Consider the following 57671-nt stretch of genomic DNA (forward strand, 5'->3'; position numbering starts at 1 on the left):
GGAGGTTCATCAGGCGCGGAACTCATCAAGGCGCGGGAATAAAATCCCATTCAGACGCCGGATAGATTCAAGCAAGCCAACTTGTCGTCAAAATCGGTGTTGCAAAAACGGGAGTGACCATAGATTCGTTTTCCAAGCGAACCCCTTGTTAACGGGCTGGGTGACGCGCCAGGGGACTTTCTTGGCCGCGTCTTTATGCAGCTGGAGCTGGGTGACAAATACCGGGGGCAGTTTTTCACCCCTTATGGACCCATGTTAACTGTTATGTCTTATTAAGTTTAGTGATATCAATTGGTTATGTTTTTTTCAATTAGTTATTTTTGCTTGCTAAACATGCACACCACTTTATATGAAAAAGATCTTTACTCATCTTCCCCATGAAAAGGAGGCCATACAGTTGTTTTTCGGGAAAGGATTAGAAGGGTGATGACATATTCATACTGTTCTGAATGTATTTTCATTTCACGCACTGAAGCGTCTTTATCTGCATGAGGGAACCAAATTGATGCAGGGATCTTCATTCCTGCTCTTTCCATTGAAATGTTCTGGTTTGCAGCAATCGATCCTTCTGGAATACTTACCACATTGCGTTGTGTGCGAAAGAAGGCTCCGTTATGGCGAGCTGCGGGACTGGAAAAGGCCCATTTCATGTACCCGTCACGAGATAAAATGAATACGGCATTTTCTTCAGTGCATTCAAGCCATTTTAATGCAGCTGCTGTCAGCGATACTCCATAACGAATCGCATACTGACTTAATACGTCAATATCAACGTCTGGCGTCAACTGTTTTCGGAAGTCATTGAATGGCATCAGTAAATAAGAAGCAAATAAATCTGCTTCTGATTCAATATTTTTATCTTCCCAGGATAACATATCATCACTGCTACATCTGAACTCATCACGAATTAGACGATGAAGTATGTAATGTCCCAGTTCATGTGCCTGAGTGAATCGAATTCTACCAGGGGATGTTAAACCGTTATTGTAAAGTAGCATCCAACGGCTGCGAGATTCATTGGCCATTAATGCACCATCAAATCCTTTGATGTCAACGGGTTCTATTTTTACTATAGGGTCAGCCCATTTGAACAACTCTGCCGCCTCCAGAGACAATTCCTCAACATTAACAGGAAATCGTTCTGTGCCGTGAATCTCACTGAAAGTATCGCAAATTTTTGTTAGCCGAATAGCTGCTTTTTGAGGCGTCCATATCTCTTGTTCTTGCATAACTAGAAGTCCTTTTTAAAGGTGTCCAATATTTTTCTTAACTGTGCTTTCGCTTCAGGTTCAAGATTTTTATAGCCACGAAAGAAAGCATCATCAAGATGTCTTTCTTCTGGTTCTCGAAGATCATCTTCTAAAAAGAAACTAGTCCCAACTCCCAGTGCATCTGCCAGGGCAGTTAGCTTTTCTGCCGAAGGACGTTGAGACTCGCGATTTTCCAGTTCCCATAGATAGCTTTTACTGAGTCCAGCCATGTCAGCGAGTTTTTCCAGTGTTAATCCACGCTGTTTACGCAAATCGCGCAGTTTTTCGCCAAGACGGGTTGCCATTGTTATATCTCCTCTTTCATCTCTTTCATCATTGTACCACTATTCCGAACAAAAAGTTTGACAAGTATGAAAAATGCACTCATTCTTATAAAAAGTTCGCTATACCGAACTTTGTGGCCGACGAAAATGAACATGACATGTCGTCCGGCTTGGATAGAGTGAAGACTTCTAGTGAGGATGAGATGTCAACAGAACATGTCGACCATAAAACTATAGCGCGATTTGCCGAAGATAAGGTAAATCTTCCAAAAGTAAAGGCTGATGAATTCAGGGAACAGGCCAAGCGATTACAGAACAAACTGGAAGGGTATCTTTCTGATCATCCAGACTTTTCATTAAAGCGAATGATTCCATCAGGTAGTCTGGCTAAAGGAACTGCTCTTCGTTCGTTAAACGATATCGATGTGGCTGTGTATATCAGTGGATCTGATGCACCACAGGATTTACGTGAGTTACTTGACTATCTTGCTGATAGATTGCGTAAAGCATTTCCCAACTTTAGTCCTGATCAGGTTAAGCCCCAGACATACTCAGTAACGGTTTCCTTCCGGGGCTCTGGCTTAGATGTCGATATTGTCCCTGTATTGTATTCGGGGTTACCTGACTGGCGAGGTCATTTGATAAGCCAGGAAGATGGCTCACTCCTTGAAACCAGCATTCCTCTGCACCTTGATTTCATCAAGGCCCGTAAGCGTGCTGCCCCGAAGCATTTTGCTCAGGTTGTTCGTTTAGCTAAATATTGGGCTCGTTTGATGAAGCAAGAGCGACCGAATTTTCGCTTTAAATCTTTCATGATTGAATTGATTCTTGCAAAATTACTTGATAATGGCGTGGATTTTTCGAATTATCCGGAAGCTTTACAGACATTTTTTACCTATCTGGTGAGCACTGAATTACGTGAACGTATTGTCTTCGAGGATAATTATCCTGCGTCAAAAATAGGCAAGTTGTCAGACTTAGTGCAAATTATCGATCCCGTTAATCCTGTTAATAATGTTGCTCGTTTATATACGCAGTCTAATGTGGACGCCATTATTGACGCTGCAATGGATGCCGGTGACGCTATCGATGCTGCATTCTATGCACCAACCAAGCAATTAACCATAACCTATTGGCAGAAAGTTTTCGGTTCTTCATTCCAGGGGTGAAATCATTATGTCTTCTTATAGTTATACGGTAGCAGAGACACAAACTTTCAGCGTAACCCACGCTCGTCACATGGCCGCTAAAGTTGCAACTGACTTGCGGCGGATGCAGCGTTTTTATGGTTACCCCAGTGATGCCGACATTGAAGCATACGAAGAAGAATTGGTTGTGATTCTTAAGGCTGGATATTTGGGTGAGGTCTCTTATGGTTTTCAGAAAAATAATAACTGGATCGAGCCGACCCTTCGATATACCGCAGGCGACTTGCTTGGTTCAGGAACAGATGACGATCCCGGAAAAATCCGCCAAGGAAAAGATGTATCGGGTGCATCCTTCTACAGTTTTATGACTTATAGCTCGAAATATCTGAATGCTACTCAATCGGAAAAAGATACTGCTTTGAAAGATCTACCATTCAAACGGGTAGGTGCCCAGTCTCCAGGGATTAATGGCTACCTCGAAAATGATAAGACTTACTCGGCCGGTGGTCGCTCCCTCACTCGCACTAGCGTAAGGAATTTTGTATGAACGTAAAACCATCACTTGATGAATTGTTTGAGCGGCGTATTAACTTCCCTGATTTTGAGCCTCAGGAGCGTCTGGCTCGTTTAGTTGGTCTTGATGAACACAAAGATCGATTATCAAAAATATTAGGCTTGCTTGTAAATCCTTATGGGATTCAGGAATGGGCCAAAAAATATCATCCAGATGCTCGTGCGGCTGTTGATACAGTACTCAGACGGCCACCTTTAGTTGTATTGGCTGGGGACGTGGGCTCAGGTAAAACAGAACTGGCGGAAACCATTGGTGATGCTGTTGCCCGGCAGGAAGATATTGATATTACGTTGTATCCTTTGAGCCTTGCTACTCGAGGGCAGGGTAGAGTTGGCGAAATGACTCAGCTGGTTTCAGCTGCATTTGATTACACCATTGAGGCCGCAGATAAATTAAAAAACACGAATGGAAAAGCTCGTGGTGCGGTTTTGCTGTTGATTGATGAAGCTGATGCATTGGCTCAATCCCGGGAAAATGCTCAGATGCACCATGAGGATCGTGCTGGTGTAAACGCTTTTATTCGCGGAATAGACCGGATCGCCAATCAGAAACTACCAGCGGCAGTTCTTATGTGTACTAACCGGCTGAAAGCTCTCGATCCGGCCGTCCAGCGTCGTGCTGCTGAAGTTTTAACTTTTTCCAGGCCAAATGATGAACAACGACACTATTTATTGCATTCAAAACTTACGGGGTTGGGATTAAATTCTACGGCGATAGAAGAATTAGTCAGGTTAACCGGTCCAAGGGACACGAATTCGCCGGGATTTACTTTCTCAGATATTACCCAGCGGCTAATACCATCAATAATTCTTACGGCCTACCCATATAGCGCAGTGTCAGTCCATTCAGCACTGCAGGTAGTCAATAAAATGACACCAACACCTGCATTTATTGACCGCTAATAATATAGTAAAGATAAATGCCCAAAAATAGTATTATGGGCCATACATACTTATGCAACGTATGAGTATTACTGAATAAAGGAATCTATTATGTCAGATTGGTCACTTTCTCAACTATTTGCTTCGTTACATGAAGATATTCAACTTCGACTGGGAACTGCACGTAAAGCTTTCCATCATCCAGGGGCTAAAGGGGATGCCAGTGAAGGAGTATGGATTGAAATGCTCGATACATATCTTCCCAAACGCTACCAGGCAGCTAATGCTTTTGTAGTTGATAGTTTGGGTAATTTTAGTGATCAGATTGATGTGGTCGTTTTTGACAGGCAGTACTCACCATTTATTTTTAAATTTAATGATCAAATAATTGTTCCAGCAGAAAGTGTCTATGCGGTTTTTGAAGCGAAGCAATCAGCGTCAGCAGAGCTTGTTGCTTATGCACAGCGAAAAGTTGCAAGTGTCCGCAGACTTCATCGTACCAGCCTTCCAATTCCACATGCTGGCGGGACATATCCAGCAAAACCACTCATTCCAATTTTGGGAGGGTTACTTACTTTTGAAAGTGACTGGAGTCCTGCATTGGGGGGGGCGTTCGACAAAGCTCTCAATGGGGATTTATCAGATGGACGACTTGATATGGGCTGTGTTGCATCACATGGGCATTTTTACTTCAATAACATTGATGGAAAATTCAATTTTGAACCAGGAAATAAGCCAGCTACTGCTTTTCTTTTCAGGCTTATTGCACAGCTTCAATTTAGTGGCACTGTGCCAATGATTGACATTGATGCCTATGGAAAATGGTTAGCTAACTGAGTACTGGTTTGTTTTTTTATTTATTTCGAGAAGGTTTATTTTTTAGATTGTAATTCAGCATTTCATTGATGGTTGCCTGTTTTGATATTCGAAGCTGAAGTTGTTGGATCTCATCCTGTAAAACTTTGTTTTTGGCATTTGCATCCTTTAACTTTTCACGTAATGCTGCCCGAGAACGCCGGGGAATATTATCTGCTATCCTCCTGATTTCATCTGCAATATCTGGATAGTAGTTCTGAATCAATGAAGTGCTCTCTTATTCCTCGCCAAGTGGTAGTTCTAACGGATATAGCAGCGGCGGTGGAGGCAGCTCCAGTAGCACCAGACCACGTTGGTCACGGGCGGGATCATCTGTGATTTATACCCCTGCGGAAGTGCGCACTCACACGCCAGCCCGTGAAAACGTTGAGAGGCGGGCCTCTGTCCCTGATTTACGAGATGTTTTTCTGTGCCATGCCTGGGACGATCGCAAGGACGCAGCCAAAGAGCTTCATGACCAGCTTGAGATGAACGGGGTCTCAGTCTGGTTTAGCGAAAAAGATGTTTTACTTGGTGCAACATTGCTGCGCGAAATCGATGAAGGATTGGCAAAATCACGCGTAGGGATTGTTCTGGTGACCCCTGCGCTACTAAAACGGCTCGCAGGAGAAGGGATTGCGGATAAAGAGCTATCGGCCCTTCTGGCACGAGACCTTCTTGTCCCTATCGTTCATAACACAACATATGAAGATCTTCGCGAAGTCAGTCCGTTACTTGGTTCGCGCAGCGGTTTGAGCACAGCTGAAGATTCAATGGCCAATATTGCCAGCAAACTAGCGGAGCTGGTAACAATCTAGCGTTGACATTAATCCCCGCAGGAACGCATGCTTTGATATCGATATGCTCGCATGGACAGATACTGCTCCGGCGAGCGTAGTTAAAATAGCAATCTATTGAACAACAGAACGATTTGTCCTCAGGTAAGGATGCATATGTCAGGTTTTCAGGAATGGTTACTGAGTAAGGCAACGGGCAATTATTTCCTGTACATCAAACGCTTGTCAGCAAATGATACTGGTGCAACAGGCGGTCATCAGGTCGGACTGTATATTCCTTCAGGTATTGTTGCAGAGCTGTTTCCCTCGATAGATAACACTAAGGAACAAAACCCCTCGGTTTTCCTCAATGCAACCTATTCCTCGCATGTTTGCAGTGATAGTGAAGCTCGCGCGATTTATTATAACGGCAGCTTTTTCGGTAAAACCCGAAATGAAAAGCGTATAACGCGCTGGGGGCCAGGGAGTCCGCTTCAGGATCCTGAAAACACAGGTGGATTGTCCATTCTGGCCTTTGAGCACGAGCCCGGAAGTGACAGTAAGAACGTTGATGTGTGGGTTTGCAAAAATCCTGACGAAGAGGACATTGTCGAATCCATTCTTGGCGAAATTATCCCTGGCGCGCTGAGGTTTGGTCCCGCAAAAGAAATTTTAGGGGGATTAGCTCTTCAGCCAAAAACAACCCGGAAGAAATACAAAATTCCAGAGCCCTGGGAGACCGCATTCCCATCTGGCTCCGAAATAATTAAATACGCTGCGGACTACTTTTCAAAGGGCTGTGCAGACCCAGACGAGCAACTCATCGATCGCAGGCGTGTAGAATATGATATTTTCCTCCTTGTAGAGGAAATGCATGTCCTTGATATCATTAAGAAGGGATTTAACTCGGTTGATGACTTTATCGCGCTGGCTAATTCAGTCAGTAACCGCAGAAAATCCCGGGCAGGGAAATCACTGGAGCTACATCTTGAACAACTTTTCCTTGAACATGGTCTTACTCAGTTCGCGACACAGTCCGTGACTGAAGGGAATAAAAAACCAGACTTCCTTTTTCCATCTTCTGATGCATACCATGACAAAGCATTTCCGGACGAAAAACTCCATATGCTTGCGGTAAAAACGACATGCAAGGATCGGTGGAGACAAGTGTTGAATGAAGCAGACAGGATACAAAACATCCATCTCTTTACGCTTCAGGAAGGAGTGTCATTGGCGCAATTTAAAGAAATGCAGCAAGAACGGGTCACACTGGTTGTTCCCTCTTCCCTGCACAAAAAATACCCTGAAGCTGTTCGTCCAGAATTGATGACTCTGGGACATTTTATTGCCAGGCTGATCGGCATCTACGCTGCATAAAGACGAAAGAAGGCCTCAGGCACGGCACCTGAGGCCTTTCATTATTTGGTTTTTGCTTTGTTTGTACGCACAGCAACAGCTTTACCAATGTAAGGTTCAAGCAATCTGGCAACAGCTTCAAATACAGGAACAACGACAGAGTTCCCAAACTGACGATAAGACTGGGTATCAGAAACAGGGATCCTGAACGGTTTGCCACCGACTTTTTCAAACCCCATTAGGCGGGCACATTCATGAGGCGTCAACCTTCGTGGCCGCCGGCTTTGGTTTTCTTCGTCGCGGAAATCTAATTCCCCTTTCGCTTTATCCCAACCTCTGTCAATCAGTATTTCAGAGCCATCTTTGTGGTAGCGTGCAGAGAGAGTTCTGGCCACACTATTCACATTCGTAGGATCAACGAGTCCGAACCCAAAACCATTGCCTTTCGCGGCATGTTTCTTGGCATAGTTATACAGGTATTCCCAGAGTTTCGGAGTCAAAATATATTTACTGTCAACTGCAGGATCCAGTAACTCTCCAAATGTTGGACGATTTTGTGGGTAGAATTTATGAATGTTGCGAAGGGTAAATCCATCGTGAATTTTAAGATCTCGGCGGAAACCGACTAATACAATTCGCTCTCTGTGCTGAGGTAAGAAATTTTTCCCGTCAATAATTTTAGGATCATCAGAACCTGAGACACCGGCATCAGCAACTTCGTAACCGAGCTCATCCAGTGTTTCCATGATAACTTTAAAGGTTTTTCCTTTATCGTGACTTTTCAGGTTCTTAACGTTCTCAAGGACGAAAATCGCCGGTTTTTTGGCTTTAATAATACGCGCAACATCAAAGAAAAGCGTCCCCTGAGCTTCACATTCAAACCCATGAGCTCTTCCTAATGAATTTTTTTTGCTGACACCTGCGAGGCTAAAAGGCTGGCAGGGGAATCCTGCCAACAGCACATCATGATCAGGAATTTCTTTGTCAATATGCTTATAGGCAGCTGTTTCCGACAAGTCTTCTCTGTCACTCAGAGTGACTTCACGAATGTCGAGGTTAAATTTATGTTCCAGCTCATCGTTAAACCAGTTAGCCTTGTAAGTTCGTACAGCCTCTTTGTTCCATTCACTGGTGAAAACACAATGACCGCCAATTTCTTCGAACCCTTTGCGAATACCGCCGATGCCCGCGAATAAATCGATAAAACGAAATGCGTAGTCAGGGTGATGCTTCGGAGGTTCTGGCAGCATTTTCCTGAGTAGAATTTCCTCAGCAGAGGTCAATGATTTTGGCCCACACTTTCCGTTAATCCACCGGTTTATCGTTTCCCTGCTCCAGTCATTATTGCCTACTTTCCTGAGCAGTTCTGCCACGTATTTTTGATCATAAATTTCAAGAACTTTTGCAATCAGCTCTTTGTCTTTTTCTTGCTGCAGTTTTTCTTCTTCTTCGGATTTCTGCAGGAGATCCTGCGCAAGCAATTCAAATTCAGACATAGCACCTCCAGTGGGTCTCATTGGTGACACCATATCACTCATTTGACCCAGATAAAATAAATTTATCTGGATATTTAACCAGTGGTTGAGATTTGTTCGCTTTTTTGGCTCCCCATCGAACCATAAACAAACATCTGTTTTGCAACACCGGGGGTCTGCAGTTCAGCACTCCACATTTTCCAGTCACGCACCATCGCATTGAGAATTGTAATAAATTTTCGAATGCATGCTGTGAGTGCGACTTTTTTTACCTTGCCTCGTTCAAGTAGCCCCTGATAGTAATGCTTCATTTTAGGATTGAACCGTACAACAGAAAGCACAGCCATAAACAAAATGGATCGAAGGCCAGCTCTTCCCACCCCAGATAACCCGACGGCCTTTCATTCGACCACTGTCTCTGTCATAAGGGGCAACCTCAACCAGCGCAGCAATTTGCCTCCTGCTGAGCTGTCCAAGTTCTGGCAGTATCTCGGCGGCTGGCCTGTTCGTCTGAGTTCACGGCACTTCAGGCAGCATAATCACATCCACACGCTCCCGTCCGGGAGCGTTTTTTATTGCTAACTGAAAACCACGTCCTGTGGGCGTGGTCATCAACAAGCTTTGGCTCTGCCTTATTGTCTTTGGATTTAAAGCTAACAGAACTGGCAGAGACTTCTTTTTAGGGTTTTTAGTACACCCCTATGGGGTGCAATCAAAGCCACCTTCTATGAAGGTGGATTTTTACTTCGTGCGCCGGGCATGGCGCGTAGCGCCGTGACTGGCGCTGTCTCTTAGCCGTGGTGGCTAAGGAACGACTACGAGGTGAAAGTCCTCCACACACCCGGTGAGGGGAAGTGTTAGCTGAACGGCAAGGGTGTTCATCGTGAGGTGAAATCTGAAGGAAGCCGAAGGCAAAATGCTGGCCTGACGAACAGGAAGCGGTTAAGGCGGCGCAGCGGGGTAAGGTGGCGAATATCACCAAAGCCCGATACTCACACGGAACGCTGTGACGTAAAGCCGACAGGTATAAGCAGGAAAGTCGCGCGAATTACCCCGGGAGGTCTGCTGTCCTGCCTGAGTGCTACCGTCCCCGCGAGAGGGCGGGATGGGGCAGCAGAAGTCAGCCGATGCCGTAGTAGTGCTGTAAAACCGGCAGCATGAAGGGCTGAACATGATTAACCGTGATTAGGACATCTGAACCCGATGATGATTAATGAGGCACAAGCGCAGGCAACTGCGGCCAGCGGCAGCGGAGACGGACGGTATCCGTCGGGGCTGTGCGCGGGTGCTGAAATCATACCGGCGGCAGATGAGCAAACGAAAGCGGAGCCGCTGACGATGGAGGCGGTGATAACGAGGGAAAACCTGATGCTGGCGTACCAGCGCGTGGTGGAAAACAAAGGCGCGGCGGGGGTAGATAACCTGAGCGTGGCGGAGTTGAAGCCGTGGCTGAAGCGACACTGGCCGGGCATCAGGCAGGCATTGATCGACGGAAACTACCAGCCGCGGGCAATACGCAGAATGGACATCCCGAAGCCGGACGGTGGCGTGAGGACATTGGGCATCCCGACGGTGGTGGACCGGCTCATTCAGCAGGCGATAGCGCAGCGGTTAAGCGCCATCGTGGATAAAGACTTCTCAGACTCCAGCTACGGCTTCAGGCCGGGCCGCAGCGCGTGGCAGGCAGTGCAACAGGCACAGCGCTACGTTCGCAGCGGAAAGCGATGGGTGGTGGACATGGATCTGGAGAAGTTCTTTGACCGTGTGGATCACCGGCTGTTGCTGGCCCGCCTGGCCCGGAAGATACGGGACAGGCGGCTGCTGAGGCTGATCCGCCGTTACCTGAAGGCGGAAATGGTCAAAGGCGGTGAAAGAGAGAAGCGGCGCGAAGGAATGCCGCAGGGCGGCCCGCTCTCGCCGCTGCTGTCAAACATCCTGCTGGATGAACTGGATAAAGAGCTGGAGCGTCGTGGACACAGCTTCTGCCGCTACGCGGACGACTGCAATATCTATGTGAGCAGCCGGAAAGCGGGCGAACAGATACTGGAAGCGGTCAGGGAGTTCGTGGAGAGCAAACTGAAGCTGAAGGTCAATGAGCAGAAGAGCGCGGTAGCGCGTCCGTGGGAGCGAAAGTTCCTGGGATACAGCGTGACGTGGCACAAACAGACGAGGCTGAAAATAGCGGCGGCAAGCGTGGGGAGGCTGAAGGATAAAATCCGCAGCCTGACGACGGGTAACCGCAGCCGCTCAGTCAAAGCGACGATCGATGAACTGACGCCATTGCTGCGCGGGTGGATAAGCTACTTCAGACTGACGGAAGTCAGGGGAATACTGGAGGAGCTGGACGGCTGGATCAACCGGAAGCTGCGCTGCCAGATGTGGCGGCAGTGGAAGAGGCCGCGAAGCCGGGCCAGAATGCTGCAAAAGGCAGGACTGGGGAGGGACAGAGCGATGCTCTCAGCCTATAACGGTCACGGAGCGTGGTGGAACTCGGGAGCCAGTCATATGAATCAGGCGATAAAGAGGTCGTGGTTCAGAGGACTGGGCTTAATATCACTGCTGGAACATCACAGGCAGTTCCAGCGTTAACATGAACCGCCGTATGCGGAACCGCACGTACGGTGGTGTGAGAGGACGGCGGGAGCGATCCCGCCTCCTACTCGATTGAAGCAGGGTATCTGGTTTTTTATCGCAGTTAACGCCTCCCGCTGCCAGTCTGACTTCTTATACGCAGCTGCCGGAGAGCCCCATGACCTGGAAAAACACAGCCGAGCAAAACGCCATCATTGAGTGGAAGGGCACTCATCTTGTGGTAAACGCTTTTGCCGGCACAGGAAAAACCACCACGTTAGTTAGCTACGCTGAAGCCAATCCGGAAAGCAGGATGCTTTACCTTGCCTACAACCGCGCTGTGCGGGATGAAGCTGAACGCAGGTTCCCCTATAACGTAGAGTGTAAAACGTCACATCAGCTGGCATGGGCACGGTTCGGCAAGCATTTCCGTGACCGGCTGACAGCCAGTCTGCGCATTACGGATGTGGCCAGAAAGCTCAACACCCGCCACTGGCCGCTGGCCAGACTGGCACTCAGCGGGCTGAACATGTTCCTCTGCAGTGCAGACCCCGAGCCAGGGCTGATACACCTGCCGTCTGAGGATGATCGCCACGGTCTTGATGCAGGTAAAATTCTGGGGGCAATCCAGATCCTCTGGTATGAAATGAGTCGTACTGATTCAGTCTTTCCCGTTACACACGATACCTACCTCAAAATGTTCCAGCTTTCTCAGCCTGACCTGTCAAAACGCTGGGACACCATCCTCTTCGATGAGGCGCAGGACGCCAATCCGGTGACCAGTGCGTTTGTACTGAATCAGCCCTGCCGGGTTATCCTGGTCGGCGACCGTTACCAGCAGATTTACCGGTTTCGCGGGGCGGATAACGCGCTCAATGCCCGGCAACTGGCGCAGGCAGATCGGTTGTGGCTGACAGCGAGTTTTCGGTTTGGCCCTGAGGTGGCGCGTGTGGCCAACATCCTGCTTGAACGTGCCGGAGAGGAAAAGCGCGTGGCAGGTAACGGGGGGCAGGATGCTGTCGTCAGCGACCTTCCTGCAGGGGCTGAGCACATTACTGTACTGAGCCGGACGGTGTCCGGCGTGATCGGCAGTGCCCTGACGGCGAGCCTTATGGAGAAAAAGGTCTTCTGGGTCGGGGGGATTGAAGGCTACAAAACGGAGGAGCTGGAAGACCTGTACTGGTTTTCCGCCGATATGCCTGAAAAGATGCAGTCCCCGCGCCTCAGCCGGGACTACCGGGATTTTGATGAGTACTGCTCAATAGCCAAAGCCACCCAGGACGTGGAGATGAACCAGGCCATTCGTCTGCTGGATGACTTTTTCCCCCTTCCGCAAAAGCTGGCCATTATGCGTCGTCAGGTCGTCAGTCATGAAAAAGAGGCTCAGGTCACGGTTTCAACCGCCCACCGTAGCAAGGGGCTCGAATGGTCGGTGGTAATGCTGAGTGAGGATTTCACCGACATTACCGATCCGCTTCTTTCGCAGGAAGAGCGGCAGGATGAGACTAACCTGTTGTACGTGGCTGTCACCCGGGCAAGAAAGACGCTCGTTCTGAACGAACTGATGCGCTGGCTCAGCGAAGCCGGCGAGGGCGATGATGAGAACGATGCCGTTATGCCCGACGACACGGGAGAAATTTCCGGGACTGAATAACTGGTTTTTTATGGTGTGGCGCAGGGAGGATCATAACACTGAGCAGCCCTGTACCAGGAGAACATCATGCTCAGCAGAATCCGGACCCTGAGGTCTCTGTTTTCAAAAGGCGAACCAGAAGCAGTACATCATATATCCACAGTCACGCCTGTCGGCTACCACGCCCCACGTGGTGCCGGTATGCTGTGCGCCAGCCCGCTACGAAAAACCTGCCTGCAGCAGATATGGGAGAACTGCTCTCTGCCCGCAGACATCTATCAGCGTCTCTATTTAGCGCCTCTTAATGGTTTATTAGCCAGGGTACAGAATGTGCCGGCCACGCAGAAGGGAAGGTGGTCACAGTCAGACGGCTTCGGCGATCTTACGCTGCAGTTCACGACCTGTGCGGTCAGGCTGGCAAAAGGGTATATGTTTCCACCCGGCGCGGCACCAGAAGAGCAGGCAGAACAGAATGTGATGTGGAATGCGGTGATTTTCTGGTCGGCGCTGTTCTGGCACCTGCCTCTTCTTGCGACTCTGGAGGGGGAGTTGCTTGACGGTAAAAGCTGGCTTCCGGGAATGACCATTCCGGACTCACCTTACCGTTTTCGGTTCCGGGAGGCTGAGAACGCATCAGCGTTTGCTGCCCTTGCCGCCGGGCAACTTATGCCGACAGAGGCGACGGGCTGGCTGGCAGAGAATCCCGAAGCACTGTGCAACCTTGCCGGCGCACTCTGGAATCAGCATCCGGGCATGCCATTGATACGCGGCCTGATGAAGCAAGCCGCTGAAAAAGTGGAATCGCCTTCGCTGGGGATATCAGGGGCAAATGAGAAAGTTGATACTCTCGCAGAGCCGGCCCTTTCAGTTTCGCGAACGTCGTCTGATCGAGAGACCGAATTACAACCCTCATCAGAAGCAAAACTTAAAACGGCATTGCCAGAAATTGCAGATTTGCAGGGAACTCTACTTGCATCTTCTATTGCACCGGTGCCGATGGCTGATGACGGCAATCTCGTCAGCAATGAAAAGGCAGGCGAGATTACGGAATGTGATCCAAATGAAACAGAAATGGCTGATACAGAGATGCTGCTAAGCCTTTTCAGTGCAATATCAGTGCCTGATATGACCGGGACTGAAGCATGTGATGAAGATTCTTCAGTCAATGCCAGAGCAGAAAATGAGCCAGAATTTTCCCCCCTTAATGAAATATCCCCTGAAGCTGATAAGCATGAGATAAATCAGACAGCAGCAGAAAACTCTTTCCCCGAACCTGATACTGAGGATAACATCCCATTACACTCTGTTAACATTGATATGCAAAAAACAGTGAAAAAAGAACAGGCTGGCACTGAATTTCTCAGGTGGCTTTCTGAGGGGATCAAGAGCAAGCGAATCGATATTAATCAGCCTGATTCGAGAGCGCATGCAGTTGCAGGGTTCATCTTTCTCCGGGTACCGGACATATTTTATCTTTACATCAGAGAAAGCGGATCAGAGCTGAGCAGGGATTCCCTACAGCAGGAATTTGAGAAGCTGCATATTCACAGGGTGCGCCGGGGAGAGCGTTTTATTAAAGCAAAACTGTACCATTCGCCCGGTAAAGAAGGCACGTTTAGACCTGTAAGTGGATATCTTGTCAAGACTACACACCTTTTCAGAGGGGCGTCTTCCCCTGAAGACAGCGGGCTTCTGTCTTTCCTTTGAAGGAGGGGCAGTCCATGGGGCCCTTAAGGGCAGCTTGATATAGAAAAAGGAAATGCTGTATGTCTGACAAAAACCATCATACGACATGGGAAGAATTGCTTGAGGAGTACTTCTTCGCCCGAAACCTGCGTGCTGCAACAGAATGGAGCTATACGAAGGTTGTAAAGGGGTTCCTGAAATTCATGGGTGCAGGCAAAACTCCATTAATGGTTACTCATCATGAAATACTGAGATGGCGGCGACATGTACTCAGAGAAAAGCAACAATCGGCGCAGACCTGGAACAATAAAATTGCACATCTCAGGGCCCTCTATAACTATGCGATGGAAAGTGGTTTATTGCCTGAGGGTAGAAATCCTTTCAACAATTGCACCGTACAGCGGGACAGAAAGAAAAAGCGCACGTTAACCCGCTCTCAGCTAACCCGCCTTTATCTGATAATGCAGCAGGCTGAAATTGAATCCAACAGGAGAATTTTCGGACGTGGCGGGCGGAGTGCGCTTTACCCGGTCTGGTTCTGGATAACCGTCCTGGATACGCTCAGATATACGGGAATGAGACAAAATCAACTGCTGCATGTTCAGCTCAGGGACGTCAATCTGACAGAGGGCTATATAGACCTGCGCCTGGAAGGAAGTAAAACGCACAGGGAATGGCGCGTTCCCGTTGTCAGGCAGCTGCGTTTGCGGTTGCAGCTTCTCCTGTCACGGGCAACAGAAGCTGGAGCCGGGCCAAAAGATAACCTTTTCGATGTCAGTTTTTACATTGCCGGAAGAAAGGCAAAGTTTGAAAGAAATGATGTGAGTGTGATGCATCAAAAGATCCGCTCTTTCTTTCGACGCCTGTCAAAGGAGTGCGGTTTTGCCGTTTCACCGCACCGTTTCAGACACACTCTTGCCACGGAACTGATGAAAGCGCCCGAAAGGAATCTTCAACTGGTTAAAGATTTACTGGGTCATCGTAGTGTCAGTACAACAATGGAATACGTGGAGCTCAGGATGGACATTGTGGGAAAAACACTGGAAGAAGAACTGTCTCTGCACACAGATCTCTGTGTAGAAAGGGAATTACAACTATTGACACAAAACTGATTGACTGGGATTATTGCCAGTGATCGAGAGAAGGGAGCCTGCTGGAACAGGCTCCCTCACTTGAGGGACTGATTCAGAAACGTTAACCAGTGCAGATACGCCTACACCGGAGGACATTCCGTAATGACCGGCCCCTGTATTAACCGCCCGTTAAGGTTCTCATCTCTTAACCAGCGTGCTTTGATGCAAAATTAGTGGTGCCCGGACTCGGAATCGAACCAAGGACACGGGGATTTTCAATCCCCTGCTCTACCGACTGAGCTATCCGGGCAACGGGGCGCATTAAACCCGATCTGCCCGGTGGCGTCAACGAAAAATGTTGTTTTCGTTACGGACTGCGCAATCTCTCACCATTTCGCCGCATCCTTAAGCGAAAAAGTGCGTCCAGAGCGCGGAGAGCGGCATGGCGAGCAGCAGCGCGGGCAGCATGTTCACCACGGCAAACATCTTAATCCCACAGATGCGCAGCCCGGTAGCAAGCAGCAGCAGGCCGCCGACGGCGGTAAAGTCTGCCATCATCGCCGGCGTAGTGAGCGGGAGAATTAACGTGGCGCAGGTAGCCAGTGCCAGCTGGATAAGCAGCATCGGCACGCAAATCGCCGCGACGGCAATGCCGAGCGTGGTAGCAAAAATGGTGGCGGTGAAGAAATCCAGAAACGCTTTTGCAATCAAAATGCTCGGGTCGCCCGTCATCCCTTCCTGCATCGAACCGAAAATCCCGGTGCCGCTGGCGCAAAACAGAATAATGATGGCGACGTAGTTCTGAATAAACGTCTCGTGCGTGCCGTGCTTCGCCTTGCCCGGTCGGGCTATCAGGTTTTTGGCTTTGCCTACCGCATTATTGATGCCTTTTTCCAGATAGCAAAACTCGCCAATCAGCGCGCCGAGCAGGGTGGCCAACACCATCACCGGCAGGTTGGCGCATTTGACCACTAACAGAATACCGATCCCTAACGAAGCCAGACCGAATATCGAGGGCATGGATGAGCGGATACGCTCCGGCAGCCGCTGGCTCAGCACTGCGCCGAGTACGCCGCCCAGCAATACGGCTCCTGCGTTGATAAATGGCCCGATAACCACGCTTAACTCCTGTTATTTAATCATTGATATTGCATTATTATGGCACGTCAGCGCTGCGCGGGCCTTAGCTTTGGGTGATATAAGTGCATACTGATTCCTTCTTGCACCTCAAAATAAAAGGTGACATTATTGCGCGAATTTTCTCCTTCCTGTCTCACCGTTCGGTGAGGGTAACTGCGCTTATGAAAACCATGAAAATCGCCGTCAGCCGCGAGCTGCTCTCAACGGTGTCTACGCATCGCGAAAAGGTGACGCTGGACAGCACGGATTTCACCGATGTGGCAGCCGTCGTCATGACGACGACAGAGAGTCGCAGCGGCATCCTTGCCTTGCTGAAACGCACGGGCTTTCATTTACCGGTGTTTATTTTCTCTCAGGAGCCGACGGAGGTGCCTGACGGCGCCACCGCGGTCATCTCGGGTAAAGCTCAGGAGTTTCTGGAACTGGAGACTGCTGCCAGCCGTTACGAAGAGAACCTGCTGCCGCCGTTTTTCGACACCCTGAGTCAGTATGTGGAGATGGGCAACAGCACTTTCGCCTGTCCGGGCCACCAGCACGGCGCGTTTTTCAAAAAGCATCCGGCAGGGCGGCAGTTCTATGATTTCTTCGGTGAGAACGTGTTCCGCGCCGACATGTGCAATGCCGACGTGAAGCTGGGCGATCTGCTGATCCACGAAGGGTCCGCCAAGCATGCGCAAAAGTTTGCGGCGAAAGTCTTCAACGCGGATAAAACCTACTTCGTGCTGAACGGCACGTCGGCGGCCAACAAGGTGGTGACCAACGCGCTGCTCACCCGTGGCGATCTGGTGCTGTTCGACCGCAACAACCATAAATCTAACCACCACGGGGCGCTGATCCAGGCGGGCGCCACGCCGGTTTACCTTGAGGCCGCACGTAACCCGTTTGGCTTTATTGGCGGGATTGACGACCACTGCTTTGACGACGCGTATCTGCGGGACCTGATCCGCGAGGCGGCGCCGGAGAAAGCCGACGAGCCGCGTCCCTTCCGCCTGGCGATCATTCAGCTTGGCACCTACGACGGGACGATCTACAACGCCCGTCAGGTGATCGACAAGATCGGCCATCTGTGCGACTACATTCTCTTTGACTCCGCCTGGGTGGGCTACGAGCAGTTTATTCCGATGATGGCGGAAACGTCCCCGCTGTTGCTGGAACTGAACGAGAACGATCCGGGCATTTTCGTGACCCAGTCGGTGCACAAACAGCAGGCCGGGTTCTCGCAAACCTCGCAGATCCATAAAAAGGATAACCATATCCGCGGCCAGGCGCGTTTCTGCCCGCACAAGCGTCTTAACAATGCGTTTATGCTGCATGCCTCCACCAGCCCGTTTTACCCGCTGTTCGCGGCGCTGGATGTCAATGCGAAAATCCACGAAGGGGAAAGCGGGCGCAGGCTGTGGGCCGAGTGTGTGGAGCTGGGCATTGAGGCGCGCAAGGCCATCATCGCCAACTGCCATATGATCAAGCCGTTTATCCCACCGGTGGTGGCGGGGCGGCCGTGGCAGGATCATCCGACGCACGCCATTGCCAGCGAGCTGCGCTTCTTCAGCTTCGAGCCGGGGGCCAAATGGCACGGGTTTGAGGGCTATGCGAGCGAGCAGTACTTTGTTGACCCGTGCAAGCTGCTGCTGACCACGCCGGGCATTGATGCCGAAACCGGGGAGTACACTGATTTCGGGATCCCGGCGACGATTCTGGCGCACTACCTGCGTGAAAACGGCATCGTGCCGGAAAAATGCGATCTTAACTCGATCCTGTTCCTGCTGACGCCTGCCGAAAGCAGCGACAAGCTGGCTCAACTGGTGGCAATGCTGGGACAGTTTGAACAACATATTGAAGACGACACCCCGCTGGCCGACGTGCTGCCGACGATCTTCCAGAAATACCCGGTGCGCTACCGGGATTATACCCTCCGCCAGCTGTGTCAGGAGATGCACGATCTCTACGTCAGCTTCGACGTGAAGGATTTGCAGAAGGCGATGTTCCGCAAGGAGAGCCTGCCTGAGGTGGTGATGAACCCGCAGGATGCCAATCAGGCGTATATTCGCGGGAACGTGGAGCTGGTTCGCATACGGGATGCCGAAGGGCGGATTGCTGCCGAAGGGGCGCTGCCCTATCCGCCGGGCGTGCTGTGCGTGGTGCCGGGTGAAGTCTGGGGCGGGGCGGTACAGCGTTACTTCCTGGCGCTGGAGGAGGGCATCAACCTGCTGCCGGGCTTCTCGCCGGAACTGCAGGGCGTGTACAGCGAGAAGGATGCTGACGGGATTAAGCGGCTGTATGGGTATGTGTTGAAGTAGACTCTCCCCCGAACGTAGGCCGGGTAAGCGTTAGCGCCGCCCGGCGATTTGCCCGGTGGCGCAAGCTTACCGGGCCTACAATATCGCTTCAGGCTTCTGCGCGCCGGTACATCCTCCTCGGATGCCCAATCTTGCCGTACAGCATCTCCACGCTGAGAAACCCCGTCTCCACGCAGTGCTCCAGATAGCGACGGGTGGTGGTTTTACTCAGTCCCGTCTCGCTCACCACCTCATCCACGGTAAAGCAGTGCGTTGCCTTGTCGTTAAACAGCGACTGCACCCGCGCCAGCGTATTTTCCTCAATGCCCTTGCTGCCGTTGTCCTGGCGGTAGTTTTTCGCCTGAAGCTGATACAGCGAATCGACGTTCTGCTGGTCGACAATCTTCCAGACGCGCTGCTGTTCGGCAAACTGCACAAACCGCTCCAGCGACTGGCTGAGCCGCTTCCAGGAGACGGGTTTGAGGATGTAGTCGAACGCGCCGTTGCGGATCGCCTGGCTGCAGGTGTCCATATCGCTGGCGGCAGTAATAAAAATGACCGAGCAGTTGGCGCGGGCCAGCATGGGGTTATTGATCAGCGAGATCCCTTTGCCGTCCGGCAGATAGTTATCCAGTAGCACCAACTGCGGCTGTTTGCTTGCAAGCTCTGCCTGGGCCGCAGCCAGCGACGAGGCAATGCCCACCAGCCTCAGACGCGGATGCTTGCTTATCAGCTCCGCGTGCAGTTGCGCCAGCTCGTTCTCGTCTTCAACAATCAGTACGTCGATAAGTTCATGTTGCATAGTCGGTGTCTTCCAGTTGCCGGGCGGTTCCCGTGGCCGGGATAAACAGGGAGAAAATGGCGCCGCGCGGGATATTATCGGCAACTTCTATCGCGCCGCCAGCCTGTGTGACGTAGCTTTCGATCAGATACAGACCAATCCCATGATCGCCGCGCGTTTTGGTGGTGATGCCGCGCTCAAAGATCCGCTCACGGATCTCCGGCTTGATGCCAACGCCCTGGTCGGCCACTTCAATAATCAGCTCCTGGTCGCTGAGCTTTATCAGCACCTCCACCGGCGCGTGGGGAAGCGGCGATCGCTGCGTCGCTTCGATAGCGTTATCCAGCAGGTTGCCAATAATCGAAATCAGCTCTTGCTCCCCCAGCGGCAGGAACGGCTTGTCCAGCCGACAGGCCGGGTCGAAACTCAGCTCGACCCCTTTCTCCCGCGCGCGGGCGGCTTTCCCCAGCAGCAGGCCGCACAGGGTCGGGGAGCTGAAGCGCGAAGAGATAAAGTCCAGCAGCTCCTGAGCGTGTTCAGACTGCGCCTGAATGTAGCCAATCGCCTCCTCATAGCGGCCCATATGCAGCAGGCCGGAGAGGGTGGTCATCCGGTTTAACTGCTCATGACGCATGATGCGCAGGTTATCGACGTAGCGTTTGACCTGGCTGAGCTGGGCGCTCAGCGAGTCGATCTCGTTGCGATCGCGGAAGGTGATCACCCAGCCCTGCAGCGATCCCTCAAGCATGATGTGGACCCGGCTGGCAATCACCGTGAGATCGTTAAAACGGCAAATCTCATCATGGGTATCTTTCGCCAGCATCGTCTGCGTGTCGAAGAACGGGACCGGATCGATCACCTGGCTTATCAGCTGCCCGCGAAGCTCACGGGCCGGCTGGCTCAGCCCCAGCAGCTTGCGCGCCGCCTGGTTGATGACTTCAATCCGCCTTTGATCGTCAATGGCAATTACGCCTTCATAAATAGACTCCATCAACGCCTTCTGCTGGCGTACCAGCAGGCCGATCTCGCGCGGCTCGAGGGAGAAGATCTGCTTCTTAATACTGCGGGTAAAGAACCAGGAGAAGATAAAGAGAGCAATCAGCAGCAGCACCGCGGCAATCAGGATATTGACCACTTTACTGACGGTAATGGTGTCCAGGTAGCTGGTGAGATAGCCGACCGAAACAATGCCGACCACCTGTCCGGCAGCGTTGAAGATGGGGGCCTTACTGCGCAGCGAAATACCCAACCCGCCTTTGCGGATGGTGGTGGTGCTTTTACCCTGCAATACGGCTTCGTTGTCACCGCCTACCAGCGTGGTGCCCACTCTGTCGGCGAAGACGGAGTGAAAAAGATGCTGGCCCTTATTATCACCAATCACAATAAAGCTGGCGTCACTGTGCGCAGAAATCTTCTGCATAAAATCATGGATGGCGGCGATATTCTTTTGTTCAACTTCATGTCGCAATGTTGGAATAAGCGCAATCTCTTCAGCCTGTATTTTGGCGCGCGTGCTCATTTCCTGATAAAGCTGTTTCCCGACATCGGCATAATAATATCCGCCCAGTAACGCAAAAAGCACTGAGAAAAAGGCAACCAGCGAAATAAACAGCTTTATCTGGAAAGAGACTTTCATAACTCTCACGCAAGGTAGCGACAAAGAACGCCAATATATCATCTTTTTTCGCGCGGACGTCCGCTTTGCCGAAAACTTGTGATCCCTTGCACAGCGGGCGTTGTAAAAGCGTTATCCCAAAGACGGGTGGCCTCTGGCTGCACGAATAAATGTTATTTGTTTGTTCAATTCAGAAAAGAAACCATAAAAACCACGGCCATAAATAAGGCGTAAATCACATTAAATAAAAGAAACCATTAAAACCATAGCTGCCATTAAAACTTCGCTTTTAATATGCCATTCCTCACATAAAGTAAGCCTTTGTGACTCTAAGCTGAACGCACAAAATAACCAAGGGGCTTATTATGAGCACAACTGACGATTCTTTCTCTGTTACCCACGACCCGATTGAAATTCAGCGGCCTTCGCTTAAAGAGCGCTGGTGGCATATTATGGATACCTGGAAAATCGGGATTATTCCTCTGCCGCTATTCGTTCTGGCGGGCGCGCTGATCGCCATTGATTGCCTGGGCGGAAAACTGCCGAGCGATATCGTGGTGATGGTGGCGACGCTGGCCTTCTTCGGCTTTGCCTGCGGTGAGTTTGGTAAACGCCTGCCGATTGTCGGCAAGCTCGGCGCGGCGGCGATTTGCGCCACCTTTATCCCTTCCGCGCTGGTCTATTATGGCCTGCTGCCGGACGTGGTGGTCGAGTCCACCACCAAGTTCTACAAATCCACCAACATTCTCTACCTCTATATCTGCTGCATTATTGTCGGCAGCATCATGAGCATGAACCGCACGGTGCTGATTCAGGGCTTCCTGCGCATCTTCTTCCCGATGCTGTGCGGCGAAATCGTCGGCATGCTGGTGGGGATGGGCGTCGGCCTGGCGCTGGGTCTTGAGCCATTCCAGATCTTCTTCTTTATCATTCTGCCGATCATGGCGGGCGGCGTGGGCGAAGGGGCAATCCCGCTTTCCATCGGCTATGCCACCCTGCTGCACATGGATCAGGGCGTGGCGCTCGGTCGCGTGCTGCCGATGGTCATGCTCGGCGGTCTGACCGCCATCATCATCTCCGGCTGCCTGAACCAGCTGGGTAAACGCTACCCGCACCTGACCGGTGAAGGCCAGCTGATGCCGAACCGCGCCAATGCCGATGCCACCGTTTCTCAACCGGCGTTCTCTGGCAAAGCGGACGTGACCACCATCGCCTCCGGCGCGCTGCTGGCGGTGCTGCTCTACATGCTGGGCATGCTCGGCCACAAGCTGATTGGCCTGCCTGCGCCGGTCGGCATGCTGTTTATGGCGGTGCTGGTGAAGCTCTGCAACGGTGCCTCTCCGCGCCTGCTGGAAGGCTCGCAGGTGGTGTACAAGTTCTTCCAGACCTCCGTGACCTACCCGATTCTCTTTGCCGTTGGCGTGGCCATCACCCCATGGCATGAACTGGTGGCCGCCTTCACGCTGACCAACCTGCTGGTGATTATCAGCACCGTCTCCGCGCTGGTGGCGACCGGGTTCTTCGTCGGCAAAAAGATTGGCATGCACCCGATTGATGTCGCCATCGTCTCCTGCTGCCAGAGCGGCCAGGGCGGTACCGGCGACGTGGCGATCCTGACCGCAGGCAACCGCATGAGCCTGATGCCGTTCGCCCAGATTGCTACCCGTATCGGCGGGGCGATTAACGTCTCCATCTCTCTGCTGATTCTGGGCAACTTCCTCGTTTAAGTTTTCAGGAAAGAACAATGAAACTCGCAAGCTTTTTATACCAGGGAAAACGCAGCTACGGCATTGTCCAGGCCGACGGCGTGATTGATTTAGGCCGCCGCCTCGGCGACCGCTACAGCGACCTTAAGGCGCTGCTGCAGGGCAACGGGCTGGCGCAGGCCACCCGCTACCTGCACGATGCCGTGGACGTGCCGATGAGCGCCATCACCTTCTTACCGGTGATTGAGCAGCCGGAAAAAATCCTCTGCGTGGGCATGAACTACGCCGACAAGCGCAAGGAGTTTGACCAGCACAACCCGGCCCCGACGCTGTTTGTCCGCTTCCCGGACTCACAGACCGGCCACAACGAGCCGGTGCTGAAGCCGCGCCACTCCAGCGAATTCGACTACGAAGGCGAGCTGGCGGTGATCATCGGTAAAGGCGGGGAGAACATCAGCCGCGACGACGCCCTTCGCCACGTGGCGGGCTACAGCTGCTACATGGACGGCTCCGCCCGCGACTGGCAGCACACCTGGTTTACCGCCGGTAAAAACTGGCGCAAAACCGGCGCGTTTGGCCCGTGGATGGCGACGGCGGACGAGATCCCCGATCCGCACCAACTGGCAATCCGCACCTGGCTGAACGGCCGCATGGTGCAGGAAGACAACACCAGCAGCATGATCCACAAGGTGGCGGAGCTGATCGAGTACATCAGCACCTTCACCCGCTTAAGTCCTGGCGATGTGATCATCACCGGATCCCCGGGCGGGGTGGGTAAAAAGCGTAACCCGCCGCTGTTTATGAAAGAGGGGGATCGCATTGAGGTGGAGATCGAGCATATCGGTCATCTCAGCAACGTGATCGTGGAAGCGCCAGCCGTCGGGCTTGCGGCAGCACATTAAGTAAGGCGGCAGCATGCATTCGCAACCCATCGATTTTCGCCACACGCTGGTGGCGAAACATCCGGAACGCTTAAGTCAGATCCGTTACCTGCTGGCAGACAGCGGCCTTGGCCTGGACAACGACATCACGCTGTTCGTCGAAGCCTGGTCCGGCCCGCAGCTGGTGGGTTGCGCAGGGCTTGCCGCCAACGTCATCAAGTGCGTGGCGGTCAACGAGCAGCTTCGCGGCGAGAACCTCAGCGCGCGGCTGCTGGCGGAGGTGCAAAATGCGGCGCTGGAGCGCGGCCATTTTCACCTCTTCCTCTGCACCCGGCCGTGCAACCGGGAGCGCTTTGCCCGCAGCGGCTTCTGGCCGATTGCCCAGAGCGGGAACAACGCCGTGCTGATGGAAAACACGCCGCAGGGGCTCGCGCGCTACTGCCGTTCTCTGCGCGCGAGCCGCAAGTGCGGGGAGAAGATTGGCGCCATCGTGATGAACGCCAATCCGTTCACCCTCGGCCACCGCCATCTGGTGGAGCAGGCGGCGCAGCGGTGCGATGCCCTGCATCTGTTCGTGGTGCGTGAAGACGCATCGTTCTTCCCGTTCAGCGCGCGGCTCGAGATGGTGCGCGCGGGCGTGGCGCATCTGCCGAACGTGGTGGTGCATGAAGGCTCGCAGTACATCATCTCTCGCGCCACGTTTCCGGCCTACTTCCTGAAGGAGACCGGCAAAGTGCAGCAGGCGTGGAGCGAGATTGACGTGCTGATCTTCCGGGACTTTATCGCCCCGGCGCTCGGCATTACGCACCGCTTCATCGGCTCGGAGCCGTTCTGCGATATCACCCGCCAGTACAACCAGACGCTGCACGACCTGCTGGCCTCGCATATCGAGGTGGTAGAAATGCCGCGCATCAAGGCCACCGGCAACGCCATATCGGCGTCCGAAGTGCGCCGCTTACTGAAGACACAGCAGTTTTCCCGGATCCGGGAGATTGTCCCGGACTCCACCTTCGCGCATCTCGAAACGCATTACCGTGCGAGTGCGGAAGTCGCTTAACTACCAGGAATTTATCATGAAAATTGTAAGGGAGGCGCTGGCCGGAACGCAGGAGTCCAGCGACCTGATGGTGAAAATTGCTCCCGCTCACGGCGAGCTGGAGATCGTCATCCACAGCGAAGTGATTAAGCAGTTTGGCGAGCAGATTCGCCAGGTGGTCAACGACACATTGCGCGCCATGAACGTGCACCAGGGATTAATCATTATTGAAGACAAAGGGGCGCTGGACTGTGTGATCCGCGCCCGCCTGCAAAGCGCGCTGCTGCGTGCCGCCGATGAACAGGCCATCAACTGGGGGGCGCTGAAATGAGCAAACTCCGCCGCAGTATGCTGTTCCTGCCGGGCGCTAACGCCGCCATGCTCTCCACCGCCTTTATCTACCGTCCCGACGCCATCATGTTTGACCTTGAGGACGCCGTTGCCCTGCGCGAGAAGGATACGGCGCGCATGCTGGTGTTCCACGCGCTGCAGCACCCGATGTATCAGGATATCGAAACCGTGGTGCGCATTAACCCGCTGAGCACGCCGTTTGGTCTGCTGGATCTGGAAGCCGCCGTGCGGGCCGGCGTGGACGTGATCCGTCTGCCGAAAACCGATACCCCGGACGACATTTACGAGCTGGAGGGCCACCTCGAGCGCATCGAGCAGGCGTGCGGCCGCGAGGTCGGCTCCACCCGCGTGATGGCGGCGATTGAATCGGCCATTGGCGTCATCAACGCCGTGGCGATTGCCCGCAGCTCTCCGCGCCTCATCGGCATTGCGCTGGCCGCCTTTGACTACGTGATGGATATGCAGACCGAGCGCGGCGACGGCACCGAGCTGTTCTACGCCCGCTGCGCCGTGCTGCACGCCGCCCGCGCGGCGGGTATCGACGCCTTCGACGTGGTGTGGTCAGACGTTAACGACGAGGCCGGGTTCCTGCGCGAGGTCGATCTGATCCGCAAGATGGGCTTCAACGGCAAATCGCTGATTAACCCGCGCCAGATTGACCTGCTGCACAACGCCTATGCCCCGACTCAGGAAGAGGTGGATCACGCCAAAAGGGTGATTGAAGCGGCAGAAGAGGGCGAGCGTAACGGCCTGGGCGTGGTGTCGCTCAACGGCAAAATGGTGGATGCACCGATTATTAACCACGCGCAGGTGGTGCTGGAGCGCGCGGCGGCCTCCGGCGTGCGTCGGTAAGGATGAGATGATGAATCAGACAGAACTTCTTCACGTGAATTTTCCCCATCTGCGGGACTTAAAATCCTTTGATACCGCCCACAGCGCCACGCCGTGGCTGGCGGACAGCGACGCGAAGCACAGCCGCAAGCTCTGCGCCTCTGTTGAAGAGGCGGTGATGCGAAGCGGCCTGCAGGACGGGATGACCATCTCCTTCCACCATGCGTTTCGCGAAGGCGACCGGGTGATCAACACCGTCGTGGCGCTGCTGGCGCGGATGGGCTTCAAAAACCTGACGCTGGCCTCCAGCTCGCTGATGACCTGCAACGACGCGCTGATCGAGCATATTGAAAGCGGCGTCATCACCCGGATTTACACCTCGGGCATGCGCGGCAGGCTGGCAGACGCCATCTCCCACGGGCTGATGGACGAGCCGGTGCAAATTCACTCCCACGGCGGGCGCGTGAAGCTGCTCCAGGACGGCGAGCTGAATATCGACGTGGCGTTTCTCGGCGTGCCGTGCAGCGATGAGTTTGGCAACGCCAACGGGACGCACGGCAAATCGTGCTGCGGCTCGCTGGGTTACGCCATGGTGGACGCCCACTTTGCCCGCAAGGTGGTGCTGCTGACCGAAGAACTGGTACCGTTTCCTAATATGCCTGCCAGCCTGGTGCAGGACCAGGTGGACTACATCGTTCAGGTCGAGAGCGTGGGCGACCCGGCGAAAATCAGCGTCGGCGCGGCGCGCGTCACCAGCAACCCGCGCGAGCTGATGATCGCCCGCTATGCGGCGGACGTGATTGAACACTCCGGCTACTTCAAACCGGGCTTCTCGATGCAGACCGGCTCCGGCGCGGCGGCCACCGCCTGCACCCGCTTTATGGAAGAGAAGATGGAGCGCAGCGGCGTGAAGGCGCGCTTTGCGCTCGGCGGCATCACCGGCAGCCTGGTGGATCTGCACGAGAAGGGGCTCATCGAAAAGCTGCTCGATACCCAGTGCTTTGACGGTCAGGCGGCGGCCTCGCTGGCGCGTAACCCGAACCACGTGGAGATCTCCACCAACGTCTACGCCAACCCCGGCAGCAAGGCGGCAAGCTGCGACCAGCTCGACGTGGTGATCCTCAGCGCCCTGGAGATCGACGTCGAGTTCAACGTCAACGTCATCACCGGATCCGACGGCGTGATGCGCGGCGCGTCCGGCGGGCACTGCGACGTGGCCGCCGCGGCGAACCTGACCATTGTGGTCGCGCCGCTGCTGCGCAGCCGCATTCCGACGGTGGTGAAGCGCGTTACCACGCGCCTTACGCCGGGGGAGAGCATCGATGTCCTGGTTACCGATCACGGCATCGCGGTCAACCCGGCGCGCCCGGAAATCCGCGAGCGGCTGCTGGAGGCCGGGCTGAAGGTTGTGGATATCAACGCGCTGTACGAGCGGGCGATCTCCCTGACCGGCGTCCCGAAACCGATTGAGTTCACCGACAAAATCGTCGGGGTGATCCGCTACCGCGACGGCAGCGTGATCGACACCGTGCGACAGGTGAAGGAGGAAGTATGACTTTAGCGACACCCGTTCGGGCGGGTGTCAGCCTTGACGAACTGCTGGCGTCGAAAGAGCGCCGCGCAGCGCGCCAGGCTGACATGCTTGAGCACTATCAACAACCGGTGATCTCCCTCACGCTGGTCACGCCTGGGGAAATCAAGGACAGCCTGCGCTACCGCAATACCATGGGCGTGGCGCTGCAGATGTGCGACCAGCTGCTGTGGGAAAACCGCTGGCAGGTGCTGGACCGCCAGGTGCTGTGGCTCCCGACCGGGCCCGAAGCCCTGTGGTGCGTGGCCCATCCGGCGGTGGAAATCAAAGCGCACTGTGCGGATCTGGAGCAGACGCACCCGCTAGGCAGGCTGTGGGATCTGGACGTGATTTGCCCTCAGCACGGCCACGTCGGGCGTCAGTCGCTGGGGGGGAATCTCAGGCGCTGCCTGATCTGCGACGCGCCCGCGCACGCCTGTTCCCGTTCGCGCAATCACCCCATTGAGCAGGTGGTTTCCCGCGTGGAGAAGACGATCGATGACTGGTTTGCTCGCGACTAAACCGCGCCCGGCTGACGTGCCCGCGCTTGCCGAAGCGGCGCTGTGGCAGGAGCTCGAGCTCACGCCCAAGCCGGGGCTGGTGGACAGGCTCAACAACGGTTCCCATCGCGATATGGACCACGTGCTGTTTGTCCGCAGCATTGCGGCGATTACGCCGTGGTTTTCGCGCTTTGCCGAGCTGGGCAGCGCGCATGCGGATAAACCGGCTGGCGAACAGTTACGGCTTCTCCGCCCGATGGGGCTGGCCTGCGAGCAGGCGATGTATGCTGCGACGAACGGAGTAAACACCCACAAGGGCGGCATTTTTGCCCTGGGGTTACTGTGCTTCGCCGCCGGGCGTGTGAAAAATGTCTCCGCAGAGAGCCTCTGCTGTGAGGTGAGTAACATCTGCCGCGGGCTGGTGTCGCGGGAGCTGGCCGCACGCAGCGGACAGGCGACGGCAGGCGAGCGGCAGTTTAAGCAGTACGGCTTAACCGGCGCGCGCGGTGAGGCGGAGAGCGGCTTTGCGACGGTGCGTCAGGCGCTGGCGCAGTGGAATGGACATTCACTTCACGGCCTGCTGTTGCGTCTGATGGCGGTCAATCAGGACAGTAATCTCGTGTCGCGCGGCGGCATGGAAGGGCTGCGCTATGTTCAGGGCTACGCGCGGGAACTGCTGGATAACAGCTGGGACCGCGAGGCGTTGATCAGAATGGATAACGCACTGATTGAACGAAATCTGAGCCCGGGCGGCAGCGCGGATTTATTGTCGGTGGGGTGGGTGCTTTCTGCAATAAAATAGCCGGGTGGCGGCTTCGCCTTACCCGGCCTACGGTCTGGTTTTGTAGGCCCGGTAAGCGCAGCGCCACCGGGCACAACAATCAATGCGCGATCGGCTGCGCACCGTGCGGTTCACGCACGTGCTTGTACTTGAACAGCGCGATGAACGCGAAGAACAGCACCAGCGAGTACGCCGCGAAGATCAGCCACACCGGCTGCCAGTTGGTGATGCCGTTGGTGGTGTACATCTCAACGACTTTACCGCTCACCACGCCGCCCAGAATACAGCCGAAGCCGTTGGTCATCATCAGGAACATACCCTGCGCGCTGGCGCGGATTTCAGGTTTAACCTCTTTTTCCACAAACACCGAGCCGGAGATGTTGAAGAAGTCGAAGGCGCAGCCGTAAACAATCATCGACAGCACCAGCAGCACGGTGCCGAACGGGCTTGGGTCGCCGTAGGCGAACAGACCGAAGCGCAGCATCCACGCCGCGATACTGATCAGCATGACGTTCTTGATGCCGTAGCGGCTCAGGAAGAACGGGATGGTCAGGATGAACAGCGTCTCAGAGATCTGAGAGATGGACATCATCACCGACGCATGCTCAACGATAAAGCTGCCGGAGAACAGCGGGTTGTTATCGAAGCTGTGCAGGAAGGTGTTGCCGAACATGTTGGTGATCTGCAGCTCCGCGCCCAGCAGCATGGAGAAGATGAAGAAGATCGCCATGCGTTTGTTTTTGAACAGCGCGAAGGCATCCAGGCCGAGCATGGTGCTCCAGCTCTGGTTTTTCTGCTGGTTAGACACCGGAATGGTTGGCAGCGTCAGGGTGAAGATCGCCAGCAATACGGAGAGCGCCGCACCGATATAGAGCTGCATATGGCTCAGTTCGAAGCCCGCGAAGCTTACGCCCCACATCGCCATGATAAAGCCGATGGTGCCCCAGATACGGATTGGCGGGAAATCGGTCACGATATCCATATCCGCGGACTTCAGGCGGTAGTAGGAGATGGTGTTGATCAGCCCAAGCGTTGGCATATAGGCCAGCGAGTTGAGCAGAATCACCATGAACATCGCCCCCGGCGTGGTCACCTGGGCTGCCATAAACAGCGTCCCCGCGCCCACCAGGTGGCAAAGCATGTACAGCCATTTGGCGCTTAACCATTTATCCGCCACGATCCCCAGCAGCGTTGGCATGAAGACAGCCGCAATACCGAGCGAGCTGTAGACGGCACCGATTGACGCACCATCGAACTTGAGCGTCACAAACATATAGGAGCCGAGTGTAGTCAGCCAGCTACCCCACAGGCAGAACTGCAGAAACGACAATATTTTAAGCTGCAGCTTAAGGTTCATGTTACTTTCCTCACAAGTGAGCGGGAGATATGTTGTTATAGAAACATTCAGGGTTGTTATTTGATGCAATTCTATCAGTTGGCAACGATATGTTTTGTTACCTCCCGCAAAAAAATGCAATCCACATTAATTTGCAGTTTGGATTGTGATGCAAATAACATTTTCGTATGGGTGGGGGGAAGCAGAACACCTTCTCCTTGCAGGAGAAGGTGTGCGGATCACCGGCGACGGTAGTTCTTCTGCGCCGTATTCACCTTATACAGATAACGACGGGATTCCGCGGACGGGTGGCGGGTGGTCAGGGTGGCGTAGACATCCCCCGGCGCCATGCTGTTGATGATGTTCGCGGCCTGCACTTTGTCATTTGAGAAGACGCGCAGCACGCTGCCCGCGCCGCCGTTATAGGCGGTGATCACCGCATAGCGACGCGACGTCGGGTTGTCGATGCCGCCGAGGTAGACATTGTTCAGCATCGCCAGATAGGCCGTGCCGGTATCAATGTTGCTCTGCGGGTCGAACAGATAGCTGCGGCTCGGCGTGCCGGATTTCCCCTGCGCGCGGAACACGTCTTTACCGGCGCTGTGCTGTACCACCTGCATCAGCCCCAGGGCGTCGGAACGGCTTACCGCATACGGGTTAAACGAGGATTCGGTCTGCATAATCGCCAGGATCAGCGACTCATCCACGCCGTACTTGCGTGAGGCCTGACGCACCATGCCTAAGTACTTATGCGCACGCTTGTCGAGGTGGTTCGGGACGAGGTTGATGGTGACGCTGTAGATAATCTTCAGACCGTTAGAGCGGCTCTTCAGGCGCGTCTGCAGCAGGTAATCGGCAAATTTCGTGGCGCGACCTTCCCAGCGGATCGGCTGGCCGGTCTGATCGACGACCTGACCGTACAGGAACGGCTCTTTCGAGATGGTGATATCGTCGGCATCGGAGTAGAGATCGATTGAGCCCGGATCGTCACCCATCAGCAGGGTTTTGATAATGGCCTGACGGAGTCGAGCCGCAGGGTCTGTGCCTGCGATGGTCTCAATCGTGATCGTCCCCTCATCAAAGTTGATGTGGCTACGGGTCAGATAGGCGTCGGTGTACTTAACGTAGTCCTTAGGTCCGGCAATAAGAACTTCGTTAAATCCCCATATGTTCTCGATGTTGTGGGCAAACTGCCCCATCAAAATGTCAAAACCGTTGGTGTCCTTGATCCAGGCTTCGTTGTAATCATCGCCTTTTTTTGACGAACACGAGACAAGCAACGGCGCAACAAGGGCTAGCGCTAAAAGTTTTTTCATCATTCCGGGAGTGCGTGTTGTGTTTGCTTAGTCGTTGCTTTCGCCGGGTGGCGCTGCGCTTACCCGGCCTACAAAACCGTAGGCCCGTGCAAGCGAAGCGCCGCCGGGCAACAGCCGCTCGATGTTATTTTTCCGGTGGCGTATAGCCTTCGATGTGCACGTCTTTACCTTCGAACAGGAAGCTCACCATCTCCTGCTCCAGCAGCTTGCGGTGTTCCGGGTTCATCATGCTGAGCTTCTTCTCGTTGATCAGCATGGTCTGCTTTTTCTGCCACTGTCCCCAGGCCTCTTTGGAGATTTCATTGTAGATGCGTTTACCCAGATCGCCCGGATAAAGCTGGAAATCCTGGCCTTCAGCGTCACGCTGCAGGAAAGTACAAAAAATCGTTCTGGCCATACTCATTCCTCTTTTTCTTGTCGATGCTAAACCATTGCACCGGCACGTAATTGCTGTAACAGGCGCTCCACGGGAGCCGCCAGTCCGACTGATGGCGGTTGCGCTAAGTTATACCAGAGAGCGGTGCCTTCATCCATGCACGAGGCGAAGGAGGACACGGGAAGCCACATCGGCACAATATCCAGATGGAAATGGCTGAAGGTGTGGCGAAACGCGGTCAGCTGCGTCAGGTTATCGGCAGCAATCCCGCGCTGTTTAAGCCATTCACGCAGCAAGTCTTCATCTTCAAACTGTGGGAAGCAGTATAGACCACCCCACAGACCGCTCGGCGGACGCTGGGCGAGGAAGACCTCATCGCCGTGTTGCATCAGCAGCATATAGCCGGTGCGCTCAGGCAGCGTCTGTTTGGGTTTCTTGCCCGGATACTGCGCCCAGGAATGGTTGGCATACGCCACGCAGAGGTTATTCACCGGGCAGAGTTCGCATTTGGGTTTTGAGCGCGTGCAGACCATGGCGCCGAGATCCATCATCGCCTGGTTGAAACGCTCGACGCCGTTGGCTGGGGTAACCGCTTCACTGATTTCCCAAAGGCGTTTTTCAACATCCTTCTTCCCCGGCCAGCCGTCAACGGCATAGCAACGTGCCAGCACGCGCTTGACGTTGCCGTCGAGGATCGGGAAATGCTTGCCTAAAGACAGGGAGAGAATGGCGCCTGCGGTCGAACGCCCGACGCCGGGTAAGTCCGCCACCTCGTCGAAGGTTTCCGGGAATTTCCCGTTGTGGCGCGTCGCGACCTGCTGCGCGGCCTTGTGCAAGTTGCGCGCGCGGGCGTAATAGCCCAGCCCGGTCCACAGGTGCAGCACCTCGTCAAGCGGGGCGTTCGCCAGATCGGTGACCGTCGGGAAGCGCGCCATAAAACGCTCGAAGTAAGGGATTACCGTGGCGACCTGCGTTTGTTGCAACATCACCTCGGAGAGCCATACTTTGTAAGGCGTTTTTTCAATTTGCCAGGGCAGGGTTTTACGCCCGTATTTGTCGTACCAGTCCAGCACCTGGGCTGAAAATTGAGAGGCTTGCATGGTCATCGATTCGCATAATCAGGGACGCAGATTGCAGCACAGCGTCAATCTGCTGTAAACCGGATCTTTCCCATGCTTGCATAGAAGCCTTAACTTTGGATAATGCCCGTTTCCCGAACATTCTCACAAGCAGACAACTCTTTTATGAAAAACGACGTCATTTCACCGGAATTTGATGAAAACGGTCGCCCGCTGCGCCGTATTCGCAGCTTTGTCCGTCGTCAGGGCCGCCTGACAAAAGGGCAGCAACACGCGCTGGACAACTACTGGCCGGTGATGGGCGTTGAGTTCAGCGAGCAGCCTCTGGATTTCAGCGAGCTGTTTGGCCGCGACGCGCCGGTCACGCTGGAAATTGGCTTCGGTATGGGCGCCTCGCTGGTGACCATGGCGAAGGCTCGCCCGGAGCAGAACTTCCTTGGTATCGAAGTGCATTCGCCGGGCGTGGGCGCATGTCTGGCAACGGCCCATGAAGAGGGCGTTGAGAACCTGCGCGTGATGTGTCACGACGCGGTGGAAGTGCTGCACAAAATGATTCCTGACAATTCTTTAACCATGGTTCAGCTCTTTTTCCCTGACCCGTGGCACAAAGCGCGTCATAATAAACGCCGTATCGTTCAGGCGCCGTTTGCCGAGCTGGTTAAAAGCAAGCTGAAGCTGGGCGGTGTCTTCCATATGGCGACCGACTGGGAACCGTATGCGGAACATATGCTGGAAGTGATGTCGTCGCTCGACGGTTATAAAAACCAGTCTGCGAGCAACGACTATGTACCGCGTCCGGAATCGCGTCCGGTAACGAAATTTGAACAGCGTGGCCATCGTCTTGGTCACGGTGTATGGGACTTAATGTTCGAGAGGGTGAAATAATGGCAAAGAATCGTAGCCGTCGTCTGCGTAAAAAGATGCACATCGAAGAATTCCAGGAAGTGGGCTTCTCCGTTGCGTGGCGTTTCCCGGAAGGCACCAGCGTTGAGCAGATCGATCAGGACGTGGATGCGTTCATCAACGAGGTGATCGAGCCAAACAAACTGGCCTTCGACGGTAGCGGCTATCTGGCCTGGGAAGGTCTGATCTGCACCCAGGAAGTGGGTAAATGCACCGAAGAACATCAGGCTCTGGTCCGTAAATGGCTTGAAGACCACAAGCTCGAAGATGTCCGCGTCAGCGAACTTTTCGACGTTTGGTGGGACTAATAAAGCAGTCAAGGGCCAGCATTAGCTGGCCCATTTTGTCTGAGGGAGTGTTTAAGATGCGCAAAACGTTGCTGGCTGTTGCTTTGATGGCAACCGGATTCACCGCCCATGCGGATTATCAATGTAGCGTCACCCCGCGTGATGACGTGGTGTTAAGCCCGCAAACCGTGCAGGTCAAAGGCGAGAACGGCAATCTGGTAATTACGCCAGAAGGGAACGTCACCTATAACGGCAAGCAGTACAACCTGACTGCCGCACAGCGCGAGCAGGCGAAAGACTACCAGTCCGAATTGCGTACCGCGCTGCCGTGGATTAATGAAGGTGCCCTGACGCGCGTCGAAAAGAGCCGCGTGGCGCTGGATAAGATCATCACCAAAGAGGTGGGTGAGAGCAGTAACATGCGCACCCGCCTGACGAAGCTGGACAAGCAGCTTAAAGAACAGATGAACCGCATTATTGAGACGCGCTCCGACGGCCTGACGTTCCACTATAAGGCGATCGATCAGGTCCGTGCCGACGGGCAGCAGCTGGTGAACCAGGCGATGGGCGGCATCCTGCAGGACAGCATCAACGAGATGGGCGCCAAAGCGGTGCTGAAAGGCGGCGGTAACCCGCTGCAGGGCGTGCTGGGCAGTCTGGGCGGCCTGCAAACCTCCATTCAGAACGAGTGGAAAAACCAGGAAGATGATTTCCAGCAGTTCGGCAAAGACGTGTGTAAACGCGTGGTGTCGCTGGAAGACAGCCGGAAGGCGCTGGTGGGGACGCTGAAGTAAGGTCTCTGCGCGCTGGGCCCCTCACCCTAACCCTCTCCCCAAAGGGGCGAGGGGATGGTTTGCTCCCTCTCCCTTTCAGGGAGAGGGCCGGGGTGAGGGTTGCAGCATTTGCAGTGTCTCAAGGATCTTTTCCAACACAGCCTCTTCATTATTCCAAAGTTCGTTGTTCCAGAATCGAATAACGTGCCAGCCCTTTTGGTTTAACCACAACGTCCTTTGATGATCGTATTCCTGATTTTCATCATGCTGTCCGCCATCCAGCTCAACTGCCAGACGTGCTTCGCAGCAGGCGAAATCCAGTATGTAGTTTCCTACCGGATGCTGTCGGCGAAATTTATAATTTTCGAAACGGCGGCTGCGCAGTAGATACCAAAGCCGCCTTTCTTCCGTTGTCAGCTCGCGTCTGAGCTGTTTTGCATATGAACGCGTAATTTCCATCCCCACACTCTGCCAGCCTTTCCCTCAGCCGACAGAACGGGATGCAAAATCCTGAACCAACCTTCAGGAATCTTCGGCGAGGAACAGCTCAAGAAGGGAATTGAGGAACAGTTTGCCGTGCTCGGTGATCTGCCAGTATTCCTCACATTCCGTGAGATACCCCTGCGCCAGCGCTTCGTCGATCTGCGGGCGAATCACCGACTCCGGCAGCCCGGTGTACAGCGCAAACTCAGCGCGCGGCGCGGCTTCCAGCAGACGTAAGCGGTTCATAAAGAACTCAAACGGCTTATCCGCCGCCTCGACGTCGTGCTGACGCTCCAGGTAGCGGCCTTCCATATACCCGCGAGGGTGGCGGGTTTTGGCAGTACGCAGAATACGCCCGTCCGGGAAGGTCACCTTGCCGTGTGCGCCGCAGCCGATGCCGAGATAGTCGCCAAAGCGCCAGTAGTTCAGGTTGTGCTGACACTGGTAGCCCGGCTTTGCATATGCCGACGTTTCGTACTGCTGATAGCCCGCCGCGGTTAACAGCTGGTGACCCTGCTCGAAGATATCCCACAGCGCGTCGTCATCCGGCAGCACCGGCGGACGCGAGCCAAACAGGGTGTTGGGCTCGATGGTGAGCTGGTACCACGACAGATGAGGGGGATTCAGCGCAATGGCCTGGCGCAAATCGTCCAGCGCCTCTTCCAGAGACTGATCCGGCAGGCCGTGCATCAGATCCAGGTTAAAGCTGCGCAGGCCCAGGCCGGTCGCCAGGTTTGCCGCGCGCTTCGCCTCTTCCGGGCCGTGAATACGCCCCAGGCGCTTCAGCTTCGGCTCGCTAAAGCTCTGCACGCCGATGGAGATGCGGTTCACGCCCGCGCGCTGATAGTCGACAAAACGGTCGGCTTCAACGGTGCCGGGGTTGGCTTCCATCGTAATTTCCGCATCCGCTGCCAGGTTCAGGCGCGCACGCACGCCGTCCAGCAGCGTTTGCATCGCCGGGCCTGACAGCAGGCTCGGCGTACCGCCACCAATGAAAATGGTCTTAACTTCACGTCCCTGTGCGTAAGGTACATCGGCATCCAGGTCGGCCAGCAGATGCGCAACGTAGTCATCGTGCGGCACTTCGCCCTTCAGCGCGTGCGAGTTGAAATCACAGTACGGGCATTTTTGCACGCACCACGGGATGTGAATATACAGACTCAGAGGTGGCAAATTAGCCATTACGCAGTGCTTCCAGTAACAGTTTCAGCGCGCGTCCGCGGTGGGATATCGCGCTTTTTTCTTCGCGGGTCAGTTCCGCAGCGGTTTTGCCCTCGGTCGGGACAAAGAAAATCGGGTCATAGCCAAAGCCGCCGTTACCCGCTGCTTCACGGGTAATCACGCCCGGCCAGCTGCCGTGGCAGACGATCGGCGTAGGGTCTTCCGCGTGACGCAGATAGACCAGCACGCAGTGGAACTGCGCGGTGCGCTGCTCGTCCGGGACGTCTTTCAGGGCGACAAGCAGCTTTTCCAGATTCTGCTGGTCGGTGGCGTCAACGCCGGAATAGCGGGCAGAGTAGATCCCCGGCGCGCCGCCGAGGGCGTCTACGGCCAGGCCGGAGTCGTCGGCAATCGCGGGGAGGCCAGTTACCTGCGCAGCGTGGCGCGCTTTAATGATCGCGTTTTCGATAAACGTCAGCCCCGTCTCTTCGGCGGAATCCACGCCAAGATCGGTCTGGGCGACCACGTCCAGACCAAAATCATTTAATAGCGAGGCCAGCTCGCGCACTTTACCGGCGTTGCCGGTCGCGAGAACAACTTTCTGCATGGTTTAGTCCTGTTCTGTCAGAGCCGCGACTTCCGTCGGGATAGATTGCGGATTAAGGATTTTTACCTGTTTATGTCGCCCCAGTTCGCCTTTTTCAATGATGACCTGGCTTTTGGCGACGCGAAACTGTTTTGCCAGATATTTGGTCAGATGCGCGTTCGCCTGGCCGTCAACCGGCGGGGCAGTGATGGCGACTTTTAACTCGTCGCCATGCAGTCCAACAATACCGTCACGGCTGGCTTTCGGCTGAATATACAGCCGTAAAACCAGCCCGTCAGCGCAGGTGCTTACGGCACTCATAGCGCCATCCACAGCCCCGGCAGCAGCATATCGCCCGTGGACTGCAGCAGTTCAGCGACCCCCATGTTGATCACATAGAGCAGCAGAACCAGGATCATCGGCGAAAAATCGATGCCGCCCATAGACGGAAGCAGGTTACGGATCGGGCGCAGCAGCGGCTCGGTCAGCTGAATCAAGGCGTACTCCACCGGGCTACGGCCCTGGCTCACCCAGCTCATGATCGCCATGACCAGCAGCACCCAGAAGATCAGCAGACCGATGGTTTTGATCAAAATCAGGACGGCGACAATCCAGATAATCGGCTGGAAGGTGAAGACCATAAACAGCACAATCGCTTTGATAACGCTCAGAATAAACGCCACCAGCAGAGACGAACTGTCGATGGGCCCCATGGCCGGGATAATACGGCGCAGCGGTCCGACAACAGGCTGCGTGATTTTCACGACAAACTGCGAGAACGGATTGTAAAAATCACAGCGGGCCCACTGCATCCAGACGCGCAGCAAAAGCGCCATCGTGTACAGCTCAATGACCGTTGAGAGCAGGAAAGTCAACGTCTTCATGGCGTTCCTCAGGTTTCCTTATTATTTTGAGTAGTCGCGCGCACCGAAAATTGCCGTGCCGATGCGCACCATCGTGCTGCCTGCCGCAATGGCGGCTTCCATATCATCCGACATGCCCAGAGAAAGCGTGTCTACCGTGTGATAGCGCGCTTTAAGCGCCTCAAATGCTACAGCCATTTGCTGTGCCACGGCAAACTGCCTTTCATAACTTGACTCAGGCGCCGGGATTGCCATCAAACCACGCAGGCTTAAGCGCGGCAGTTCGGCCACCTCGGCTGCCAGCGCATCCAGCTCGCTCAGCGCAATGCCGGACTTGCTGTTTTCATCGCTGATGTTGATTTGAATCAGCACGTTAAGCGCTGGCATCTCTGCCGGACGCTGGTCGTTCAGGCGTGTCGCAATGCGCAGACGGTCAACGGTATGGCACCAGTCGAAGTGCTCCGCCACCAGGCGGCTTTTGTTCGACTGCAGTGGGCCGATAAAGTGCCACTGCAGATCCGTCTTCCCCTGTTCCTGGAAGTAGCGAATTTTATCCACGCCTTCCTGGACGTAGTTTTCACCAAACGCCCGCTGGCCTGCGTCAATGGCTTCTGCGATGGCGCTCGCAGGCTTGGTTTTGCTGACTGCAAGCAGCGTAATTTCTTCTGAAGCCCGGCCGCAACGCGTTGCGGCGGCTGAGATTTTGTCCCGGACCTGTGCCAGGTTATGCGCAATGTCGTTCATTTTCCGAGGAGTAGTCTATGGATGTGGAAGAAATTGTGGCCCTTAGTGTAAAGCATAACGTCTCCGATCTACACCTGTGCAGTGATTCGCCACCCCGCTGGCGCAGAACCGGCCGCCTTGAACCGGCACCGTTTCCTTCTCCGGACCTCGGGGCGTTGTTAAAAGCGTGGCTCAACGATGAGCAGCAGGGGATATGGTGGGCCAACGGGCAGGTGGATTTTGCCGCTACGGTGGCGGGAGGCCAGCGCCTGCGCGGCAGCGCCTTTAAGCAGATGCGCGGAGTCTCTGTGACGCTACGGCTGTTGCCGCGTACCTGTCCGCAGCTCGCTTCGCTGGGCGCGCCGAGGGCAATCCCGGAACTGTTAACCAATGCGTCCGGGTTGATTCTGGTGACGGGGGCGACCGGCAGCGGCAAATCCACGACGCTGGCGGCGATGGTCGATTTTCTCAACCACCATACTGACGGCCATATTCTCACGCTCGAAGATCCGGTGGAGTTTATCTATCAGAGCGAGCGTTGCCTGATCCAGCAGCGGGAGATCGGCCAGCACAGCCCGTCATTTGCCGATGCGCTGCGCAGTGCCTTACGCCAGGATCCGGACGTGATTTTGCTGGGAGAGCTGCGCGACAGCGAAACGATCCGCCTGGCGCTAACGGCAGCGGAGACCGGGCACCTGGTGCTGGCGACGCTGCATACGCGCGGGGCATCGCAGGCGATTGAGCGGCTGGTCGATACGTTCCCGGCGCAGGAGAAAGATCCGGTGCGTAACCAGCTGGCCGGCAGCCTGCGGGCGGTGCTGGCGCAGAAGCTGGTTCCTGACTTACAGGACGGGCGCGTCGCGCTGTATGAGCTGCTGGTGAATACCGCGGCGGCGGCAAATCTGATACGAGAAGGAAAAACGTGGCAGCTGCCCGGCATTATTCAAACCGGACAGCAGGCAGGCATGCAGAACTTTGACCAAAGCCTGGCGGAGAGACGGGCGCAGGGGCGGCTGTAGGCCCCTGTGCTTAAAAGCCCTGCTCGAAATAGCTTTCGAGGATGATGACGGCAGAAGCGGAGTCCACGCTGCCTTTATTGAGCGCCCGGAAGCCACCGTGCTCAAACAGGCCAGCACGCGCTTCGACGGTGCTGAGACGCTCGTCGTGCAGCTTCACTGAGACGCCAAAGCGGCCATGGATTTTATTGGCGAACTTACGCGCCCGGGCAGTCAGCGGCTGTTCGGTACCGTCCATGTTGAGCGGTAATCCGACAATCACGTCATCCGGCTGCCACTCTTTGAGCAGGCGCTCAATGAGGTTCCAGTCCGGCGTACCGTCGTTGGCCTTCAGGGCGGTAAGCGGACGCGCGGTACCGGTGATGCGCTGCCCCACGGCGACGCCAATGCTTTTGGTGCCAAAATCGAAGGCCAGAAGCGTTCCGCTCATCAGGCGTGCCCCGCTACGCCAGGCATGGTCAGGATATCAATGCCAATCAACTTCGCCGCGTCGCGCCAGCGATCGGCAATCGGCGTTTTAAACAGGATATTCATGTCCGCAGGGGCGGTGAGCCAGGCGTTATCGAGGATCTCCTGCTCAAGCTGGCCTTTTTCCCACGACGAATAGCCCAGCGCCACCAGCACTTCAGAAGGCTGCTCTGCGGTGCCCAGCGTTTCGAGCACGTCACGTGAGGTGGTGATGACGGTGTTATCCGAAATGCGGATACTGGAAGAGAACACCGGCGGCGTATGCAGGATAAAGCCGCGATCTTCTGCAAGAGGTCCACCCAGCATCACGGGCTTATCAAGCCGGATCTCCGGCAGTCGGGCTTCAGCCGGGATTTTCAGCTTGTCCAGAATCCCTTCAACCTGGAGATTTTCCAGCGGTTTATTAATGATAATACCCATCGCGCCGTCTTCATTGTATTCACAAATATAAACCACGGCGCGGCGAAAAATCGGGTCCTGGAGAGCAGGCATGGCAATAAGAAAGTGATGCTGTAAATTCATTGTCAGAGGTACTGTTTCCTGGTTTAAAAAGCGACAGCGACCAGTATGCGGAGAAACCCGGGCGCTGTCACTCATTGGTGGGTTATTTCTGCAGGCGTTTTTCGATGGCGTCCATCAGCATTCCGGTGATCGAGACCGGGAATTCCGCTTCAATTTCACGAATGCAGGTCGGGCTGGTGACGTTCACTTCGGTCAGACGATCGCCGATGATATCCAGTCCGACGAAGATCAGGCCTTTGGCTTTCAGCGTCGGGCCTACGCGGCGGGCAATTTCCCAGTCGCTTTCGGTCAACGGACGCGGCTCACCCCGGCCACCGGCCGCCAGGTTACCACGGGTTTCGCCACCCTGCGGGATACGCGCCAGGCAGTAAGGGACCGGTTCGCCATCCACCACCAGCACGCGTTTGTCGCCGTCCTTGATTGCCGGAATATAGTTCTGCGCCATGCAGTAACGGGTGCCCAGTTCGGTCAGGGTTTCGGCAATCACGCCAATGTTCGGGTCGCCTTCTTTCACGCGGAAAATCGACGCGCCGCCCATCCCGTCCAGCGGCTTCATGATGATGTCGCCGTGCTTCTGCCAGAATGCCTTCAACTGCGCTTTGCTGCGGGTCACCAGGGTTTCCGGCGTCAGGTCAGAGAACCAGGCGGTGTAAAGCTTCTCGTTACAGTCGCGCAGGCTCTGCGGCTTGTTGACGATCAGCGTGCCTTTCTCTTCTGCACGTTCAAGGATATAGGTGCAGTAGATATACTCGGTGTCGAATGGCGGATCTTTACGCATCAGAATGACGTTGAGATCGGCCAGGGCAATGTCCTGCTCTGTGCCAAATTCATACCATTTGTCGTAGTTCTGCTCGACGTTAACGATGCGGGTGCGGGCGCGGGCTTCACCGTTGATCAGGTAAAGATCGTTCATCTCCATATAGTGGAGTTCATACCCGCGACGCTGCGCTTCCAGCAGCATGGCGAAGCTGGAATCTTTCTTGATGTTGATGTTTGCGATGGGGTCCATCACGATGCCGAGCTTGATCATCTTTCTCTCCAATAATGCGTCAACCCAGATCGCCAAACCGTACCTGTAGCGCGGTAATGGCCGTGAGTGCCGTTGTCTCAGTGCGCAGAACGCGAGGTCCCAACAGAATATCAGTAAACTGGTAACGTGCCGTCATCGCAATTTCGTCCGCCGACAGGCCGCCTTCAGGGCCAATCAGCAGGCGAACGCGCTCAACGGGCAGCGGCAGCGTATTGATGCTGGCGCTGGCGCGCGGATGAAGATTGAGCTTCAGCCCACTGTCCTCTTCTGCACACCACTCCTCCAGATCCATCGCCGGGCGGATCTCCGGAATACGGTTGCGGCCACTCTGTTCGCAAGCCGCGATGGCAATTTTCTGCCACTGCTGGATCTTTTTGTTCAGACGTTCCGCATCCAGTTTAACGCCACAGCGCTCAGAAAAAAGTGGCGTAATGAGGCTTACACCCAGTTCAATGGATTTCTGGATCGTGAACTCCATTTTCTCGCCGCGCGACATCACCTGGCCCAGATGGATGTGCAGCGGTGATTCCCGGTCATCCACTTCACCGCGCAGGACGTTCACGTGTACGCTTTTTTTATCTGCCCGCGTAATTTCGGCGTCGAAAACCTGGTTCGAGCCGTCGAACAACTGTATTGCCTGACCGGCGCCCATGCGCAGCACGCGGCCAACGTGGTTGGCGGCGTCATCAGACAGGGCGATTTCGCTGCCTGCGGTAATCAGTTCAGGATGGTAAATGCGGGGAATGCGCATAGTCAGAAATTCCGTGTCTCATACGATGTAAGCGAATTGCCGCTAGTGTAGGTTAGCTCTTTTGCGCCTGGCAAGCCCGCTGGACGTAAGGGTTGTGATTCCCCTGGACTCTGGCGATACGTTCGTCGCGCTGGCATTCCCACTCCGTCACCGGGTACTGCTTGTCCCAGGCGTTGAACAGTTGCGTCTGCTGGCGGGAAAGGTTGAGATCGTAACGGTCACGCATATAGAAATAGGTGCGGGCAATGCTGCCGCGCGCGCGGGCAGGGGGCTCGGCGACTTTCTCTTTAAAATCAATCTTCATACCGCACTGGCCGTACTGGCCTTCGCCACCGTTCCACTGGCTGTACATGAAGTTGCCGCGATCGCCGTTCACTTCGCCCACCGCGGGCTGTAGGTTATGCATGTCGCTTTCCATCTGGCGGTAAACCGGATCTTTGGCGCAGTTTTTACGTCCGCCTTCCTGCCAGCACTGGCGCTGGTGGCCAAACTGCCATGCCGGAACGACATGTTCCCATTCAATACGGCTGGCGCGGTTTTCGTTTTTACGCACCTTGTAGCCGCAGGATTCAAGGTCAACGACCCCTTTTTTACCCTGCCAGTTAATTTTACAGCCGCAGTAGAAATCGCCCGGCACGTCGGCGTTGACCTTAACACCGGCCGCTTTGGCCTGAGAGAAACTGTTGATACCGTCGGCCAGGGCGTGGCCTGAGAGCGCCGTCGTCAGAAAGGCGACCGCGAGAGAAAAATTACGGGACATCTTACACTCCGTGTCAAAACGAGCCCGCAACGTAACGAATGTTGTTCCTGTATGCAATCAGTCAGATCAGGAAAGTTCCTGAACGTTCAGATAATTATTCCGCCACCAGCGGCTCGCCGCATTTCACGCAGCGGTAGGTTGCCTCGCCGCGCACCACGCGATTATGGCGGCGGACGGTAAGCTGATGTTGCTGACACTGGCAGCGGTAGGGGAAGGTATTGCGGCGCACCGATTCCAGCTCGAACTGATGGGTTCTGCGCGCCGGAACGCCGAGCACTGCTTCCATCATCCACTTCCACTCCTTGCCGTGGGGGGCGACGCGTCCGAAGTGTTTCCACACCAGCAGGTGCGCCAGCTCGTGCGGCACCACCTCATCAATAAACGCCTGCTGGTTTTCCATCATCAGAACCGGGTTCAGGCGGATCTCATAGGATTCCAGCCAGGCGGTACCGGCCGAGGTGCCACGCTGCTGGTAGACGAGTTTGGGTTCAGGGTAATTGCGACCAAGCTTCAGGTTCGCCTGGGCGAGTTTTTCCCGCAGGCTGCGCATAACGGCCTGCTGAATGGCGATGGGGAGACGGGGAGCTTTCATAGGGGCAGAGAATAAAGCGGGAAGCGGGGAGGCGCAAGAGGCGCCTCCCGCAAGAGGATCAGTCGTGAGCGCCGATTTCGCGCAGCGGGCGACCTTTCATCAGGTTACGTTCAATATGTTCCAGCGAAACGTGTTTGGTTTCCGGAACCAGCCAGATAGTCAGCACAATGAAGAAGATGTTCAGACCGGCGTAGACCCAGAAGGTATTGGCATTGCCCAGAGTGTTGAGCATGGTCAGGAACGTTGCGCCGACGATCATGTTGGCAATCCAGTTCGTTGCGGTAGAGCAGGTGATACCAAAATCACGCCCTTTCAGCGGCTGGATCTCAGAGCACAGCACCCAGATCAGCGGACCGGCGCTCATCGCAAACCCGACGATAAACATCAGCAGCATGCCTACCGCAAAGTACTGGGCGGTTGGGGAGTGAATGCCCACATGCATCATGGTACCGAGGACGCCCATACCGGCCGCCATCACCAGGAAGCCCAGCGTCAGGGTTGGCTTACGTCCCCAGCGGTCCACCAGACCGATGGCGATAAAGGTCGCCAGCACGTTGGTCAGACCCACGATGACGGTCCCCCACATCTGCTCGGTGGTGTTGGTATAACCCGCCAGCTCAAAGATTTTGGGCGCGTAGTACATGATGACGTTCATCCCGGTGAACTGCTGCATCACCTGGAGCAGCACGCCGAGGAACACCGCCCGGCGGAAGTTGCTGTTCTCTTTAAACAGCGCCCAGCCGGACTGTTTGACCTTCAGGCTTTCGCGGATCTCTTCCAGCTCGTTTTTCGCCTCTGCGCTGGTATCGCGCAGGCGCATCAGCACGCGTTCGGCATCGTGGAAGCGGCGTTTTGCAGCAAACCAGCGAGGGCTGTCCGGCAGGAAGAAGACGCCAATCAGCAGCAGAACTGCAGGGATGATGATCACGCCGAGCATCCAGCGCCATGCGCCGCTGTAGCTAAACGCGGTATCGGAAAGGTATGCACCGAGAATACCGATGGTGATCATCAGCTGGTACATCGAAATCATACTGCCGCGGATTTTCTCCGGCGCGATTTCAGACAGGTAGAGCGGGGCGGTATAGGACGCCACGCCCACGGCCAAACCGAGCAGCACGCGGGAAACCAGCAGGACCTCAACGTTAGGCGCTGCGGCAGAGAAGAGTGAGCCGGCCACGAACAGGATCGCGCCAATCATCAGGCTCTTTTTACGTCCGAGTTTGAAGGAGAGCCAGCCGCTGCCGACGGCCCCAACGGCCGCACCGAACATCATGGAGCTGACCACCCATTCCTGGGTGTGAGCGCTAATCTGGAACTCGTCAGTGATGAAAGGTAATGCACCGGCAATCACGCCGATATCCAGGCCAAAAAGTAATCCTGCCAGGGCGGCGAGGAAACAGACGAAGAATGTCATCGCCTTGTTGGACGTACGCCCCTGTTTTTTATTGTCAGGCATTATGCCCTCCAGTTGGGTTATCAGTTTTATTGATGGTAAGGGTAGGTGAGCGACCCGTAAAAATATGTGAGATTAATCACATAGGTGTAATCGGTTACACTCGTGTGCAACCGTAAATAAAATTAAAGCTTTGAAAATATAGAGGTAAATGAAGTGAGGCGCATCGCGAAAGGAGATATTTCAGACTTAACTGAAAGGGAATGTAACAGCAGAAGAATGGCGATCATGCAAAGAGAATATTCTGAAAGCGGAGGGGCACCGGTGCGGTGTAATCGGTTCCAAAGAGTACACCTTTCTGCCGGGTGGCGGCTGCGCCTTACCCGGCCTACAAATGCCCAAAACTCGTAGGCCCGTGCAAGCGAAGCGCCGCCGGGCAAGGATGATCGCACAAATGCAAAAGGCCAGCCCGAGGGCTGGCCTTTTAAAAGCGATGTCAGTCGATTACTTCAGACCGGCAGCTTCACGCAGCAGGGCGGCTTTGTCGGTTTTTTCCCATGGGAAATGTTCACGACCAAAGTGACCGTATGCAGCGGTTTCTTTGTAGATTGGGTGCAGCAGATCCAGCATCTGAATCAGGCCGTATGGACGCAGGTCGAAGAACTCGCGCACCAGCAGGGTCAGCTGTTCTGAAGGCACTTTCTCGGTACCAAAGGTTTCCACCATGATGGAGGTGGGTTCAGCCACGCCGATAGCGTAGGAAACCTGAATTTCACAGCGGTCAGCCAGGCCGGCAGCAACGATGTTTTTCGCCACATAACGTGCCGCGTACGCTGCAGAACGGTCCACTTTTGATGGATCTTTACCGGAGAATGCACCGCCACCGTGACGCGCCATGCCGCCGTAGGTATCAACGATGATTTTACGACCGGTCAGGCCGCAGTCACCCATTGGGCCGCCGATAACAAAGCGTCCGGTCGGGTTGATGAAGAATTTGGTGGCGCTGCTCAGCCATTCGGTTGGCAGAACCGGCTTGATGATCTCTTCCATCACTGCTTCCTGCAGGGATTTCTGATCGATATCTTCGGCATGCTGGGTAGACAGAACCACCGCGTCAATACCGACAATTTTACCGTCGTCGTACTGGAAGGTGACCTGGCTCTTCGCATCCGGGCGCAGCCACGGCAGGGTGCCGTTTTTACGCACTTCAGCCTGACGCTGCACCAGACGGTGTGCGTAGGTGACCGGCGCTGGCATCAGCACGTCGGTTTCGTTGGTTGCATAGCCGAACATCAGGCCCTGGTCGCCCGCGCCCTGTTCCAGCGGATCGGCACGGTCAACGCCCTGGTTGATGTCTGGAGACTGTTTGCCAATTGCGCTCAGTACCGCGCAGGAGTTGGCATCAAAGCCCATATCAGAATGCACATAACCGATCTCACGCACCGTGTTACGGGTGATCTCTTCGATATCAACCCATGCGCTGGTGGTGATCTCACCGCCAACCAGAACCATGCCGGTTTTGACATAGGTTTCACACGCGACGCGTGCTTTTGGATCCTGCGCGAGGATCGCATCCAGCACCGCATCGGAGATTTGGTCAGCAATTTTATCAGGATGTCCTTCTGATACGGACTCGGACGTAAACAGGTGTTTTGCCATGTTTTATTTCACCTAAGAGGAATTTGGTTAGCTCAAGCTGCTGTGTGGAATAGCCAAAGGAGATAATTCTACCAAGGCCTGCAGGTTTTTGACACTGGCAGTATGAGTGTTAATCAGTATAGATGGATTAACATCTGGATGGCTATTTTAGGTCACTTCTTCACCCGATTTCCAGTTTTTTTTGACTCATCTCTCACTCAGTTGAAATTGCTGCTGGCAAAAATTCCTGACGGTGCTGGCAACACGCGCATTTTTGTTTTGCTTTTTAGCCCCCTTCTCGGTATAAAACGCGGCGCGCGGCTCATATAAAATAAGCGCTCGATGAACTCATCGTGTCGCCACTTCCAGCCGGGTAAAGCAGTGAACTTTTAGCTTTGGCTTGGGGTCCGTTTCAGCAGAGGCGGCCGTGGAGGTGATACGAGATAATGAACCATCGTTTTCCGCTAATTCAGCGCAGCCGTTCTGGCGCGCATTTGATTCCCGCAACCCGCATTTCTAGTCTGCAAACCTGCCGATGTTATACCCATCTCGGCGCTTCTCAGGATTCCAGGGCCGGTCACGCTTTGTGAAAACTGAACAAGGGCGCTCTTGTTAATACAAGAGTTTTCTCGTGGTTTCGCCGAACCTTGTCATACAGAGTTCGGATACGTGTTTTACAATGATATGAATAAGAAACCGGTCGCACGGTCTGGATTTCAGCATACTCTGCTGGGAAACGGAGCCGTTTATGGGTTGTTATCGCCGTATAACGCTGCGATAGTAGTCAACTGTTTTACACTTAATACAAAGAGTTGAGGTTCGCTATGTCTGACGACATGTCTTCTTTTTCGCCTTCGTCAGCGGGCGAACAGGGTGTACTACGTTCTATGCAGGAGGTTGCGATGAGCTCCGAGGAAGCCAGCAAGATGCTGCGCACTTACAATATTGCCTGGTGGGGCAATAACTACTACGACGTCAACGAACTGGGCCACATCAGCGTCTGCCCGGATCCCGACGTCCCTGAAGCGCGCGTGGATCTCGCCAAACTGGTGAAAGCCCGTGAGGCTCAGGGCCAGCGTTTGCCTGCACTGTTCTGCTTCCCGCAGATCCTGCAACATCGCCTGCGTTCGATTAACGCCGCGTTCAAACGCGCGCGTGAATCCTACGGCTATAAAGGCGACTACTTCCTGGTTTACCCGATCAAGGTAAACCAGCACCGCCGCGTGATTGAATCGCTGATCCACTCCGGCGAGCCGCTGGGGCTGGAGGCAGGTTCAAAAGCCGAACTGATGGCCGTGCTGGCGCATGCGGGGATGACCCGTTCAGTGATCGTCTGTAACGGCTATAAAGACCGCGAATACATTCGTCTGGCGCTGATTGGCGAGAAGATGGGCCACAAGGTCTATCTGGTTATCGAGAAGATGACTGAAATCGCTATCGTGCTGGAAGAGGCCGAGCGTCTGAACGTGGTGCCGCGCCTTGGCGTGCGTGCGCGTCTGGCGTCGCAGGGTTCCGGAAAATGGCAGTCCTCCGGCGGTGAAAAATCCAAGTTCGGCCTGGCGGCCAACCAGGTGCTGCAGCTGGTAGAAATTCTGCGCGAGCGTGGGCGTCTGGACAGCATTCAGCTGCTGCACTTCCACCTCGGCTCGCAGATGGCCAACATTCGTGATATCGCCACCGGCGTGCGAGAGTCGGCGCGTTTCTACGTTGAGCTGCACAAGCTTGGCGTGAATATTCAGTGCTTCGACGTGGGCGGCGGCCTGGGCGTGGACTATGAAGGGACCCGCTCACAATCTGATTGTTCCGTGAACTACGGCCTGAACGAATACGCGAACAACATCATCTGGGCGATCGGCGACGCCTGTGAAGAGAACGGCCTGCCGCACCCGACGGTGATTACCGAATCCGGTCGCGCGGTGACCGCGCACCATACGGTGCTGGTCTCTAACATTATCGGCGTTGAGCGCAGCGAAACCACCGAAGCGACGCCGCCGGCAGACGATGCCCCGCGTTCCCTGCAAAGCATGTGGGAAACCTGGCAGGAGATGCACGAGCCCGGCACGCGTCGTTCCCTGCGCGAATGGCTGCACGACAGCCAGATGGATCTGCACGACATTCACGTCGGCTACTCTTCAGGCACCTTCAGCCTGCAGGAGCGCGCGTGGGCAGAGCAGCTCTATCTGAATATGTGCCATGAAGTGCAGAAGCAGCTCGACCCGAGCAACCGCGCCCACCGTCCGATAATCGACGAGCTGCAGGAGCGTATGGCGGATAAGATTTACGTCAACTTCTCGCTGTTCCAGTCGATGCCGGATGCCTGGGGTATCGATCAGCTGTTCCCGGTTCTGCCGCTGGAAGGATTGAATCACGCCCCGGAACGTCGCGCGGTACTGCTGGACATCACCTGCGACTCTGACGGCGCCATCGACCACTACGTGGACGGCGACGGTATCGCCACGACGATGCCAATGCCGGAATACGACCCGGAGAACCCGCCAATGCTGGGCTTCTTTATGGTCGGCGCGTATCAGGAGATCCTCGGCAACATGCACAACCTGTTCGGCGATACCGAGGCGGTTGACGTGTTTGTCTTCCCTGACGGCAGCGTGGAAGTTGAGCTGTCTGACGAAGGGGATACCGTGGCGGACATGCTGGAATACGTTCAGCTGGATCCGAAAACCCTGCTCACGCAGTTCCGCGACCAGGTGAAAAACACCGGGCTGGACGATGCGCTGCAGCAGCAGTTCCTGGAAGAGTTTGAAGCGGGTCTGTACGGATATACGTATCTGGAAGACGAATAACGTTCGAAAGGGGCGTTAAAAAAGGGTCTGACGAAAGTCAGACCCTTTTGTTTTAGCTGTACTGCTCGTCGGTGAAGGTAATGGTTACCGGAGCATAGATATCAATCGGTCGATCGATTTGCAACGCCTTCCACTGTGGACGCGCGTTCATCGCACCTTTGCTCATGTCGCCATTCCACTTCTTGTGTTCCGGCGTTTTCGGCATGTCCATCCCGGTCTGACCGGTGGACGACCCCGGAGAAAGCTTAACGTCATTCCCTTTGGTGTTGCTGGATGGCGCAACGCCGTTGGTCATGTCGCCATTCCACTGCTTGTGTTCCGGCGTTTTCGGCATATCCATCCCGGTCTGACCGGTGGACGAACCCGGCGAGAGCTTGACGTCATCGCCTTTGGTGTTGCTGGATGGCGCAACGCCGTTGGTCATGTCGCCATTCCACTTCCTGTGGTCCGGTGTTTTCGGCATGTCTTTACCGGTTTTACCCGTTGCAGAGCCCGGAGAGAGCACCGGATAGTTAGTTTCCGGTACGGCCCATTTCTTCACTGGCGTAACCGTTGTGGCTTCTGGTTTCGCTTTTGGTGTAACCGTTGCGGCCTCTGGTTTCGCTTTTGGCGTCAGCGGCTGGGACGTTGACGGCGCAACGTTTGGCACGGCTTCACTGCGTGCGGTTTCAGACGCGACGGCCTCCTTATGGACCACCGAAGAGGCGGACGTGGAGGTCGTTGTCGCCGTCGTTTTCTCAATCGTCATATGCTGAGAATCAGACGTTGTACGCGTCGTGGTTGTCGTCTGCTGCTGCGTTGAGCCTGGCTTAGTCGGCGTACACTTCTGAGGGCAGCCGCCATCGTCCGTATGGCCGTCATCCGGCTTCGCTGAAGTATCGCTGTCTGCGTCAGCGCCGCTTTTCTTCTTCTTACGAATCCCCGGATCGGCAAGCGTGTAGGAAATGTTATTTCCTGCTTCTTTCTCATCACGCGTGACAACCGACATTTCATCTTTATGGGTATTGAGATCGCCATTCACTGCCGCACTGGTGGTGTCACCCACGGCGATAGTGGATTTCTGCGTTTCGTTGTAGTGAATTTCATCCACGGTGTCGACGTAGATGTTACCGGAAGGCACTACGCCATTGCTCAGGCCAATGCCGCCACCGCCGTACAGACCATCCTGCTCAACGTGGTCTTCCAGCGTTTTCGCATTGATATCACCCGCAACGTTCACCGATCCGGTGCCATCCTGAGATACCAGATTAGCCCCGGTCATATTGAGGTCGCCTCCGGTTTTCACATTCAGCTCGCCGCTGGTACTGATACCGGATTGCTTCGCTGTTTTAGACGAATCGTAACTTTCAGAGCCGCCGCCCCCGTTGACGGACGCGTTCGGGATGATGCCCGCTGCCGAGACGGAGATGCCCACAGAAGCGCCCCAGTTACCGCGGCTGCTTTCGGTGTGCTCGGTATTCTGCACGGAGGTGATATTCATATCGCCTGCAACGTTAACATCCGCTTTTTCTGCATCGATGTTAGCGCCCTTCATGTTCATATCACCGCCAGCGTTCACTGTCACCGTGTTGCCGTTGATAGTACTGTTCTTATACGACGTAGAGTTACCCGACCCGTGTTCCGTACTGCCGTTGTAATCGACTGAAATACCGCCGCTTGCGCCGGTTATATCCACTCCCACGCCTGCGGTAAGGCCGCCTTTGTGTTTTTCGGTTTCATTGGTGTAAGAGGTCGTTGATTTCGCTGCGTTAATGTCCACATTACCACCCGCATTGATCTCCGTATTCTGCGAGTTCACGTTCACGCCGTTGAGCGTGGTATCGTTGGTCGAATTAATGCTGACGTTTTTAGCATTAATATTGGTGGTATTCTCCGCCGTTGCGGTGCGCGTTTCTTTCGTTTTTGTCGTGTTCCCGCCGAAAGTGACGGAGCCGCCAGCAAGATCGTTTAGCATGATGTTGGACACATCGCCCAGCACTTCCGCCGTCGTGGTTCCGCTGTTAATCGACTGGCCTTGCTGCGATTTATCAATGAGATTCCCGGTTTTGTCGATCGCATCAACTACCGCACTGTGGGCCTCACCTGAAACACCGATAAAGCGGTCTTTATGTGTGACGGTGGTTTTGGTTTCATCCTCGTATTTGGTGCTTGCGACATCCTTCGCGTTAATGCTGAGCTTATCTCCGGCGGAGAGGTCAGCGCCGCCAATATCCGCCGTTTTTCCTGCATTTACGGAACCGGAATCGGTAAAATTAATGGACGCGTTGGTGTTCTGCTTGCTCTGGGTCGACACGGTATCGGTTGTGTCTTCCATACCCACCCTGAAACCGGCAGTATCGGTGATCGGTGCGCGGCCCGGTTTGGCACCAATCGCGGAGGTTTCAGAATTACCGCCTGCGCTGGTGTAGTCGCCAGAGGTGGTATTTTTTGTGGTGCCCTCGTTTTTGCCGTAGGAAGCCGAGGCGGATTTACCGGCGCCGCTGATGCCGGCCTCAGCAACAAACTGGCGAGACTGTGTGGTGTGTTCCTCAGCGGACACGTTTTCAGACGTCTTTATCTCAACGTTTTCTGCCGCGTTGATGGAGCCGCTTTTCGCGTCAATGCTGCCGCCTTCGATGACCACATTCTTGCTGGCATCAATCTGCACATTGCCGCCAGCCTTGACGGTTGCGCCGATAGCTTCGCCGGTCACCGTTTTGGTGTCGGTGGTGGTATAGCTGGACAGACCGTTGATCTCGGTATTGATGGTACGGTTAGAATCAATCTGATGCAGGTCGTTGAAGGTGACGTCACCTTCGCTCGCCTTCATATTCACGTCCTGGCCTGCCGTAATATCAGCCGCGTTGGAAGTGATGGTTTTCGCCTGCATGTTGATACTGCCGCCTACGGTGACGCCATCATCGTGCGCATGAATCTTCTGCTTGCCGTCTTCGCCGTGTCCGACAGATGCGGTCAGGGTGATGTCGCCCTTTTCAGCCTTCATGTCAATGTCGCCACCGGCGTTCACTGCCGCGCCGTTTGAGGCAATGCTGCCATTTTCCGACGTCATTGAGACGTTACCGCCCGCCGAGATGCCAGCATCTGTCGCATTGCTGATGTTGTTAATATCCTCTTTGGATTTCAGCGTGACGTCACCCTTAGAGGAGAGGGTACCGTTCACGTTGTTAATGGCGGTGGCATCAACTGAAAGGCTATTTCCGGCTGCAATGGACGCTGTGCCTTTACTGATATCACCGTTAGCCAGCTGGCTAAGGGTTTCAGGGCAAAGGTAGACCACCGGCACCAGCACTTCCGTCCCTTTGATGTTCTGGCTCACGAACCAGACGATATCCTGGGTTAGCCCATTGCGCTGCTCTTCGCTCAGAGGCTGCCCCACCACCAGATTTAGATCGCTGTTTTTCGCCGCAATACCGGCGTTATCCATCAGGTTTTGTACCAGCGCATCGCCTTCAAGACCGTCTCGTATCGCAAACATGCTGCCTACGGAGCGGCTGATCTCTCGACGAATCAGTTCGGAGATAAAGTAGTTATCGCCAATGACGTTAACGGTTTCGGTGGTAGTGTAATCCACCTTGTCGAAATAGTAGTCAGAGCCGCTGTACTTGCTCTGATCGATCATTTCCGGGCGCGTTTCGAAAATCGGAATGATGTGGTTGGCCGGGCCGCTGTATTCGGTACCGTTTTTCGCCGCCTCAGAGGCTTTTTTGAATTCGTCAGTGACTTCAAACATGCCCGGCAGAGAGACCAAATCCTTGATGGTCGGCAGTGGGCTGATCCCCATGGCCAGTTCATTCAGCTTTTTGGTATTGATGGCAACATCATAGCCCGCGACGGCGGTGTCGATGGTGTAGTCACCCACGTCGATATTCTCAATTTTGGCGTTTTCTTTGATTGTGCCAGCGTTAGCCAGGCCGTTATCCAGCGTGCCGCCATTGTGCGTAAAGTTACGACCCGCCGTGATTTCACCTTTTTCTGAAGGCACGAAGTAGATCATATTCGTCTTCAGAGGGGTAATGCTGGTGTCATTGCTTACCAGGTTATGCCATGCCGTGTTCAGGGTCGCGTAATCTTGCGAATTCCACGTTTCACCAAACACTTTGCTCATGACGTAGTTGAGCTGGGTTGAGTCATTCGCGGCGTCGAGAAGCGATTTATAGCTACGCTCTCTGTTTGGATCCTGGGTACCGCTTTTGGTTGCAGGTGCGCCGTCACCAAAGATGAAATCAAGGTATTGATAGAGCGAGTTGAAGGTCAGCGTCGTGTAGTGCTCTGCTGCCACCTTCCAGTAGTCGGTCAGTACTATCGGTTGCTCAAGGATGAGATTCAGATAGTCATACATGGATTCGGAGGTATAGGTTGGCGAGTTCAGCAGATTATCCGTGATGGTGATATCACGTCCCGCCTGGATCAGGCCGCCGTTATTTTTAACCTCTTTTTCGTCGAAAATGCCGCGCTGGTTAATATTAATATCTTTCCCGGCGCTGATTTCGCCGAGCTTACTCATAGCGATATCTGACGCCAGAACCGGGATGTGCAGAACCGTGGTAATCCTGACCTGCGTCATCACATTATCAATACCGGCCCATTGACCCACGGCATCCTGCGTTTGGGTTTGCGAAATGGTGCCACCCGTATAGGTGCTCTGGTTTTCCAGAGAGGCCGCATCAATATTGATGTTCTGTTCGGAGCGAATGATCCCGGCGGAGTTGATAATCGTTTTCGCGATGAGCGACATGTCACCCATGCTCAGCACGTTACCGTTATAGTCATTAACAAAGGCACCGTCGTGGGCATTAATATCCATCTTCCCTAACGACCAGAGCAGGCTGTTGCTGTTGTTCATTACCTCATTAGCGTTGATGTGTAAATCACCCCCCGTGACCACAGACTTGCTGTTGATCACCTTACCGTCTGCCTGGAGCGTCAGGTTGCCGATGGCTTCCATCATGGTGTTGTTGTACAGCGTACCTTCCGTGCTGAGCGTCATATCATGACCTGCACGAATACTGCGGTTATTGTCATTCAGCGCGATGGAGTCTTTTACCTTGAGCAATAAATCATGACCCGCTTCGAGGATGCCATTGATGTTATTGAATGAACCGGTATGGATGTTGAGGTCGTTTCTGGCAGAGGTCGTGCCGGAATCATGATTATTCAGCTGCGAGGCATTAATCGTGATGTTATTCCCGGCGATCAGGGCATTTTTTTCGTTGCTAATCGTCCCGCCCGCTACGTTAAGGTTCGTATTGTTGGCACCCGATAGTACCGCTGCATTGGCGTTGATCAGATTATTAGCGACATTAACTGACAGATCGCTCTGCGTCGACACAATCACCGCCTGTTCGGTGTTAAGCATGTTTTGCGCATTGATCGTAATGTCGCCGCCCGCCACGAGAGTGGACACCGACTGCTGCCCGTCCTCTGCGGTGAGGCTGCCAATGTTGCTCAACGTGTTGGCGACAATCTCCAGCGGGCCGTTTACAGCCTGAATGACACCGGCCGTGCGGTTGGTCAGAACGCCGATGGCGTTCAGCACCGTCTGCATATTGGCGGAGATGACCGCGCCGTCGCTGTTGATGAGCGACTCAACGTCTTCAATCGTCAGGTTACGCAGTGCAGCTAAAACATGCCCTTCACCTGTGTTGGCCAGGTTTTTGACGTTGCGAATAATCAGATCCAGACCTGCCTGAACCACACCGTCGTTTTTCAGCTCCTCAACGGCATCGATCGCGATATTGCCATTGCCGATAATCACCGAGCGGTTGTTTAACGTCTTCACGCCGCTGATATTCAGATTGCCCTCAGAGGCAATCACTGCATCGCTGCTGTTATTAAGCGTCGTGGTCGTCGCGATCGAGAGCGCATTATCCGATTTAATCATCGATGCGCCGCTGTTATTAAGGGTACCTACGTTTCTCAGCGTGGTATTTCCAGCACCGAATAGCGTTGCACCTTCAGTGTTATTGAGGGTGTTCACATCGGACAGTGACAGCGTGCCGTCAGAAATCACAAAACTGCCGGTGTTATTCAGCGTGTTGAGATGGGTAAGTTGCAGCGTCTTGCTGGCATACAGCGTGGCGGCGTTAAGGTTATCGACGGTGCTGACGCGATCGAGCGTCAGGCTACCGGCCTGAATGGTTGAGGCGTCGTTAAGCAACGATGTCGCTGTAACGGAGAGGTTTTCTCTTGCCGCGATCAGCGCGTCATGGGTGTTAGAGAGGGTGGAAATTCCGCTGGCATTGATATTATCGCCCTGGATCAGCCCATCGTCATTGTGTACTGCCAGCGCGCCGTCACCCTTTATGGTGAGGTTCTTCCCGGCAATAATGCTGCCTTTTTGACTATTCTGTAGCTCTTTTTTGACATCAAGCTGCATGTCAGTGGTCGCACTCAGCGTGCCGGCCTGGTTTTTCAGATTCGCGGTTGCGATGGCCAGTTTCTCGCTGGCACTGATGGTGCCGCTGTTACTGACGGTTGCACTGGCTTTACGGGGCTGGGTGGAGACATTACGTCCTGCAATACGTCCGGTATTGCTGAGCGTGTCGCCGCCGGATGCCACCGTCACGTCATGCTTGTTGCTGGCAATGGTGCCGTCGTTGACGATGTTACCGTCGGCATCAATGAAGATCAGCGCATCGTTACCGCTCAGGGTGCCGCTGTTTGAAACCTCACCGTTGACCTTAATGCGCATCTCACCGCTATTAGCGCCAATATGACCACTGTTGTTCAGGGTGCTGGCGGTCATAACCAGGTTTTTATCCGCGTAGAGGCGGCCTGCGTTGTCGAGATGGCCGACAGACAGCGTCTGGGCGTTGCTGGCATACAGGATGCCATTGTTCTTCATTGAACCTGATGCAATCCAGATATCCCCTGTGGCGCTGACGGAACCCTTGTTTTCAAACGCACCGGTCAGGTTGAACTGCAGCGTCCCTTTCTTCGCGAGAATAACGCCTTCATTGTTAGTCATGCTGCCCGCGGTAACGTTGACATTACCACTGTTGCTGACGATCTCCGCATCGGAGACGAGGGTGCTGAAGGGCACCTGCTGGCCATTCTGGATGACGACAAAATCGCCATTTTTTAACGTCACGACGCCACCGGAAATGACAGCGCCGTTAGCATCCAGCGCTTTTAGTTTTCCGGAAAGGGTGTACTGCCCGGCAACATTAATCTGAATGGCGGGTACCGCTGTTGTGGCACTGTTTTGCGCAATGATAGCAGCCGTATTTTGCAGCAGGGTTGAGGCATCAATTCGGATTGTGCCGTTACGGGAGATAACGTCGTTATTCACCGTCATGCCAGAGAGCGCATGCAGGATAATATTATTTTGCGCTTCTGTACTTCCGGTGCCGCTGCTGTTTTTGTTCAGGGCAATATTGTTGCCGCTGACAGTGACATTTTTATCGCTGCGTAAGCCTGTCAGCGTCACGTCGCCGTTCGCACTGATCTCAATGTCACCCGTGGCAATAATACTGCCCTCATGACGGACGCCTGCGCCGGATTCGGTGCTGATAAGTTGAATTTTACCACCGTACATTGACCCCATCGCCCGACCGTCAATCGCGACATCCGGCGTATGGCCGTCACCCGTGGCGCGAGTCGTGTGCTGGCGGCTGGAGAGATCGTAATCGTTCTGCCCGGCAACTACCTTAACGTCCGCCTGGCCGGCAATTTCACCTTCCAGTTTTGCACTTCGGCTGACAATGTCGAAGTAGCTTAGCCCTTCGGTAGAAATGCCTTGCCCTGTGAGAGACACGGTGCCTTTTTCAACAGCTAGTTTATAG

The 57671-nt window shown here is 54.6% G+C and carries 53 protein-coding genes, 1 tRNA gene and 1 pseudogene (1 of these 55 running past the window's edge); 27 read left to right on the plus strand and 28 right to left on the minus strand.

The annotated features are described in order from the left end of the window. Nucleotides 1-144 precede the first annotated feature (144 nt). Nucleotides 145-246 (plus strand): annotated as a pseudogene (locus LLF79_RS14360) (SAM-dependent DNA methyltransferase); the annotation flags it as partial. 116 nt (nt 247-362) lie between these two features. On the opposite strand, the gene LLF79_RS14365 reads toward LLF79_RS14360, so the two are convergent. After that, nucleotides 363-1229: an ImmA/IrrE family metallo-endopeptidase gene (locus LLF79_RS14365; RefSeq protein ID WP_025760312.1), complete on the minus strand. Its 867-nt coding sequence runs from the start codon at nt 1227-1229 to the stop codon at nt 363-365. 2 nt (nt 1230-1231) lie between these two features. After that, the gene (locus LLF79_RS14370; RefSeq protein ID WP_001515173.1) at nt 1232-1555 is read right to left on the minus strand and encodes a helix-turn-helix domain-containing protein; all 324 of its coding nucleotides are present in this window, start codon (nt 1553-1555) and stop codon (nt 1232-1234) included. Between the two features lie 182 nt (nt 1556-1737). On the opposite strand from LLF79_RS14370, the gene LLF79_RS14375 reads away from it, so the two are divergent. The 4 genes from LLF79_RS14375 to nucC all read left to right on the plus strand — a co-directional run bounded on the left by LLF79_RS14375 (nt 1738) and on the right by nucC (nt 4974). Continuing rightward, complete coding sequence (locus tag LLF79_RS14375; protein WP_025760313.1) at nt 1738-2703, plus strand: CBASS oligonucleotide cyclase; 966 nt, start codon at nt 1738-1740, stop codon at nt 2701-2703. Nucleotides 2704-2710: 7 nt separating this feature from the next. Further along, nucleotides 2711-3229 (plus strand): CBASS phage resistance system CD-NTase-associated protein Cap7, encoded by a 519-nt coding sequence (gene cap7, locus LLF79_RS14380; RefSeq protein WP_025760314.1) that lies wholly within the window; start codon nt 2711-2713, stop codon nt 3227-3229. Continuing rightward, complete coding sequence (gene cap6, locus LLF79_RS14385; RefSeq protein ID WP_032742913.1) at nt 3226-4158, plus strand: CBASS phage resistance system CD-NTase-associated protein Cap6; 933 nt, start codon at nt 3226-3228, stop codon at nt 4156-4158. The genes cap7 and cap6 overlap by 4 nt, the downstream gene beginning before the upstream one ends. Nucleotides 4159-4248: 90 nt before the next feature. Beyond that, nucleotides 4249-4974, plus strand: coding sequence for a CBASS effector endonuclease NucC (gene nucC / locus LLF79_RS14390; RefSeq protein ID WP_053287146.1), 726 nt, complete (start codon nt 4249-4251; stop codon nt 4972-4974). A gap of 16 nt (nt 4975-4990) precedes the next feature. Here nucC and LLF79_RS14395 read toward each other — a convergent pair whose 3' ends face one another. Next, nucleotides 4991-5218 (minus strand): hypothetical protein, encoded by a 228-nt coding sequence (locus LLF79_RS14395; RefSeq protein ID WP_053287147.1) that lies wholly within the window; start codon nt 5216-5218, stop codon nt 4991-4993. A 109-nt stretch (nt 5219-5327) separates the two neighbouring features. Between LLF79_RS14395 and LLF79_RS14400 the strand changes: the two genes are divergently transcribed. Both LLF79_RS14400 and LLF79_RS14405 read left to right on the plus strand, forming a co-directional pair. Next, on the plus strand, nt 5328-5810 hold the full coding sequence (locus LLF79_RS14400; protein WP_025760316.1) for a toll/interleukin-1 receptor domain-containing protein: 483 nt from the start codon (nt 5328-5330) through the stop codon (nt 5808-5810). A gap of 135 nt (nt 5811-5945) precedes the next feature. After that, a complete protein-coding gene (locus tag LLF79_RS14405) occupies nt 5946-7145 on the plus strand; it encodes a type II restriction endonuclease (RefSeq protein ID WP_025760317.1) in 1200 nt (399 codons plus the stop codon). A gap of 41 nt (nt 7146-7186) precedes the next feature. Here LLF79_RS14405 and LLF79_RS14410 read toward each other — a convergent pair whose 3' ends face one another. Further along, nucleotides 7187-8620: a DNA cytosine methyltransferase gene (locus LLF79_RS14410; protein WP_032742914.1), complete on the minus strand. Its 1434-nt coding sequence runs from the start codon at nt 8618-8620 to the stop codon at nt 7187-7189. 74 nt (nt 8621-8694) lie between these two features. After that, entirely contained in the window at nt 8695-8910 is a 216-nt protein-coding gene (locus tag LLF79_RS27060; RefSeq protein WP_154941703.1) for a hypothetical protein, read from the minus strand. Nucleotides 8911-9802: 892 nt separating this feature from the next. Here LLF79_RS27060 and ltrA point away from each other — a divergent pair. The 4 genes from ltrA to LLF79_RS14435 all read left to right on the plus strand — a co-directional run bounded on the left by ltrA (nt 9803) and on the right by LLF79_RS14435 (nt 15601). Then, a complete protein-coding gene (gene ltrA, locus LLF79_RS14420) occupies nt 9803-11188 on the plus strand; it encodes a group II intron reverse transcriptase/maturase (RefSeq protein WP_004115417.1) in 1386 nt (461 codons plus the stop codon). Nucleotides 11189-11348: 160 nt separating this feature from the next. Then, on the plus strand, nt 11349-12824 hold the full coding sequence (locus LLF79_RS14425) for a UvrD-helicase domain-containing protein (protein WP_004115414.1): 1476 nt from the start codon (nt 11349-11351) through the stop codon (nt 12822-12824). A gap of 66 nt (nt 12825-12890) precedes the next feature. Then, nucleotides 12891-14510 carry a TraI domain-containing protein gene (locus tag LLF79_RS14430; protein ID WP_004115412.1) on the plus strand — a complete coding sequence of 540 codons (1620 nt, stop codon included), beginning with the start codon at nt 12891-12893 and terminating at the stop codon, nt 14508-14510. A gap of 59 nt (nt 14511-14569) precedes the next feature. After that, nucleotides 14570-15601, plus strand: a complete 1032-nt coding sequence (locus LLF79_RS14435; protein WP_004115409.1) for a site-specific integrase — start codon at nt 14570-14572, stop codon at nt 15599-15601. 195 nt (nt 15602-15796) lie between these two features. Here the strand turns inward: LLF79_RS14435 and LLF79_RS14440 are convergent. After that, nucleotides 15797-15872: transfer RNA gene (locus LLF79_RS14440), tRNA-Phe, on the minus strand. A 95-nt stretch (nt 15873-15967) separates the two neighbouring features. Further along, the gene (locus tag LLF79_RS14445) at nt 15968-16681 is read right to left on the minus strand and encodes a DUF554 domain-containing protein (RefSeq protein ID WP_008499781.1); all 714 of its coding nucleotides are present in this window, start codon (nt 16679-16681) and stop codon (nt 15968-15970) included. A gap of 182 nt (nt 16682-16863) precedes the next feature. On the opposite strand from LLF79_RS14445, the gene LLF79_RS14450 reads away from it, so the two are divergent. Further along, on the plus strand, nt 16864-18999 hold the full coding sequence (locus LLF79_RS14450; protein ID WP_100122193.1) for an ornithine decarboxylase: 2136 nt from the start codon (nt 16864-16866) through the stop codon (nt 18997-18999). Between the two features lie 88 nt (nt 19000-19087). Here LLF79_RS14450 and LLF79_RS14455 read toward each other — a convergent pair whose 3' ends face one another. Both LLF79_RS14455 and LLF79_RS14460 read right to left on the minus strand, forming a co-directional pair. Beyond that, nucleotides 19088-19780 (minus strand): response regulator, encoded by a 693-nt coding sequence (locus LLF79_RS14455; protein WP_008499779.1) that lies wholly within the window; start codon nt 19778-19780, stop codon nt 19088-19090. Continuing rightward, complete coding sequence (locus LLF79_RS14460) at nt 19770-21395, minus strand: sensor histidine kinase (RefSeq protein ID WP_059360134.1); 1626 nt, start codon at nt 21393-21395, stop codon at nt 19770-19772. Before LLF79_RS14460 ends, LLF79_RS14455 begins: the two co-directional genes overlap by 11 nt. Before the next feature lie 344 nt (nt 21396-21739). On the opposite strand from LLF79_RS14460, the gene LLF79_RS14465 reads away from it, so the two are divergent. Genes LLF79_RS14465 through citG form a run of 8 tightly spaced genes read left to right on the plus strand, consistent with a single transcriptional unit; the run spans nt 21740 to nt 29051 of the window. Next, entirely contained in the window at nt 21740-23101 is a 1362-nt protein-coding gene (locus LLF79_RS14465; RefSeq protein ID WP_021242090.1) for a 2-hydroxycarboxylate transporter family protein, read from the plus strand. Nucleotides 23102-23118: 17 nt separating this feature from the next. Then, nucleotides 23119-23982 (plus strand): fumarylacetoacetate hydrolase family protein, encoded by an 864-nt coding sequence (locus tag LLF79_RS14470; protein ID WP_227879730.1) that lies wholly within the window; start codon nt 23119-23121, stop codon nt 23980-23982. A 13-nt stretch (nt 23983-23995) separates the two neighbouring features. Then, nucleotides 23996-25018 carry a [citrate (pro-3S)-lyase] ligase gene (gene citC, locus LLF79_RS14475; RefSeq protein ID WP_227879734.1) on the plus strand — a complete coding sequence of 341 codons (1023 nt, stop codon included), beginning with the start codon at nt 23996-23998 and terminating at the stop codon, nt 25016-25018. 16 nt (nt 25019-25034) lie between these two features. After that, a complete protein-coding gene (gene citD / locus LLF79_RS14480) occupies nt 25035-25328 on the plus strand; it encodes a citrate lyase acyl carrier protein (protein WP_023294531.1) in 294 nt (97 codons plus the stop codon). Next, on the plus strand, nt 25325-26200 hold the full coding sequence (citE, locus tag LLF79_RS14485; protein ID WP_227879737.1) for a citrate (pro-3S)-lyase subunit beta: 876 nt from the start codon (nt 25325-25327) through the stop codon (nt 26198-26200). Before citD ends, citE begins: the two co-directional genes overlap by 4 nt. Before the next feature lie 10 nt (nt 26201-26210). Then, complete coding sequence (citF, locus tag LLF79_RS14490) at nt 26211-27734, plus strand: citrate lyase subunit alpha (RefSeq protein WP_227879839.1); 1524 nt, start codon at nt 26211-26213, stop codon at nt 27732-27734. Further along, complete coding sequence (gene citX, locus LLF79_RS14495; protein WP_227879738.1) at nt 27731-28270, plus strand: citrate lyase holo-[acyl-carrier protein] synthase; 540 nt, start codon at nt 27731-27733, stop codon at nt 28268-28270. The genes citF and citX overlap by 4 nt, the downstream gene beginning before the upstream one ends. Continuing rightward, the gene (gene citG, locus LLF79_RS14500; protein WP_227879741.1) at nt 28248-29051 is read left to right on the plus strand and encodes a triphosphoribosyl-dephospho-CoA synthase CitG; all 804 of its coding nucleotides are present in this window, start codon (nt 28248-28250) and stop codon (nt 29049-29051) included. The genes citX and citG overlap by 23 nt, the downstream gene beginning before the upstream one ends. Nucleotides 29052-29130: 79 nt before the next feature. On the opposite strand, the gene LLF79_RS14505 is transcribed toward citG, so the two are convergent. The 4 genes from LLF79_RS14505 to mutY form a co-directional block, all read right to left on the minus strand. Further along, nucleotides 29131-30387 carry a nucleoside permease gene (locus LLF79_RS14505; RefSeq protein ID WP_008499767.1) on the minus strand — a complete coding sequence of 419 codons (1257 nt, stop codon included), beginning with the start codon at nt 30385-30387 and terminating at the stop codon, nt 29131-29133. A gap of 218 nt (nt 30388-30605) precedes the next feature. Beyond that, on the minus strand, nt 30606-31682 hold the full coding sequence (gene mltC, locus LLF79_RS14510; protein WP_021242082.1) for a membrane-bound lytic murein transglycosylase MltC: 1077 nt from the start codon (nt 31680-31682) through the stop codon (nt 30606-30608). Between the two features lie 124 nt (nt 31683-31806). Then, entirely contained in the window at nt 31807-32079 is a 273-nt protein-coding gene (locus LLF79_RS14515) for an oxidative damage protection protein (protein WP_023309138.1), read from the minus strand. Nucleotides 32080-32105: 26 nt separating this feature from the next. After that, entirely contained in the window at nt 32106-33158 is a 1053-nt protein-coding gene (gene mutY, locus LLF79_RS14520) for an A/G-specific adenine glycosylase (protein ID WP_170226944.1), read from the minus strand. A 144-nt stretch (nt 33159-33302) separates the two neighbouring features. Between mutY and trmB the strand changes: the two genes are divergently transcribed. From trmB to LLF79_RS14535, 3 genes are read left to right on the plus strand one after another with little or no spacing between them, the layout of a single operon-like run. Beyond that, nucleotides 33303-34022: a tRNA (guanosine(46)-N7)-methyltransferase TrmB gene (gene trmB / locus LLF79_RS14525; RefSeq protein ID WP_025760376.1), complete on the plus strand. Its 720-nt coding sequence runs from the start codon at nt 33303-33305 to the stop codon at nt 34020-34022. After that, nucleotides 34022-34348, plus strand: a complete 327-nt coding sequence (locus LLF79_RS14530) for a YggL family protein (RefSeq protein WP_003862421.1) — start codon at nt 34022-34024, stop codon at nt 34346-34348. Before trmB ends, LLF79_RS14530 begins: the two co-directional genes overlap by 1 nt. Nucleotides 34349-34404: 56 nt before the next feature. Beyond that, nucleotides 34405-35121: a DUF2884 domain-containing protein gene (locus tag LLF79_RS14535; RefSeq protein ID WP_008499762.1), complete on the plus strand. Its 717-nt coding sequence runs from the start codon at nt 34405-34407 to the stop codon at nt 35119-35121. 75 nt (nt 35122-35196) lie between these two features. On the opposite strand, the gene LLF79_RS14540 is transcribed toward LLF79_RS14535, so the two are convergent. The 6 genes from LLF79_RS14540 to LLF79_RS14565 all read right to left on the minus strand — a co-directional run bounded on the left by LLF79_RS14540 (nt 35197) and on the right by LLF79_RS14565 (nt 38937). Then, nucleotides 35197-35559, minus strand: a complete 363-nt coding sequence (locus LLF79_RS14540; RefSeq protein ID WP_071949300.1) for an endonuclease domain-containing protein — start codon at nt 35557-35559, stop codon at nt 35197-35199. Between the two features lie 63 nt (nt 35560-35622). Further along, the gene (hemW, locus tag LLF79_RS14545) at nt 35623-36765 is read right to left on the minus strand and encodes a radical SAM family heme chaperone HemW (protein ID WP_206805628.1); all 1143 of its coding nucleotides are present in this window, start codon (nt 36763-36765) and stop codon (nt 35623-35625) included. Beyond that, nucleotides 36758-37351, minus strand: a complete 594-nt coding sequence (locus tag LLF79_RS14550) for an XTP/dITP diphosphatase (protein WP_032664352.1) — start codon at nt 37349-37351, stop codon at nt 36758-36760. Before LLF79_RS14550 ends, hemW begins: the two co-directional genes overlap by 8 nt. A gap of 3 nt (nt 37352-37354) precedes the next feature. Next, nucleotides 37355-37651: a DUF167 family protein YggU gene (yggU, locus tag LLF79_RS14555; RefSeq protein ID WP_008499758.1), complete on the minus strand. Its 297-nt coding sequence runs from the start codon at nt 37649-37651 to the stop codon at nt 37355-37357. Beyond that, nucleotides 37648-38214: a YggT family protein gene (locus LLF79_RS14560; protein ID WP_008499757.1), complete on the minus strand. Its 567-nt coding sequence runs from the start codon at nt 38212-38214 to the stop codon at nt 37648-37650. The genes yggU and LLF79_RS14560 overlap by 4 nt, the downstream gene beginning before the upstream one ends. A 21-nt stretch (nt 38215-38235) precedes the next feature. Continuing rightward, a complete protein-coding gene (locus LLF79_RS14565) occupies nt 38236-38937 on the minus strand; it encodes a YggS family pyridoxal phosphate-dependent enzyme (protein WP_139963589.1) in 702 nt (233 codons plus the stop codon). 17 nt (nt 38938-38954) lie between these two features. Here LLF79_RS14565 and LLF79_RS14570 point away from each other — a divergent pair, with 17 nt between their 5' ends. Then, nucleotides 38955-39935, plus strand: coding sequence for a type IV pilus twitching motility protein PilT (locus tag LLF79_RS14570; RefSeq protein ID WP_063452722.1), 981 nt, complete (start codon nt 38955-38957; stop codon nt 39933-39935). 10 nt (nt 39936-39945) lie between these two features. Here the strand turns inward: LLF79_RS14570 and ruvX are convergent, their stop codons facing one another. The 8 genes from ruvX to metK all read right to left on the minus strand — a co-directional run bounded on the left by ruvX (nt 39946) and on the right by metK (nt 47107). After that, nucleotides 39946-40362 (minus strand): Holliday junction resolvase RuvX, encoded by a 417-nt coding sequence (gene ruvX / locus LLF79_RS14575; protein WP_021242076.1) that lies wholly within the window; start codon nt 40360-40362, stop codon nt 39946-39948. Further along, nucleotides 40362-40922: a YqgE/AlgH family protein gene (locus LLF79_RS14580; protein ID WP_008499752.1), complete on the minus strand. Its 561-nt coding sequence runs from the start codon at nt 40920-40922 to the stop codon at nt 40362-40364. The genes ruvX and LLF79_RS14580 overlap by 1 nt, the downstream gene beginning before the upstream one ends. A gap of 82 nt (nt 40923-41004) precedes the next feature. Further along, a complete protein-coding gene (gene gshB, locus LLF79_RS14585) occupies nt 41005-41952 on the minus strand; it encodes a glutathione synthase (protein ID WP_008499751.1) in 948 nt (315 codons plus the stop codon). 19 nt (nt 41953-41971) lie between these two features. Next, nucleotides 41972-42703: a 16S rRNA (uracil(1498)-N(3))-methyltransferase gene (gene rsmE / locus LLF79_RS14590; protein ID WP_227879745.1), complete on the minus strand. Its 732-nt coding sequence runs from the start codon at nt 42701-42703 to the stop codon at nt 41972-41974. A 52-nt stretch (nt 42704-42755) separates the two neighbouring features. Continuing rightward, entirely contained in the window at nt 42756-43463 is a 708-nt protein-coding gene (endA, locus tag LLF79_RS14595; RefSeq protein ID WP_045909929.1) for a deoxyribonuclease I, read from the minus strand. Nucleotides 43464-43557: 94 nt separating this feature from the next. After that, on the minus strand, nt 43558-44055 hold the full coding sequence (locus LLF79_RS14600) for a SprT family zinc-dependent metalloprotease (protein WP_021242073.1): 498 nt from the start codon (nt 44053-44055) through the stop codon (nt 43558-43560). 58 nt (nt 44056-44113) lie between these two features. Further along, a complete protein-coding gene (galP, locus tag LLF79_RS14605; protein ID WP_008499747.1) occupies nt 44114-45511 on the minus strand; it encodes a galactose/proton symporter in 1398 nt (465 codons plus the stop codon). Between the two features lie 441 nt (nt 45512-45952). Continuing rightward, nucleotides 45953-47107, minus strand: coding sequence for a methionine adenosyltransferase (gene metK, locus LLF79_RS14610; RefSeq protein WP_008499745.1), 1155 nt, complete (start codon nt 47105-47107; stop codon nt 45953-45955). 138 nt (nt 47108-47245) lie between these two features. On the opposite strand from metK, the gene LLF79_RS14615 reads away from it, so the two are divergent. The 3 genes from LLF79_RS14615 (at nt 47246) to speA (ending at nt 49887) form a co-directional block, all read left to right on the plus strand. Continuing rightward, nucleotides 47246-47416 (plus strand): hypothetical protein, encoded by a 171-nt coding sequence (locus LLF79_RS14615; protein ID WP_045335271.1) that lies wholly within the window; start codon nt 47246-47248, stop codon nt 47414-47416. 354 nt (nt 47417-47770) lie between these two features. Beyond that, the gene (yqgB, locus tag LLF79_RS14625) at nt 47771-47902 is read left to right on the plus strand and encodes an acid stress response protein YqgB (RefSeq protein ID WP_127312443.1); all 132 of its coding nucleotides are present in this window, start codon (nt 47771-47773) and stop codon (nt 47900-47902) included. An 8-nt stretch (nt 47903-47910) separates the two neighbouring features. Then, complete coding sequence (speA, locus tag LLF79_RS14630) at nt 47911-49887, plus strand: biosynthetic arginine decarboxylase (RefSeq protein ID WP_008499744.1); 1977 nt, start codon at nt 47911-47913, stop codon at nt 49885-49887. Nucleotides 49888-49939: 52 nt separating this feature from the next. On the opposite strand, the gene LLF79_RS14635 is transcribed toward speA, so the two are convergent. Continuing rightward, nucleotides 49940-57671, minus strand: the 3' portion of a protein-coding gene (locus tag LLF79_RS14635) for a hemagglutinin repeat-containing protein (RefSeq protein WP_227879748.1). 527 nt of this gene lie beyond the right edge of the window; the window shows 7732 of its 8259 coding nt (coding positions 528-8259); the start codon falls outside the window, past its right edge — the gene reads right to left on this strand; it ends in the stop codon at nt 49940-49942.

It is taken from the genome of Enterobacter cloacae complex sp. 2021EL-01169, from assembly GCF_020733125.1.
Classification (GTDB): domain Bacteria; phylum Pseudomonadota; class Gammaproteobacteria; order Enterobacterales; family Enterobacteriaceae; genus Enterobacter; species Enterobacter roggenkampii.

Bases quoted from the DNA above. Each gene is read 5' to 3' on its own strand.
- endA (WP_045909929.1), bottom strand. From the start codon at position 43,463: ATGTCCCGTAATTTTTCTCTCGCGGTCGCCTTTCTGACGACGGCGCTC.
- galP (WP_008499747.1), bottom strand. From the start codon at position 45,511: ATGCCTGACAATAAAAAACAGGGGCGTACGTCCAACAAGGCGATGACA.
- LLF79_RS14540 (WP_071949300.1), bottom strand. From the start codon at position 35,559: ATGGAAATTACGCGTTCATATGCAAAACAGCTCAGACGCGAGCTGACA.
- LLF79_RS14370 (WP_001515173.1), bottom strand. From the start codon at position 1,555: ATGGCAACCCGTCTTGGCGAAAAACTGCGCGATTTGCGTAAACAGCGT.
- LLF79_RS14460 (WP_059360134.1), bottom strand. From the start codon at position 21,395: ATGAAAGTCTCTTTCCAGATAAAGCTGTTTATTTCGCTGGTTGCCTTT.
- LLF79_RS14560 (WP_008499757.1), bottom strand. From the start codon at position 38,214: ATGAAGACGTTGACTTTCCTGCTCTCAACGGTCATTGAGCTGTACACG.
- citC (WP_227879734.1), top strand. From the start codon at position 23,996: ATGCATTCGCAACCCATCGATTTTCGCCACACGCTGGTGGCGAAACAT.
- LLF79_RS14530 (WP_003862421.1), top strand. From the start codon at position 34,022: ATGGCAAAGAATCGTAGCCGTCGTCTGCGTAAAAAGATGCACATCGAA.
- LLF79_RS14455 (WP_008499779.1), bottom strand. From the start codon at position 19,780: ATGCAACATGAACTTATCGACGTACTGATTGTTGAAGACGAGAACGAG.
- citF (WP_227879839.1), top strand. From the start codon at position 26,211: ATGAATCAGACAGAACTTCTTCACGTGAATTTTCCCCATCTGCGGGAC.
- LLF79_RS14365 (WP_025760312.1), bottom strand. From the start codon at position 1,229: ATGCAAGAACAAGAGATATGGACGCCTCAAAAAGCAGCTATTCGGCTA.
- LLF79_RS14470 (WP_227879730.1), top strand. From the start codon at position 23,119: ATGAAACTCGCAAGCTTTTTATACCAGGGAAAACGCAGCTACGGCATT.
- LLF79_RS14405 (WP_025760317.1), top strand. From the start codon at position 5,946: ATGTCAGGTTTTCAGGAATGGTTACTGAGTAAGGCAACGGGCAATTAT.
- LLF79_RS14535 (WP_008499762.1), top strand. From the start codon at position 34,405: ATGCGCAAAACGTTGCTGGCTGTTGCTTTGATGGCAACCGGATTCACC.
- metK (WP_008499745.1), bottom strand. From the start codon at position 47,107: ATGGCAAAACACCTGTTTACGTCCGAGTCCGTATCAGAAGGACATCCT.
- LLF79_RS14600 (WP_021242073.1), bottom strand. From the start codon at position 44,055: ATGAAAGCTCCCCGTCTCCCCATCGCCATTCAGCAGGCCGTTATGCGC.
- LLF79_RS14465 (WP_021242090.1), top strand. From the start codon at position 21,740: ATGAGCACAACTGACGATTCTTTCTCTGTTACCCACGACCCGATTGAA.
- mltC (WP_021242082.1), bottom strand. From the start codon at position 31,682: ATGAAAAAACTTTTAGCGCTAGCCCTTGTTGCGCCGTTGCTTGTCTCG.
- citE (WP_227879737.1), top strand. From the start codon at position 25,325: ATGAGCAAACTCCGCCGCAGTATGCTGTTCCTGCCGGGCGCTAACGCC.
- speA (WP_008499744.1), top strand. From the start codon at position 47,911: ATGTCTGACGACATGTCTTCTTTTTCGCCTTCGTCAGCGGGCGAACAG.
- LLF79_RS27060 (WP_154941703.1), bottom strand. From the start codon at position 8,910: ATGAAGCATTACTATCAGGGGCTACTTGAACGAGGCAAGGTAAAAAAA.
- cap6 (WP_032742913.1), top strand. From the start codon at position 3,226: ATGAACGTAAAACCATCACTTGATGAATTGTTTGAGCGGCGTATTAAC.
- yqgB (WP_127312443.1), top strand. From the start codon at position 47,771: ATGAATAAGAAACCGGTCGCACGGTCTGGATTTCAGCATACTCTGCTG.
- citX (WP_227879738.1), top strand. From the start codon at position 27,731: ATGACTTTAGCGACACCCGTTCGGGCGGGTGTCAGCCTTGACGAACTG.
- gshB (WP_008499751.1), bottom strand. From the start codon at position 41,952: ATGATCAAGCTCGGCATCGTGATGGACCCCATCGCAAACATCAACATC.
- LLF79_RS14410 (WP_032742914.1), bottom strand. From the start codon at position 8,620: ATGTCTGAATTTGAATTGCTTGCGCAGGATCTCCTGCAGAAATCCGAA.
- mutY (WP_170226944.1), bottom strand. From the start codon at position 33,158: ATGCAAGCCTCTCAATTTTCAGCCCAGGTGCTGGACTGGTACGACAAA.
- ruvX (WP_021242076.1), bottom strand. From the start codon at position 40,362: ATGAGCGGAACGCTTCTGGCCTTCGATTTTGGCACCAAAAGCATTGGC.
- LLF79_RS14615 (WP_045335271.1), top strand. From the start codon at position 47,246: ATGGCTATTTTAGGTCACTTCTTCACCCGATTTCCAGTTTTTTTTGAC.
- LLF79_RS14550 (WP_032664352.1), bottom strand. From the start codon at position 37,351: ATGCAGAAAGTTGTTCTCGCGACCGGCAACGCCGGTAAAGTGCGCGAG.
- citG (WP_227879741.1), top strand. From the start codon at position 28,248: ATGACTGGTTTGCTCGCGACTAAACCGCGCCCGGCTGACGTGCCCGCG.
- LLF79_RS14565 (WP_139963589.1), bottom strand. From the start codon at position 38,937: ATGAACGACATTGCGCATAACCTGGCACAGGTCCGGGACAAAATCTCA.
- LLF79_RS14515 (WP_023309138.1), bottom strand. From the start codon at position 32,079: ATGGCCAGAACGATTTTTTGTACTTTCCTGCAGCGTGACGCTGAAGGC.
- trmB (WP_025760376.1), top strand. From the start codon at position 33,303: ATGAAAAACGACGTCATTTCACCGGAATTTGATGAAAACGGTCGCCCG.
- LLF79_RS14430 (WP_004115412.1), top strand. From the start codon at position 12,891: ATGCTCAGCAGAATCCGGACCCTGAGGTCTCTGTTTTCAAAAGGCGAA.
- LLF79_RS14450 (WP_100122193.1), top strand. From the start codon at position 16,864: ATGAAAACCATGAAAATCGCCGTCAGCCGCGAGCTGCTCTCAACGGTG.
- hemW (WP_206805628.1), bottom strand. From the start codon at position 36,765: ATGGCTAATTTGCCACCTCTGAGTCTGTATATTCACATCCCGTGGTGC.
- LLF79_RS14570 (WP_063452722.1), top strand. From the start codon at position 38,955: ATGGATGTGGAAGAAATTGTGGCCCTTAGTGTAAAGCATAACGTCTCC.
- citD (WP_023294531.1), top strand. From the start codon at position 25,035: ATGAAAATTGTAAGGGAGGCGCTGGCCGGAACGCAGGAGTCCAGCGAC.
- yggU (WP_008499758.1), bottom strand. From the start codon at position 37,651: ATGAGTGCCGTAAGCACCTGCGCTGACGGGCTGGTTTTACGGCTGTAT.
- rsmE (WP_227879745.1), bottom strand. From the start codon at position 42,703: ATGCGCATTCCCCGCATTTACCATCCTGAACTGATTACCGCAGGCAGC.
- LLF79_RS14375 (WP_025760313.1), top strand. From the start codon at position 1,738: ATGTCAACAGAACATGTCGACCATAAAACTATAGCGCGATTTGCCGAA.
- LLF79_RS14425 (WP_004115414.1), top strand. From the start codon at position 11,349: ATGACCTGGAAAAACACAGCCGAGCAAAACGCCATCATTGAGTGGAAG.
- nucC (WP_053287146.1), top strand. From the start codon at position 4,249: ATGTCAGATTGGTCACTTTCTCAACTATTTGCTTCGTTACATGAAGAT.
- LLF79_RS14505 (WP_008499767.1), bottom strand. From the start codon at position 30,387: ATGAACCTTAAGCTGCAGCTTAAAATATTGTCGTTTCTGCAGTTCTGC.
- LLF79_RS14580 (WP_008499752.1), bottom strand. From the start codon at position 40,922: ATGAATTTACAGCATCACTTTCTTATTGCCATGCCTGCTCTCCAGGAC.
- cap7 (WP_025760314.1), top strand. From the start codon at position 2,711: ATGTCTTCTTATAGTTATACGGTAGCAGAGACACAAACTTTCAGCGTA.
- LLF79_RS14435 (WP_004115409.1), top strand. From the start codon at position 14,570: ATGTCTGACAAAAACCATCATACGACATGGGAAGAATTGCTTGAGGAG.
- ltrA (WP_004115417.1), top strand. From the start codon at position 9,803: ATGATGATTAATGAGGCACAAGCGCAGGCAACTGCGGCCAGCGGCAGC.